The sequence below is a fragment of the Arthrobacter sp. CAN_A1 genome (genome assembly GCF_015751665.1).
Taxonomy (GTDB): Bacteria; Actinomycetota; Actinomycetes; order Actinomycetales; family Micrococcaceae; genus Arthrobacter_D.
The window spans coordinates 113971-170945 of sequence record NZ_JADOUR010000005.1 but is presented as its reverse complement, the minus strand read 5'-3'; the positions used below and the strand labels follow the sequence as shown (position 1 = coordinate 170945).

The window sequence follows — 56975 nt, the reverse complement described above, 5'->3', positions numbered from 1 at the left end:
CCCCGGCCATCGGCCTGATTGTGCTCCTTGCCTCCTGGCAAGGGTTCGGGTTCACCGCGGCCATCACCGCACTGGTCCTCTACGCCCTGCTTCCGGTGCTCCGGAACACCATGGTGGGCATCAACCAGGTGGACGAACGCCTCGTCGAGGCCGGCCGGGGGATGGGCATGAGTGCCACGGCCGTCCTGTTCAAGGTGGAGCTTCCTTTGGCCGTCCCGGTCATGCTGGCCGGCATCCGCACCGCGCTGGTGCTCCTGGTGGGCACCGCTGCACTGGCCGCGTTCATCAACGGCGGCGGGCTGGGCATTCTTATCATCACCGGCGTGAACCTGAACCTGGTGAGCGTGCTGGTGGTCGGCTCAGTCCTCGTGGCACTGCTCGCTCTTTTGGTCGACTGGATGGGGCGCGTCGTCGAACACGTCGCCCGCCCGAAAGGACTCTGATGCTCTCGTCAGCCCCCGCGCGATCAGGAACCCCACGGCAGGCCCTGCGCCGCGCCGCAGGTGCCGCAATCGTGCTCTCCACTGCCCTGCTCGCCACCGGCTGCGGACTGCAGCCCGCCACCTCGTATGTCCCGCTGGCGGGACCCGGCAGTATCGAGGAGATTGTCGACGGCGAGCCGCTGACCGTCACCTCCAAGAACTTCACCGAGCAGCTGATCCTCGGCAAAATCTCGGTTCTGGCCGGGCAGGCCGCTGGGTTCGACGTCACCGATCTGACCAACGTTCCCGGCAGCCAGCCCGTCCGTGAACTGTTGCTCGCCGGGCAGGCCGACGTTACCTGGGAGTACACGGGCACCGCCTGGCTGACCTACCTCGGTATGAGTGAAGGGTTCCCCAACCAGGAGGAGCAGTTCGACGCTGTCTACGAAGCCGACCTGTTGAACGGTCTGACCTGGGGGGACACGGCGCCGCTGAACAACACGTACGCGATCGCCGTGCGCAGCGAGGCAGTCGAGGACCTCGGCGGGATCAGCACCATCGCCGAGATCGCTGAACTGCCGGTGGAGGAGCGGACCTTCTGCGTCGAAGCCGAGTTCAACTCCCGGCCCGATGGCATGAATCCGCTCCTGGCCCACTACGGGATGGAGCGCGGCGCCCCGGACGGCGTCCCCGATGACAACATCAGCATCTTCGATACCGGCGCCGTCTACACGGCCACCGACAACGGGGACTGCAACTTTGGTGAGGTGTTCGCCACCGATGGGCGGATCGATGCGCTTGACCTCACGGTCCTGGAGGACGACCTCGGCTTTTTCCCCGCCTACAACGCGGCACCGGTGTTCTACACGGAAACTCTCGACGCGCACCCGGGTCTCGAGGACGTCTTCGGTGCGATCGCCCCCACGCTGACCGACGAGGCACTGCGGGCCATGAACCTGCGGGTCGACGTCGAGGGTGAGGAACCCGCCGACGTCGCTTTCGATTTCATGGTGGAGCAGGGCTTCATCTCGGAGCCCGACGGCGCGCTCGGCTCCGGCAGCTAGGTATCCCGTGGTCCGGCAGGTCCGGCAGGTCGGGCAGGACAACAGGCCACCCTGTCAGGCTTGCTAGGGCTCGATCACGGTGAGGGCGGTGATCATCCGCTCCAGCCGTGCAATCCCCGTGAACCGGCCGGCATTGTCGGTGACCAGGAGCGGCTCGAACCGGTAGGCGGCCTCGCGGGTCATTGACCGGTCAAGAGCGTCGCCCAGGGGGGTGTCAAGGTTGGCGCGCATACCCTGACTCACCACGCCCAGCGCCGCGGCATCGGGGGTGAGCACCGAGATCGGTCGCAGATCGGCATCGATCAGCACCACCGAGGCCAGCCCTGGGTCCTCGGTGAACGCCCCGATGGCCTCACCCATGTCCAGGACCGCCGGCGCCGGCTCGACGACGTCCCGCAGGACGGTCTTCCGGGCGGCTGATTGCCGGGACGCCAGGCGGTGGGCGAGCTCAAAATCGATCCCCGCCCACGGTGGTGCGGGTCGGGCCAGCAGGTACCCCTGGACAAGGGGGACACCCAGGCTGACCAGGGTGTCGAGTTCCTCAACCCGTTCCACGCCCTCAGCGAGGATCCAGGCGTCCACGCGGCTGGCAAAGATCCCGAGCATTTCGATCAGTGCCCGTTTTGCCTCGTCCCGGTCAACATCCTGGATCAGTTCCCGGTCAATCTTGATCATGGAGGGGCGCAGCTGCAGCAGGTGCCGCAGCCCGGCATAGCCGGCCCCGGCGTCGTCGACGGCGATCAGCGCACCCGCTGACCTCAGCTGGTGCAGATCCGGTTCCAGCTCAAGGTAGGAATCGATGGGGGTCTGCTCGGTGAGCTCGACGATCAGTCCGCCGAGGTCTCCCTCCTGGCGCCAGACGGCGCGGATGGGCTCCGACGTGAGGAGCTCGGGGGAGACGTTGAGGGTCAAAAAGCAGTTGGTGGGCAAATCTGGGCGCGCCAGCAGAGCTACCCGCAGGGCGGCCGACTCAAGGTCAGCGCTCCGTCCGTGCCGACGCGCGGCAGCGAACCAGACCTCGGGGTTCTTTTCCTCAAAGCCGGGGAACCGGGCCAGCGCTTCGTAGCCGACCACCGAGCCACGGGACGTGTCGATGATCGGCTGGTAGGCCGCCGCGAGTCCGTCGCCACGGCAGGCACGCGCCAGCAACTCCTCCCAGGCCGGTGCGTCACCGCGGTTGGCCCGGGAGGAGCCGGTGGCAGAAATCAACTAACTGGTTGGATGGCACCGCGGACAGACTGGACCAGACTGTCTGGCACCGACGTCATGCCGTGAACCGCGGCGGCGTGAGCGCCCACCCGGGCGAGGATTTCGTCGTCTGAGCTGCACACCCACTTCGCTTCGCAACCGGGAACCACATCACCACATGCAAACGACTTCATCGAATCTCCTTGTGCTACGCCTTCTTTGGCGGTGAATTGCCTAACGGTACGTGATTGTACCCAAGCGACTTCGAACGTTATTCGCCACAGTGGCGCAGAAAGACTGCCGCACCACCGGCTTGAACACCCCCAGTATTCAAAGACGATCTTGACTATCGGCCACTGAACCGGTTTAGTTAAGTTTACTTAACCGGTTAAGTGATGCGTATCACCTAACCCGGGCCCTGTAAGCGGAGGAACGAGGCGACAATGGCGGTAACCATCAGTGACGTAGCCCGGGCTGCCGGAGTGAGTAAGGGTGCTGTCTCTTACGCCCTCAACGGGCAGGCAGGAGTCAGCGAGGATACCCGCCGACGGATTCTCAGCACCGCTGCCGCCCTGGGCTGGACGCCCAGCCTGCGGGCCAGGTCCCTGTCCTCGTCCAAGGCCTACGCGCTCGGCCTGGTGGTGGCCCGTGACCCGAAGCTGCTGGGCAGCGACCCGTTCTTCCCCACCTTTATCGCGGGCATCGAGACCACCCTGGCGGACCGCGGCTATTCCCTGGTCCTGACCGTCGCCACCAAACCGGGGGCCGAGGAAGCCAGCTACCGGCGGTTGGCACACGAGGGCAGGGTTGATGGTGTCATCCTCAGCGACATGCGCACCGACGATTCCCGGATCGCCCTGCTGCTGGAACTGGGGCTCGCGGCTGTCACCCTGAACCGCCCCAACACCCTGTCGCCGTTCCCTGCGGTCTGCATGGATGATACCGAGGGAATCAGTCAGGCCGTCCAGCACCTCGTTGACCTGGGTCATACCCGGATTGCTCATGTGGGCGGCTCCCAGCACTACATCCATGGTCTGAGCAGGCGCAACGCGTGGGCCAACACGCTTGACCTGAACGGGCTGCACCACGATCTCTTCATCGAGGCGGACTTCGGAGCACTTGAGGGCGTGGCCGCTACGGCCGACCTGTTGGCACGGACGAACCCGCCCACGGCCATCGTCTACGCGAACGACATCATGGCCACTGCGGGGCAGGCCTACGCGCAGCAGCACGGGCTGCGGATTCCCGACGACCTCTCCATCACCGGCTACGACAACACCGAATACGCCCAGTACCTCAACCCAGCGCTGACCAGCATCGGCAGCGACCCGCTGCTCTGGGGCAGCGCCGCAGCGCAGGTACTGCTCAACCAGCTCGAAGGCACCCACGATGGTGACGACGTCGTCCTTCCGGCGCCAGGACTTATTACCCGCGGGTCCACCGCGGCACCCCAAGGCCGGAGTACCCCCGGCAGTAGCTAGCGCATCAACCACAGTGAAAGTGATCTAGGAGAAAACGCAATGACGCGATACACCAAGCGAGCACTGGCCATCACGGCCACCGCCATGATGGGTCTGGGACTTGCCGCCTGCGGCGGGGGCGGCGGCGACGCAGCCAGCGATGGAGAGCTGACCAGCGGTCCCATCACCATCTGGTATTCGAACAACCAGCAGGAAGTCGCGTGGGGCGAAGCGATGGTTGAAGCCTGGAACGCTGACAACCCCGACCAGGAGGTCACCGCCCAGGAGATCCCCGCGGGGACCAGCTCCGAGGAGGTCATTGCCGCTGCGATCACCGCAGGCAACGCCCCCTGCATTGTCATGAACACGGCGCCCGTCGCAGTTCCGCAGTTCGAGGAAATGGGGGGCCTTGTCCCGCTGGACACCTTCGAGGACGGCGTCGAGTACGTCGAATCCCGCAGCGGCGAGGTCGCCGAGCAGTACAAGTCAGCTGACGGCCAGTACTACCAGCTACCCTGGAAATCCAACCCGGTAGTGCTCTATTACAACAAGGACATGTTCGAGGCGGCAGGGCTCGACCCCGAGAACCCTGCACTGGGCACCCAGGACGAACTCCTGGAAACGTCCCGCACCCTGGTCGAATCGGGTGAAGCCGAGTATGCCATGTGGCCTTCCCCGGCTGGCGAGTTCTACCAGTCCTGGTTCGACTTCTACCCCTTCTTCGCTGCAGCATCCGGTGGATCGCAGTTGGTGGTTGACGGCGAGGCAGCCTTCAACACCGAGGAAGGCAAAGCAGTCGCGGGGATGTGGCAGACCATGTACGAGGAAGGATTGTCCTCGCAGGAGGCTTATACCGGCGACTCCTTCGTCGACGGGAAGGCAGCCATCGCCATCTCCGGTCCGTGGGCCATCCCGGTTTACGGCGACGACGTCAACTGGGGGACAGCACCCGTGCCGGGTCTTGCCGAAGGCGATGAGAGCTATACCTTCTCGGACGCCAAGAATATGGCCATCTACTCGGCCTGCGACAACAAGCAGACCGCCTGGGACCTGATGAAATTCGCCACCAGCGAGGAGCAGGACGGAGCGCTGCTGGAAGCGACCGGCCAGATGCCGATCCGCGCCGACCTGAGCGAGGCCTACGCCGAGTACTTCGCAGCCAACCCTGACTACACCGAGTTCGCCGATCAGGCTTCTCGGGCCGTCGAGGTCCCCAACGTCCCCAACTCGGTGGAAATCTGGCAGACCTTCCGTGACGCCTACGGTGCATCGGTGATCTTCGGCAACGAAACAGTCGACGACGCGTTCACCACCGCCGCCGAGGAGATCACCACCCTCGCCTCCGAAGAGTAGACGGACCGACGGTGACTGCTTCAACCACCGTCGGTAAGCCGCGGGATCCGGGTACCAGCCCGGGTCCCGCCTCCCGCCGGCGCAACAGACTGCTGGGACGCCAACCCCTGGGGCTCGCGTTCAGTGCACCGTATGTTCTCTTCATCCTCGCGGTGCTCGCTTTTCCCCTCGGCTATGCCGTCTACATTTCCTTCCACGACTTCTTCTTCACCGCCCCGGGCGTCGCCGTCGAACGGCCTTTTGTCGGGTTCGATAACTATGCGGCGGTCCTCACGGATCCCGACGTCGGCCGTTCGTTCGCGAACATCGGCGTGTTCCTGATCATCAATGTTCCCCTCACCGTGGTGTTGTCGCTGGTGCTGGCCAACGCACTGAACCGGGTCACCCGGCTCCGCACGTTCTTCAGGGTCAGCTACTACGTTCCGTACGTGACGGCGAGCGTCGCCGTCGTCGGCGTGTGGCTGTTCCTCTTTTCCCAGAACGGCTTGATCAACTCGCTTCTGGGTCCGTTGGGCCCGGACCCGTCATGGCTCGTGAACTCGGGCCTGGCCATGCCGACCGTGGCACTGTACGTGACCTGGAAGCAGCTCGGATTCTTCATCCTGCTCTACCTGGCCGCACTGCAGAACATTCCGGAGGAACTCTACGAGTCCGCCTCGGTGGATGGCGCAGGGAAGATCAGGCAATTCTGGAGCATCACGATTCCCAGCGTCCGGCCCGCCAGCTTCCTCGTTACCCTGCTCGCCACCATCACCGGTGCGAACCTGTTTACCGAGCCCTACCTCCTCACCGGCGGTGGCGGACCTGACGGCGCCTCGACGTCACCCGTGTTCCTGATGTACCAGCAGGGCATCCTGCAGGGCAATCCCGATACGGCTGCCGCCCTCGGCGTCATCCTGGTGCTCGGGGTTCTGCTCCTGGCATTCCTCCAACGCCGCTTTATCGGCGGAAAGGACGACTGACATGGCCAAGGACTTCCAGCCGGCCCTCAGTACGACGTCGGCCGCGCCACCCGTCACCCCGGCCCCGGCACTGCGGGCCTCATCGACCGACAAGCACCGTGGGTTGCGGCCCTTCAGCTTCATCCTGCTCGCCGTCGGCGCATTCGTGTTCCTGTTTCCCTTCTACTACATGCTCATCGGTTCCCTGCAGACCGAACCCGACACCTCGGTGGCCGGAGCGTTCCCGAACTTCGGGAACATTACCGGAGCGAACTACGTCCTGATCAACGAGTCGATCAACCTCTTTCGGGGCCTGGTCAACTCGGGGATCTTCACCGGCGGGGTGATCCTGTGCACTGTGCTGTTCGGGATCCCGGTGGGTTACGCCCTGGCGCAAATGCAGTTCCGTGGGCGGGGCGTGGTGTTTGCCATGCTGCTGCTGGTCCAGATGATCCCGTTCCAGCTGCTGCTGATCCCGCTGTACGTGCTCATTGTGCGGGATTACGGGCTGGCGGACAGCTATCTGGGCATGATTCTGCCGTTCGCCATCAACTCAACCGCGGTGTTCGTGTTCAGGCAGTACTTTCTGCAGCTGCCCGTCTCCCTGTTTGAGGCGGCTCGGATCGACGGGGCATCCGAGCTCCGTATCCTGCTGCAGATCGCGATTCCGCTGGTGCGCCCGGCGATCGTCACCGCCATCCTGCTGACGTTCATCGGGCCGTGGAATGAGTTCCTGTGGCCGTTCCTGGTCACCAAGGACACCGCGTTCCAACCCCTCGCCGTGTCCCTCGCCAACTACATCTCCAACGTTGCGGCCACCGCCGCCAACCCGTTCGGTGCCATCCTGGCCGGTGCCTGCGTGCTCGCGGCTCCCGCCGTCGCACTGTTCATCTTCTTCCAACGCCAGTTCATTTCGACCAATATCGGATCAAGCGCAAAGGGCTAACCTTCAATGACTTCGCAAACCACAGCTTCCCCCACCACCCTGTTACCCACCGTGCCGTTCACCCTGACGCGTGCCGGTGTCATCATGAGCCCCGAGGAGGGCAACGACTTCGAGGCCGAAGGGGTCCTCAACCCGGCCAGCGGCCGCGGACCGGACGGGGAACTGTACCTGCTGCCCCGGCTGGTCTCCAAAGGCAACGTCTCCCGTGTGGGGCTAGCCAAAATAGTGATCGAGAACGGGGTACCCACCGGCGTCGACAGGATGGGTGTGGTCCTGGCACCGGATGAGGGCTGGGAACGCGGCACCAATAACTCAGGCACCGAGGATCCCCGCACCACGTGGGTGCCCTCGCTCGGACTGCACCTGATGACTTACGTGGCGTACGGGCCGATGGGCCCCCGGATGGCCTTCGCCACGTCCACCGATCTGCGGACCTGGCAGCGGCTCGGCCCCTGCTTCTTCGAGTACAAGGCCGACCTGTCCATGGACCTGAACCTGTTCCCCAACAAGGACGGCGTGTTCTTCCCCGAACCGGTCAACGACCCCGACGGCGTCCCCTCCTACGCGCTCCTGCACCGCCCCATGTGGGATCTGGGCTGGATCCGCGAGGGCGAGGGCGAGCACCTGCCCGCCGGGATCACCGACAACCGGCCCGGCATCTGGATCTCCTACGTCTCCGTTGAGGACGTCGAAAGGGACCTCCGCAACCTGGTCCACATGGGCAAACACACCCTCGTGGCGATGAGCGAGTTCGAGTTCGAGGAACTGAAGATCGGCGGTGGCCCACCTCCCATCCGGGTCGACGAAGGCTGGCTCATCATTCACCACGGGGTGGCGGGTGCTCTGGAGAAGTCGGCGTTCGACCACCAGCAGAAAGTCAACTATTCGGCGGCGGCCATGATCCTCTCGGCCGATGACCCATCGATCGTGATCGCCCGCAGCCGCGAACCGTTGCTGGCCCCGGAAACCGAGGACGAAAAGTCGGGCATCGTGCCCAACGTGGTTTTTCCCACGGCCATCGAGGAAATCGACGGTCAACTCTTCGTCTTCTACGGCATGGCTGACTCCAAAATCGGTGTGGCCCGCCTTGATCGGGTCGCGTCATGAGCGTCGTACGGGCGGCATGCATCCCGTGCCTGGCCGTCGGTGTCTCACTGGCCATCGTCGGCGTCGGGATGGCACCGGTGGCTGCTGCCCCGGCCGCAGCGGTTTCCGCAGCGGTCCTTCCTGCGGTCGGGGCTGCCGAAACGGCACCCCTGACCAACACCTCCCACCTGGACTGGCTGCTTGACGAGGTACCGGTTCCCGACATTGCCGGTCACAGTACCTACCAATCAGGCGACCAGCCCACGGCCCTGGCGCCGTGGACGTACGCCGACCGGAACGACGACGGCACCTACCGGAAAATCGGTGGCGGAAACCTCAACGCCGAGGGCGACTGGAGCCAGGGCGCCTACAACGCTGATGACATCTCCCGCACCGCAGTGGTGTACCTCAGGCACTGGCAGCAGACCGGGAGCGAAGCGAGCAAGGAGTCGGCCTTCCAGACCCTGCGGTCGCTGGCCTACCTGCAGACCACTGACGGCCCCAATGCCGGGAACGTGGTGCTCTGGCAGCAGACCGACGGCGACCTCAACCCCAGCGCCGAACCCATTGAACTGCCGGACCCCAGCGATTCGGCTGAATCCTACTGGGTGGCCCGCACGGTGTGGGCCCTCGGCGAGGGTTACGCAGCGTTCAGCGAGGCCGACCCCGAGTTCGCCGCCTTCCTGCAGGAGCGCCTGCACCTGTCGCTCGGCGCACTGAACCGCCAGTCGCTGGGCCGGTACGGCCAGTATGACGTGGCCGACGGCGTGGCGGTTCCGGCCTGGCTGATCGCCAACGGCGCCGACGCGTCGGCCGAAGCGGTACTGGGCCTGTCGGCCTATGTTGCTGTCGAGCCGGCCGATGAGGTGGCCCGGACGGCGCTCTCCCAACTGAGCGAAGGCATCGCCGAGATGTCGGCCGGGGACACCCGGGCCTGGCCCTTCGGTGCCATCCTGCCCTGGACCAAATCGCAGACCTTCTGGCACGCCTGGGGCGGCATGGCCCCGGCCGCCGTCGCCGACGCGTCAGTGGTGCTGGGTCGGCCGGACCTGGCCGACGCGGCCGTCAAGGACACCGCCGGTTTCACCGCTCAGCTGATCGCCGCCGGTGGGCCGGACAACGCGTGGACGCCGACTCCCTCGGAACGGGTGCAGATCGCCTACGGCGTCGACTCGCGGCTGCAAAGCCTGGTCTCGACGGCCGAAGCGACGGGTGCCACCGGGCTGTATGAGCTGGCGGCGGTGATGGGTGGCTGGTACTTCGGCGCCAATCGTAGCGGCGAGCCCACCTACAACCCGGCAACGGGTGTCACCTTCGACGGTGTCCAGTCCGATGGCACCGTCAACCTCAACTCGGGTGCCGAGTCCACCATCCACGGGTTGCTGTCCATGCTGGTCCTCGACGCCCACCCGGCGTTGAAGGCTGACGCCCTGGGTATTGACCAGACCGTCGCCACCGACGGGCTCACCGTGGTGGAAGCGGAAACCGGGACCATCAAGGGCAACGGCAGCATGATCACGGCCGAGTCGGCGTGGACCGGGGAGGCGAACATCTCCGGCGGCGCGTACGCGCAACTGAGCGCCGGCGCACGTCTGCGCATCCCGGTGCCCGCGCACCAGCAGGAACGCAACGTGTATCCGATCGTGAACCGGACTATTGAGGACGCGGGTACCACCACCTGGTCGGGGAAACGGAAGCTCGGCACCACCCCGAATGGTGGGGCGGGCGAGCAGGGCATCACCGACGCGCCGGGGCTGTTGCAGCCGTTCAGCCTCGACCGGGTTCTGAAGCGTGGAGAGCGCAGCGTGAGCGCAGCCGTCGACGGTGGTCCCGCTTCGATCGACGCGCTGCTTCTCCAACCGCTGATCTCCTCGGTGACGGTGGACGGTCCGGCAGGGGAGTCGACCATCTATGTCAGTGCCGCCGAGAAGAAGACGCTGCACCAGGTGAAAGTGCCGCGCGGGTACTGGCTGGAACAGCAGGCCTACGATGCGGCAGGGCAGCCGGTTGCCTTACCGGGCAGCAAGGGCAAGGCGCAAGTCAAGGGTAAGGGCAAGGATCAGGGCACGGTGTACGTGGCGCCGGGAGGCTTCACTGAGACCTCGCTGGTCCGCAAGTAAAAAGGATGGTCGCCCGGCCGGGGAACCCTGGCCGGGCGGTCGCTCGTCAAGCGTTATCCGACTTGCCGGGCGGTGTTCACCGGCTATTGGTTTGATCTCTGCTTTGATGGAGGTCAATTAGGTTGTAAACGGTTACCGCCAGCTACCTAGAAGGTCACCATGAATTACCGGACGGCCGAGCATCCCCGGCCGCAGCAGTTTATCCTCCACCTCAGCGACACCCACCTGCTCGGTGGGCCCGGGCCACTGTACGGGGCGGTGGATAGCGAAGCCCGGTTACGACAGATTTTCACCGAGTTGGAAGACTCGGGAGCCCGGCCGGAAGCGCTGGTCTTCACCGGAGACCTGGCCGACCGGGGCGAAGCGAACGCTTACGCGAAGCTCCGCGCCATTGTCGAACCCGCCGCGGCGAAGCTCGGCGCCGAAGTGATCTGGGCGATGGGCAACCACGATGACCGGGCCAACTTCCGGGTCGGCCTGCTCGATCAGGCACCCGACTCCGCCCCGATCGACCGCAGCTACCTCATCAACGGGCTACGCATCATCACCCTTGATTCGACGGTGCCGGGCCACCATCACGGCGAGTTCAGCCACGACCAGCTGGTGTGGCTGGCCAATGAGCTCCTCACCCCGGCGCCGCACGGCACCCTGCTGGCACTGCACCACCCACCGATTCCCTGCGTGCAGGACCTCTCGGTCCTGGTGGAGTTGCGCGGCCAACGCCAACTGGCCGACGTCGTCCGCGGGTCCGACGTGCGCGGCATCCTGGCCGGGCACCTGCATTACTCGACCACCGCCACCTTCGCCGGGGTGCCGGTCTCCGTGGCGTCGGCCACCTGCTACACCCAGGATCTGGGGTACGACGGCGGCGGTACCCGCGGGCAGGACGGTGCCCAGGCCTACAACCTGGTCCACGTCTATGAGGACACGATTGTGCACTCGGTGGTGCCGATTGGCGCGTACCGGCCGGTGGGCGAGACCGTCCCGCTGGCGGAAACACGCCGCCGGCTCGAGGCCGCGGGTGTGTCGATTGCCGACGCGGCACCGGCCCGCCAGCTCACCGGGGCCTGAGCGCAGGCTCGCTGGCTTTTTTATCAGGCTCCCGGCCTCGGTCCGGCTATTTTTCCCAGGGCGCCTTGATGGGGAAGTACTTCTCCAGGAAATCGGTGACCAACCGGGCCCGCTCCTCGGCGGGGACCTCGGGGAAACTGCCGTCGTTGAGGCAGAAGAAGTCGGTGTGCCGTTTGTCGAGCAACTTGTTGAGGCTGCGCAGCCCCGACCGCATGGTGGTGTCGATGTACTGGACCTTGGCTGACTCCTGGGTGACGGCCCGGCCGGTCAGCAACGCGTAGTAGTGGTACAGCGAGTTGGTGACAGAAATGTTGTCCTTGGCGCGGAACCGTGACGCGGCGGTGGCCGTGAACTCGGCGGCGAACTCTTCCTCCATTTCCAGGAGCACGCTGCGGCGCAGGGGAGCCGCCGTGTGTTCGAGGTGCCGGGTGGTGATCCTGCCGAAGCGCTCATGCAACAGCCGGCGGTTGACCCGGGCTGCGTTCTCGAAGCCGCTGCGCTCGGCGTCGTTATCGCCCAACCCGATGCGGGTGTCCGCCTGGATGAACTTGGTGATCCCGCCCGGCGAGAAGAACATGTCCGGGGACACCGGGCGGCCGAAGAACATGTCGTCGTTGGAGTACAGGAAGTGCTCCGACAGCCCGGGAATGTGCTGGAGCTGGCTTTCGACGGCCTGCGAGTTATGGGTCGGGAGCACCGACGGATCCTTGAAATGCTCCTCGGAGCGGACCAGGGTCACCGACGGGTGATCGGCCAGCCAGGAGGGCGCGTCCGAATCGGTGGCGATGAAAATCCGGCGGACCCACGGAGCGAACATGTACACCGACCGCAAGGCGTACTTCAGCTCGTTGATCTGACGGAACCGTGCCTCGTGATCGTCGCCCGAACCCACCACGGCGCCCTGCATCCGTGCGGCGCGGGCGGCCTGGAACTCGGGTGAACTGCCGTCCACCCAGGAAAACACCAGGTCAATCTCGAAGTCGATGTCGGTCGCATGATCGGCGAACATGTTGTCGATCGTGGGCCACATCAGCCCGTGGCGTTCCACCGACCCGCGGACCACCTCGGAGGAGGGGAGGTTGCGGCGGGTCAGGGAGTTCTCGACCGGCAGCTCGATGGTGTCGCCGCCGAGCTTCCACAGCTCAATCTGCACGCCGGCTGACGGCCCGAACGCCAGGCCGCCGATCGGTTCGATCCGGGGGCGGAACAGGCGGAAGATCCGGGCTTTGCTGCTGTGGGACAGGGAACCGTCGGTCACCAGGAGGGTGGTCTTGCGCTTCGTGTCCACGGTGCGGGAGTAGAACGGCTCATTCTCGCAGGCTGCGACGAGGGCGTCGCGGAGACGGTCACGGTGCTTCAGGTCGATCGCGATCACCGGACGCTCATCATTGCCGCGCACCAGCAGGTACTCAATGGCAGCGCCTTCAAGCGCGGCGCGGATGAACAGCAGATCCTCCACCATCGCCTGGTGCGGGGTGACGTTCTGGTTGATCAGCGTGAAACGGCGTTTGACGGTGGTGATGTCGGCACGGTCGTTGAAACGCGCTACTGCAGCGCGCGACGCCGACTCGAGGACTTCGGCCTCGTTGACGGGTTCGGGCGCGCCGAAGTAGATATCGTGTTGGGCGGCAGTATCCGTAATGTGATCCTCCAGAGGGGTACCGGGTGTCTTAGCTCCATGATAAAGCCTGCTCACCACTGGCAGGTCCGCTGGTCGACCCGGCCGTTGGCCGCGAGATCGGCATGGCGCAATTGACGGTCCCGCGGGTCTGGGGCCGTGGCGCAGGTTAGGGAGCCGTCGACTCGCTGGCGTCCAGTTCCAGGGTTAACTCAATGCAACGCAGGCGGGCCGGAGACCAGTCGTAGGGCATCTTTCCAACAGCTTCAATCAGGGTCCCGGACTTCTGCCCGGTGCCGGCCCCTTGGCCAGCCTCGTCCTGAACGCCCTCAGCAACAGCCGGGTGGAGATCGTCCCAGGCGTCGAAAATCGCCTCGTCGTCCTGAGCCAGGCCAGAATCCTCAATGACGGCATTCAGCGCCAATTCGAAGGCGTGCCGTTCGGCAGCCACCCGTGCCACGCGGGGGTCGTCGACGGTGACCGTGTCATCGAGTGCCTCCTCCGCGGCATCAACGCGGTCGGATGCCTCCCGCAGACCCGGGTGGGTGGCCAAAGCGATGTACCGGGTCGCATTGACAGCCGCACCGGGCGGGCCGAAGATCCGCTCGATGACCAGCAGGTTGTCCAGGTCAGGCGGGCGATCCCGGCGTCGGCCATCTTGCGGATCCACAGGAGGCGGATCATCTCTTCGTAGCCGTAGCGGCGGCGATTGTCGCTGCCCCGCTCGGGCTCGGGGAGCAGCCCGATCTCGTGATAGTGGCGGATCGCCCGCGGTGTGGTGCCGACAAACGATGCTGCGTCACCGATCCTGACCTGACGCGGCGGAACAAAGGACGAAAACATGAGCGGGGCCTTCCTCAGTGGGACGGGACATGAGTCCACTGGACCACATCACGCTACGGAAGGAGTAACTCCGAGTGCTAGTAGGTGGAATACAGCTCGCCGACGCGGAGTTCGGTGTCGAGCCGGTTATCCGGGCCGGGCAGGGGGCAGGCCCAGGCCTCGTCATAGGCACACGACGGGTTATAGGCGAAGTTCAGGTCAACGACGAGACGGTCGCCCACCACGCCGAGGTGCGAGCCCTTGACCGTGTCCAGCACATACCGACCGCCGCCGTAGGTGCCGCCTGTTTGTCCGGCCGAACCATCGCGTAGGGGCAGGAACAGCCCACCCCCGTAGGAGGCGAGCCGCCACAGAGCCAGCCGCCCGACGCCGTCGAGCCCCACGGTGCCGAGCCGCTGGAACGCCACGGTCCCGTCCGTCCCGGTGGGGACAGTCATCTCCTCGCCCACGCCGTCGTCGTCGATCACTGCCTCAAACCGGTAGTCCGGCTGGTATCCGGCCACGGCGAGACCGTTGAAGGAGGCGGCCGCCGACGCATCCAGGGGCGACGCGGGATGCGTGGCGAAGAGCCGGTCCCGTCCGGCACGCCACAGGGCGTGCGCCGCCGACGGCGAGTCGGACCGGGCGCTGTCGCGCACCTGGGCGTAGAGGTCGAAAACCTGCTGACGCCAGTCAGCAATCTGGAGGGCTGCGGTAGCTGTAGGCATCATCCAAGCCTACTGGCCGGTGCTGGGGCGCCTGTCACGGAAAGCCAGAAAACAGTTGCCCAGGCGTACTGTGTCATCTGTGACCACCGGCATCTTCCTCATCGTCCTCTTCTCCATCCTGCTCGGCGCCATTGCGCAGCGGATTGCGGGGCTGGGTTTCGCCCTCCTGATCGCGCCGTTCCTGGTCATCCTGCTGGGCCCGCACGAGGGCGTGGTGTTGGTGAACATCTGCGGGGTGGTGTCCTCCACCCTGATTGTTGGGCGGGTTTGGAAGGACATTGACTGGAGCATGTTCCGGTGGATGGTGATCCCCTCGGTTTTTGGGTCGATTCCCGGGTCCATCGCTGCGGTGATGCTGCCGTCCGCGCCCCTGTCGGTGACGGTGGGTGGCGTCGTCCTGGTGGCGCTGTCGGTGTCACTGGTGCTGCAGCGTTCGTCGGTGGTGGTGCGCGGCAATACTCCGAAGGCCATCGCGGGGTTCACTGCTGGACTGACCAACTCCATGGCCGGCGTCGGCGGCCCGGCGGTCAGCGCGTACGCCATGCTGTCCCGCTGGCCGCAACGGCCGTTTGCTGCCACCCTGCAGCCGTTCTTCGTGGTGATTGGCCTGGTCACCCTGGCGGTCAAGCTCAGCCTCGATCCCACTGACGCTCCCGCCCTGCAATGGTGGATGTGGGCTGCGATCGGCGTCGTGATCGTGAGCGGAATTTTCACTGGCGAGAAGCTCTCCCGGTTCATCAAGGACGACCATGCCCGCTTCTTTGTGATTGTGATCGCTTTCCTCGGCGCCGGCGCCGCGCTGGTCAAGGGATTGCTGGATCTTCTCGTCTGACCGATGCTGCGGGTGCCCTTCATCGGGGTGGTTGCACCGCGTCGCTGAACGGTGGAGGCTGCTGCCGGTGGCACCATGGAGGAGATGAAACTTCCACTCCGTATGCCCGGCCGGCGCGCCCTGCCCATGCCCCTGTGGCTGCAGGGTGTATTCGAACTGGCACAGTCAGCAGTGATCTCCGGGCTGCTGATCCTGGTCCCCCTCGCCGCTGTCTGGGTAGCGGGCGGATTCGCTGATCGCACGGCCACCGCGATGCTGCAGCTGGGCGGGCAGGCCTGGCTCCTGATCCACGGAGTGCCGCTGGAGGTGACCTTCGCTTCGGCCGACCCGGACGGGGTGGGAACAACCGGAATTCTCTCCCTGGTGCCGCTGGGGCTCACCCTCATTCCCTTTCTGCTGGCCTGGCGGGCGGGCCGCCGCCTGGCCCGCGCGTCGTACTCCGACCAGTTGTGGCAGGCACTCCTCGGGGCGCTCGGCAGCTACGCCGTCATCGGTGCCGGCGTCGCCTACCTTTGCGCTACTGCGGAGGCAACAGCCCCGTTGGCCGCCGGTGCGCTGATCCCCCTGCTCTCGGCGGGACTGGGGCTGGTGATCGGTGCGTACCGGGAGGCCGGCGAATGGAGCCGGCTGATCGGCGTCGACCGCGCTGCCTGGCTCGCGAAGACCAGCCAGCACTCCCGCTGGGCCGGATCGTATGCCTGGTCGGGTGTCCGGGCCGGTTTTGTGGCGTTGATCGTGTCGCTCGGGTTGTCGGCGCTGCTGCTGGCGGTGACCTTCGGGCTGCGCTGGGCGGAGATGGCGGCCGTGTACCAGCGCCTCGACGCAGGAATTGTCGGTGGAAGCGCGCTGACTCTCGCCCAGCTGGGCTTCCTCCCCAACCTGGTGGTGTGGACCCTCGCCTGGGCGTCCGGCGCCGGGTTCGCACTCGGGTCCGGCAGCGCCATCACCCCGCTGACCACCAGCGCCGGGCCGCTGCCTGCCCTGCCGGTCCTGGGCGCGGTGCCGCCGGGCACCCTTGAGTACGGGCTGGCGGCACTGGCCATACCCGTCCTGGCGGGCCTGCTGGCCGGTTGGTGGTTCTTCAGGGAAGGCGAGAACCACCTCGATGAGTGGCTGGAGACGAAGATGGATGCGCGGTGGTTTACGGCCAGCGTGTCCACGCTGGCCGCCGCTGTGCTGATCGGGGTGACCGCCGGCGTCGCTGCCGGGGTGGTTGCCTGGGTGTCCCGCGCGTCCCTGGGCCTGGGCCGGCTGGTCGATCTGGGGCCCGACCCGTTGTGGGTGGCACTCCTGATTGCCGCGGAGGTGGCCGTCGGCGTCATCGTCGGCTACGCGGCGGGGCCGCTGCTGGAGCGGGAAGGCCGCCGAAAGAGTAGCTAAGGCGCAGAAATGTGGCGTTGCTCAGCAGGGAAGTGGCCGAGCCGCAGCCAAGTGGTGGGGCAACCACTCACGTGCACCGCCGCCACTTTCCTCGGGGGAAGCACAGGAGCCGCCACCTGCCTGCGGTGCCGCTCAGGAGCCCGGGAGCAGGCCGCCCAGGTTGCTGAGCTCGTCTTGGCAGGCGCTCTGCGCGGCGTTGGTCAGAGCGGTGCTCATGCACTCCTCGTAGTCGACGGTCACCGGCCAGAGCGCCACTTGGGCGCCGGTCCCGATGACCAGGAACGCTGTGGCGACGAGCCCGATTACCGTGGTGATGCGGAGCAGCCCCGGGAGCTTGTCCCGTACCGCCCGCACCAGGGCGAAGATTCCCAGCACGAGTGCGGCCAGCCCGAACACCAAGCCGAGGACCTTCCATGGCAGGGGGAGTGTGCCGGTCAGGACGGCGCCGAGCATCGCCAGCAGGAACCACCTGAAGTAGCTGCGCGTCCGGGCCAGCTCTTGTTCCTCGGGGGACCCGGGAGTGGGCGGAGCTGGCTTGGCGGGGCGGGGGCTTTCGGTCATGGTTTAACCCTAGGGTAGAGCGCAGCCTATGGTTGACCCATGCGCATCGTAGTCCTGGTTTCCGGTACCGGATCCAACCTTCAGGCCGTCATCGACGCGGTCAACACCGGCACCCTTGACCTCACTATCGCCGCCGTCGGGGCCGACCGTCCCGGCACCTACGGGGTGGAGCGCTCCACCGCGGCCGGGATCGACGGATTCGTGGTGGACTTCGCGTCATTCGACCAGCGCGCCGACTGGAACGCCGCCCTGACGGAGAAGGTCGCCTCCTATGCCCCGGACTACGTGGTGTCCTCAGGGTTCATGCGAATCGTCGACCAGGGATTCCTCGACGCCTTCCCCAACCGCTACCTCAACACCCACCCGGCCCTGCTGCCCAGCTTCCCCGGTGCCCACGGCGTGCGGGACGCCCTCGCGTACGGGGTCAAGGTGACCGGTTGCACGGTGATGATCGCCGACGCCGGCGTCGACACCGGTCCGATCCTTGCGCAGGCCGCCGTCGAGGTGCTCGACGGCGACACCGAGGACACCCTCCACGAACGCATCAAGGTGAAGGAACGCACGCTCCTCATCGAGACCCTCCGTCGGCTCAGTCAGGAACAGGGCTGAGATGGCGCTGATCGACAACGCCGTCTATGTTAACGGGAAACGGCAGCCTAACCCGAAGTCCCTCGATGAAACCTTCGAGATCATGCGCGCCAACGAGGGCATGGCGTGGATCGGTCTGTACCGGCCCGACGACGACGAGCTCGCCGCCGTCGCCGACGAATTTTCCCTTCACCACCTGGCCGTTGAAGACGCATTGAAGGGTCATCAGCGGTCCAAACTGGAGCGCTACGGGTCAACCCTCTTTGTGGTGCTGCGCCCGGCCCGCTACCTTGATGCGGAGGAGAAGGTGGAGTTCGGGGAGCTCCACGTGTTTGTCGGCGAAGACTTCGTGGTCACCGTCCGGCACGCCGAGTCACCCGATCTGGGGAAGGTGCGCAACCGGCTGGAGGAGAGCCCCGAGCTGCTCGCGGTGGGGCCGGCGGCAGTGCTCTACGCGATCCTCGACGAGGTGGTGGATGAGTATGAGCCGGTGGTGAACGGGCTAGAGAACGACATCGACGAGATTGAGAACGAGCTTTTCGGCGGCGACCCGGGCGTCTCCCGGCGTATTTACGACCTGCACCGCGAGGTGATCGAGTTCCAGCGGGCCACCCAGCCCCTGCAGTTCATGGTGGAGAACCTGCAGCGTGGCTCCGAGAAATATCATCTGGACCCTGAGGTGAACCGCCGGCTGGGCGATGTCCTCGACCACGTAATCCGGCTGATTGAACAGGTCAACACGTTCCGCACCCTGCTGCAGAGCGCCCTGACTGTCCACTCAACGCTGGTGGCGCAACGCCAGAACGAGGAGATGACCCGTCTGACCGAGACGTCGCTGGCCCAGAACGAGGAGGTCAAACGGATCTCGTCCTGGGCTGCGATTCTTTTCGCACCCACCCTGGTGGCCGCCATCTACGGCATGAACTTCGATGTGATGCCCGAATTGCACTGGGCTTTGGGCTACCCGTTCGCCCTGGTGCTGATGGTCGCCACCGGCGTGGGGCTGTACCTCGCGTTTAGACGGAACCGCTGGCTGTAACACGCTATCCGGTGGTCACCAGCTTGGTCGCGTGGTCGTAGGTGAACGTCACAGCCCCACCCGGATGGTCGAGTACCATGTTGCCGCCGCCCCGGACACCACCGGCGCCGTAATTCTCGTCCCAGCTGCGGTTCAGCGCCGCCTTGAATTCGTAGGATCCCGCCGGAAGATCAGCGACTGTTAGTTTCCACAGGGAATCCGCCGGATCCAGGCTGAGCTGCGCCTCGGCACAGTCCGGTAGCCAGTCGCCGTCGCACCCAAGCGAGGCATTGAAGCTACCCGGAACCGAGACAGCCTCCGGTTGAGCCACCTGCCCCGCACCGGCCGTCACGGTTCTGATGTCGCTGGCTACCCCGTCGAGTAGCGCTCGGTACCTGAGTTCGGTGCCGTCGGTGAGCTCCTGCGCGGAGAGGTCATCCACCACCGTGTAGGCGGGGGATGAATCATCCGAACCCAACAGCTGCCAGTCGCCGCCGCTGACACTGCGCTCAAAGTCGACCACGTGGGACGGCTTCTCGGGATCGGCCACCGCGCTTAGGCGTACCTCGCCCTGCACGTTGCTGCCCTCGGCGGGCGACGTGATAGTCACCTTGGGAGCGGGAACCACCGCGGTGCGGGTCGAGCTGGCTGCGGTATGCCCGCCGTTGTCCAGCACCGCGGCCCGGTACTGCACTTCGGTGCCCGGCTCCAGGGCGCTGATGTCGTGGAACACCCGGTACGGGGCGTTGTCGTCGGTGCCGATCGGTGTCCACCCTCCGTTTGCCGTCCGCGCCTCGAAGCTCACCTGGTAGAACGAGGAACCCTCGACGTCGACTCCCACTTCCATCCGGCCGTTGTCATCGGCGGCCGGCACCGGCTCGCGTAAGGCGACGGCGGGCGCCTCGTCGGAGCGGGGAATCCGCCCGGAAGACTGGTAGACCACCGTGGACAGCGCGGGTACCTCAACGGTCAGGCTACCGGTCCGTGAACTCTTCACCTTGCGGTCCGCGTCGCCGTACACCTTCTGGAAGGATTTATCGCCGCCATAAGTGGGGATCTGCGCGGTCTGCGGCTCGGTGCTGTTGTTCAGCGCCACCACATACTCGCGCTGACGTTTCGCATCGATCCGCGAGAACGCGTAGATACCCTGGCCCTCAGCTGCGTAACGGTTCTGGTGGGCGCCGTTGCGCAGCGCCGGGTGCTTTTCGGTGATCGCAGCGAGTTCACTGATCTTCTGGTAGAGCGGATGCCCGGTAGTGAAGTTGTCGGTGGCGTGTGTGGCATCAGTTCCCAGCAGATCGTCGTCCAGGTAGTCCGGCACCTGGCTGGCGAACAGGGTCTGCCGCGCGTCCTGGTCACCTCCCGGGCCGGTGAAGCCCTGCTCATCCCCGGAGTAGATCACCGGGTTGCCCCGGGAGAAATACATCAGCTCATGGGCGAGCTCACTACGGTCGAGCCACTGCGCGTCCCCGGCGTCGGGGTTGTCGGCGGTGATGAAGCCGCCGATCCTGCCCATGTCGTGGTTGCCCAGGAAGGTGGGCAATGAGTAGGCGTTCGAATCCGCGTCGGTGTACCAGTCGTCCCCGACGAAGAACTCCCCGAGCGCCGTGGCGTCAGTTCCCCGTGACGCGAAATTTCGCGCCGCTTCCTGGAACGGAAAGTCCAGCACCGACTGCATCTTGTTGCGGGTGGTGAACTGGGAGGTGAAGCTTTTGGTGGTGTCGAACACCTCGCCGAACATGAAGAACTCCTCCTTGCCCTCGTCGTTGGCAAATTGCAAGACATCGGGGCCGAACTCCTGCCAGAACTCGTCGTTGACGTGCTTCATGGTGTCGATCCGGAAGCCGTCGACGCCGAAATCGGCAATCCACGTCTGGTAAATATCCTTCATACCGTCCACCACCGTGGGGTGCTCGGTGAAAAGGTCGTCGAGGCCGAAGAAATCCCCGTAGAAGGAATCCTCCCCAGCAAAGGTGGTGTCGCCGCGGTTGTGATAGAGCGCCGGGTCGTTGAGCCAGGCCGGCACCTTGAGCGTCTCCTCGCCCGGTTCGAGTACCGGGCTGTACGGAAACGACGACGCCGGGTCCAGCTCGGGAAAGGTCCCGGTGCCAGCGAAGTCCCGGTCATCGAAGGTGTCACCGTCGGCCGTGGTGTAGGGCGCCGCATCCTTGGAGACGTAGGGCATCCGGGCGCCCTCGTCATAGCCGATCACGTCAGCGGTGTGGTTGGTGATGATGTCGAAATACACTTTCATGTCTCGGCTGTGTGCTTCGTCGATGAGCGCTTTGAGATCGTCGTTACTGCCAAGGTGGGGGTCAATCTGGGTGAAATCGGTAATCCAGTACCCGTGATAGCCCGCCGAGTTGTCCTCGGGTTGGACCGCCTTGTTCTTGAAACTTGGAGTCAGCCAGATGGACGTGGTGCCGAGGCCTTCGATGTAGTCGATCTGATCCAGCAGACCGGCCAGGTCGCCGCCATTGTAAAACCCCTTCCGGGTGGGATCGAAACCCGACACCATCGGATCGGACCCGAGTCCGCCGTCGTCGTTGGCTGCATCCCCGTTGGCGAAACGGTCCGCCATCACGAAATAGAAGTTCTCGTCGGTTACGGGCCCGCGCACCGAGTGCAGGCCCCGGGGGGAGTCTGAGCTGGCGGGCCTGGCCTGGGTGGGGGCGGCGGCAGTACCCGCCGCAAGGAGAGTTGCGAGGGCGACGGCGGTGGCGCGGCGGGCGAACATATAAACCTCCGGGTTGACTGATCCTCATTTAGCGTGGGTCACGTCACACCCGGTGTCAATGCTTGGCTAGCCGTCCGTCAACGCCTTGCCGCGCGTTTCCGGCGCGTTGAATGCCATCCACAGCACCGCCACCAGCACCAGTAGGCCGGTCGCGGCGAAGGTGAGCGGCAGTCCCAACACGGGCCACAGCAGCGAACCGAAAATCAGCGGCACCAGCCCTGCTCCTACCCTGGACACTGTGGACGCCCAGCCGAATCCTGACGCGCGCAACTCGGTGGGGTACAGCTCCGACACGTAGGTGTACAGCACAGGGATGGCGACCTGGATCAGGAACCCGAACAGCAGCAGCCAGGCGGTCGCAACCGCGGGCAGCTCGACCGTCAGGGCGAAGATCACCAGGACGACGGCGGACAGCGGCCCCGAGACGGCGAGGATCCATTTGCGCCCCACCCGCTCCACCAGCAGCGCAGCGGCGACAACGCCGAAAAACCCTACCGCTGTCATCCCGGCAGTGGTGAGGAAGGCAACCGACTGTTTGTAGCCTGCCTGCACCAGAATCTGGGGCATCCAGGTGAGCGCGCCGTAGTAGACCAGGAGGATGCTCAGGAACAGACCCCATGCGGCGAGGGTGATCCGCCAGTCGAACCGCCACAGTGCGGGGAGCTGCCCTGAGATTGAGCCGATGGACAGTTTCGGCGCTTCGGCAGGGTTGGGAAGTCGCCACGCCGTGCGGGGAACACCGGTGCGGTCCACCAGGTCGTTGATCACGGCCTCAGCCTCGGTCCGCCGGCCCTTCTGGACCAGGAAGAGCGGGGATTCCGGCACCGACCGTCGGACCCAGAACACCAGCAGAGCCGGCAGCACCATGACGAGCATGAGGTAACGCCAGTCACCGAAGGCAGTCATCAGCAGGGCCGAGACCACCCCGCACAGGGCAGCCCCGATCGGCCACCAGGCGTCCATCGCGGTGAGCACGCGGCCCCGGTGTTTTCGTGGCGTGAACTCACCCACCAGGGCGTAGTCCACCGGTATGCAGCCGCCCAGCCCGAACCCGGCCATGAACCTGAAGACGCAGAACCAAATGAAGTCGGGAGAAAACGCGCCGAGCACGGTGAAGATGGAGAAGATCAGCAGGGTGAGAGTGAAGGCGCGTTTCCGGCCGATGATGTCAGCTATGGACCCCCACGCGAACGCGCCGATGGCCATGCCGATCAGGTTGGACGTCGCCACCCAAGCGGCTTCGCCCGGCGCCAGGTCCCAGTAGTCCGACAGCAGGGGGATCAGATACCCGTTGAGGGTGACGTCCCAGGCATCGAACATAAAGCCGAGGCCGCCAATGAGGAAAATCTTCCCCTGCACCCTCCAGCGCCACGGCAGTTCCTGCACCACCTGGTTTCCGGTGGGTAGTTCGGTTTCGGTGCTCACGGGGAAACTGTACCGCCGGACCATCGCGTCCCCCGAAATTCGTGGATCGATTTCACCAAACCCGGGCTTCGCGTCAACCAACCCAACGCATCGGGTCAGCGCCCATAACGGTTCTCACGCCGGATCCCGGTCATTGGTAGTGACCCGGCCCAGGGTTTGGGTGGGCCCGGTGTCCTAGACTGAAGACGACCCCACCCGCAGCGAAAATCCTGGAGCCACCGCGTGAGCCTAAACCACCTCGACCAAGTTCCCATCCGCCGGGCCCTGATCTCGGTGTACGACAAGACGGGGCTCGAGGAGCTGGCCATGGGTCTGCACCGTGCCGGCGTCAGCATCGTCTCCACCGGATCCACCGCCCAGCGCATCGCCGCCGCAGGGGTCCCCGTCACCGAGGTGTCCGAGCTGACCGGCTTCCAGGAGTGCCTCGACGGTCGGGTCAAGACACTGCACCCGATGGTGCACGCCGGAATTCTTGCGGACCGTCGCCGCGAAGACCACGTCGAACAGCTTCGGCAGCTCGAGGTGGAGCCGTTCGACCTGGTGGTGGTGAACCTGTACCCCTTCGTGGACACGGTGAAATCCGGTGCGGCGGAGGACGACGTCGTCGAGCAGATCGACATTGGCGGACCGGCCATGGTGCGCTCCGCGGCGAAGAACCACCCCTCGGTGGCCATCGTGGTGGACCCGGCGCGGTACGGCGACGTGGTGGCGGCTGCCGACGCCGGCGGTTTCGACCTCAGTGCACGACGCCGGCTGGCCGCGCTCGCGTTCTCCCACACCGCCGCGTATGACAACGCGGTCGCCGCCTGGACGGCCTCGCAGTTTGGTGACGGCACCACCGACGGCGATTCGTGGCCGGCCTACGCCGGTATCGCACTCGAACGCTCCGAGGTGCTGCGCTACGGCGAAAACCCGCACCAGGACGCCGCCCTGTACGTGGAGCAGGGTGCCACGCCTGGCATCGCCCAGGCCGATCAGCTGCACGGCAAGGCGATGAGCTACAACAACTACGTCGACGCCGATGCTGCCCTCCGCGCCGCCTTCGACTTCGACCGCCCCGCAGTCGCCATCATCAAACACGCCAACCCGTGCGGCGTCGCGGTCGGTGCCACCGACGCCGCGGACCCGATTGCTGACGCGTACTCCAAGGCGCACGCCTGCGACCCGGTGTCGGCCTTCGGCGGTGTCATCGCTGCCAACCGGACGGTCACCGCCGCCATGGCCACCGCAGTGAAGGACGTCTTCACCGAGGTGGTCATTGCCCCCGACTTCGATCCCGAGGCAGTGGCCATCCTGTCCGCCAAAAAGAACATCCGCCTGCTGACTCTGCCGGAGGGCTACCGTCGGGACCCGGCGGAGATCCGGCAGGTGTCCGGCGGAGTGCTGGTGCAGTTGGCCGACACCGTTCAGGCCGACGGCGACGCACCAGAAACCTGGACCCTCGCCGCGGGACCAGCCGCCGATGAGCGCACCCTCGCGGACCTCGCGTTCGCATGGACCGCCTGCCGGGCGGCGAAATCCAACGCCATCCTTCTTGCTGACGGCGGAGCTGCCGTGGGCGTCGGCATGGGCCAGGTCAACCGGGTCGATTCCTGCAAGCTCGCCGTCGAACGGGCCAACACCCTGGCCGGCGATGGAGTCACCCGGTCGCGTGGTGCGGTGGCGGCGTCGGACGCGTTCTTCCCCTTCGCCGACGGGCTGCAGATCCTGCTCGACGCCGGGGTACGCGCCGTGGTGCAGCCGGGCGGGTCGGTGCGGGACCAGGAAGTGGTGGACGCGGCGACAGCGGCAGGGATTACCATGTACTTCACCGGAACCCGGCACTTCTTTCACTAGCCGGCCCAACAGAGACGGCGGCAGGGCCCATGGAGATCGCTTCGATTCTTACCCTTGCGGCGGGGATGGCGTTGATTGGTTCGGCGTTCGCGCGGGGAGTGTCACCGGGAACCCGGATGATCTCAGCCTTCCTTGGCCTGGCCGTGGCACTGTTCGCCGTCCTGACGTTGTTCCTCGGCAGCACGCCGGGGGTATTCCTGTGGATTATTGCCGGCGTGTTTGCGATCAGGAACTTCCGCGCAGCGAGCCGGCGCCAGACGAAGGTGGACGCCGGACTGGATCCGGTGCGACACCCCAATCTGGCTGACCTGCGCCCCCTGAACCTGCCCGCCTGGGCGCCGCAGGTCCCCGGGATGACCCGCCCCGGAATACAAGGGTTGCCCGCCGCACTGACGCCGAAAGCCTTCCGGGGGCAGGCGGCGTCGTACCCCACTGCCGGCCAGGCACCCGGCCATAACTCGGCGCCGGATACCCGGGGGTTGCGCCCAGCACCGGCCACCGATCGGTGGGGCAAACCCATACCGCCCGGTTCCATGATGGATCGCTGGGGAAATATTGTGCCGTCCGAGGGACTGGATCCGCTCTAGCCCCATTTAGGGCACCAATAGTGGCCTGTGGCATAGTTGGGCAGGATAAAACCAGTACAAATCGCGGGCCGAGCTGCGTCCATCACAAGGCTGCCGGCCCACCATCGCAAGGAGACCGTGTGGCTGACGCGCCAGCAACAAAAATCAAGGTAAAGGGTTCAGTAGTCGAACTCGACGGCGACGAGATGACCCGGATTATCTGGCAGTTCATCAAGGACCGCCTGATCAACCCGTACCTGGATATCGACCTCAAGTACTACGACCTCTCCATCCAGAACCGCGACGCCACCGATGACCAGGTCACCATCGACGCCGCCAACGCCATCAAAGAGCACGGTGTCGGCGTCAAATGCGCCACGATCACCCCCGATGAGGCCCGCGTCGAAGAATTCGGTCTGAAGAAGATGTGGGTTTCGCCCAACGGCACCATCCGCAACATCCTCGGCGGCGTCGTCTTCCGCGAACCGATCATCATCTCCAACATCCCGCGCCTGGTGCCGGGCTGGAACAAGCCCATCATCATCGGCCGCCACGCCCACGGCGACCAGTACAAGTCCACCAACTTCAAGGTGCCGGGCCCCGGCAAGGTCACCATGATGTTCGAGCCAGCCGACGGCTCCGAGCCCATGAAGTTCGACGTCGTCACCATGCCTGAAGAGGGCGGCGTGGCCATGGGCATGTACAACTTCAACGAGTCGATCCGCGACTTCGCCCGGGCGTCCTTCGCCTACGGCCTGCAGCGCGAATACCCGGTGTACCTGTCCACCAAGAACACCATCCTGAAGGCCTACGACGGCCAGTTCAAGGACCTCTTCCAGGAAGTGTTCGACGCCGAATTCAAGGACCAGTTCGAAGCAGCCGGCCTCACTTACGAGCACCGCCTGATCGACGACATGGTGGCCTCCGCCATGAAGTGGGAAGGCGGCTACGTCTGGGCCTGCAAGAACTACGACGGCGACGTCCAATCCGATACCGTCGCCCAGGGCTTCGGCTCGCTGGGTCTGATGACCTCAGTGCTGATGACCCCGGACGGCAAGACCGTCGAGGCCGAAGCTGCCCACGGCACCGTGACCCGTCACTTCCGCCAGCACGAGCAGGGAAAGCCCACCTCCACGAACCCGATCGCGTCGATCTTTGCCTGGACCCGTGGGCTGATGCACCGCGGCAAGCTGGACAACACACCCGAGGTCATTACGTTCGCTGAAACCCTCGAGGACGTAGTCATCAAGACCGTCGAATCCGGCCACATGACCAAGGACCTCGCGGCCCTCGTCGGACCCAACCAGGCGTACCAGACCACCGAGGAATTCCTGGCGACCCTCGATGACAACCTGAAAGCACGCCTGAGCTAGTACCTGCTTGGACAGGCACGCGTAGACAGACGCAGAGAGACCCGGCAGAATCCGCCGGGTCTCTCTGCGTCTGGCCCACCGCGCCCGGACTACTCGCCGTCGTCGTTGGCGTAACGCAGCCCGAGCTGATCCCTGACCCCGTCAAGGAGTCGCATGGTGTTCAACGTGTCCGCCCACGGCATGGTGGGGCTTTCCGTGAGTCCCTGCTGGATGCAGCGGGTCGTCTCGCGCAGCTCATAGACGTAGCCGCGGCCTGCCTGCTCAAAGGTTTCCACCCGCTGCTCGCCCTGGTGCGGCTGGATGGTCAGCTCCCGCGGGTTGTGGAGCACCGACCCGGTCCGCAACCAGCCCGCTGAACCTGACACGGTGGCCTGGCCGGGGCCGGATGCCACCAATGACGACGTCAGCTGGGCCTGCGCCCCGCTCCGGTACGTCAGGGTGAGACCGTTCTGGGTGTCGATGCCGTCGTCGTTCAGGACCCCTGTCGCCGTCACCGCCGAGGGGAAGCCAAGCGCCCCGAGCGCCCAGGTCAGCGGGTAGACCGTGAGGTCGAGCAACGCTCCGCCGCCCGCGGCCGGGTCCCACAGCCGGTGGTCTCGCCCGTGGTCGGAGGGGAAGCCAAGATCGGCCTGCACCCACTGGATGTCGCCCAGTTCACCGGAGTGGATGATCTCCCAGGCCCGGTTGACGCTCGGCAGGAAGCGGCTCCAGAGGGCCTCCATCAGGAAGAGGTTGTTCGCCCGGGCCAGATCGATCAGCTCCGCAGCCTCCCGCGCGTTCACGGTGAACGCCTTCTCGCACAATACGTGCTTCCCCGACTCGAGGGCAGCCCTGGCCACCGCATAGTGCTGGGCGTGGGGTGTCGCAATGTAGACGACGTCGACGTCGGGATTGTTGAAGAGCTGCTGGTATCCGGTGACGCCGTCGGCGTCGTGGTAGTTGGTGGCGAATCCGAACTCTTCAGCGAAGGCCTGGGCGGACGCCTCCGTTCGGGAGCTGACCGCCTGCAGCACGCTGTCCTCAAGCCCAGCGATGTCGTGGGTGACATTGCCGGCGATGCGACCGGTGGCCACGACGCCCCAGCGCAGCGGGTCGCCGGTGGCAGCGAACGGATCGGCGGCGCCGGGCGCGGCGCAGGGTGGTCGGGGGATCTGCTGCACAGGATGAAGGGAGGTCATCGTCCCATCTTTGCCTGCCTGCAGACAAAAAAGTAGCCCGACCCACTGGGGGCCGGGCTACTCAAACGATCTGGTTACTCGTTGACGATCTCGGACAGCGTGGGATCGTTCTCGTAGGCCGCGGCAGCGTTCTCTGCGGTGACGATCTGTGGTTCCAGCAGGTACGCGGGAACAACCTTGACGCCGTTGTCGTAGGAGTCGGGATCGTTGATCTCGAGTTCCTCGCCTGCGCCAAGCCCCTGAACCATTTCAATGGAGTGGGTGACGAGGGCGCGGGTGTCCTTGTTAATGGTGGAGTACTGCTCGCCGGCCATGATGGAGCGAACCGATTCAACCTCGGAGTCCTGTCCGGTGACGATGGGCAGGTCCTTGCCGCTGGCCTGGACCGAGGTCAGGATGGCGCGGGCCAGGGTGTCGTTGGGGGAGAGGACGCCGTCCAGTTCCTCGGAACCGTAGGTACCGGTGAGCAGGGTGTCCATGCGGGTCTGCGCGTTTCCGGCTTCCCAGCCCTGGGTGACGGCCTGGTTGAATTCGGTCTGGCCGGAGGTGACGACGACGTTGCCGGATTCGATCTCTGGCTCGAGGATGCTCATCGCACCGTCGAAGAAGACCTGGGCGTTGGCGTCATCGGGGGAACCGGCGAACAGCTCAATGTTGTAGGGGCCTTCGCCCCGCTCAGCCATGCCGTCAAGCAGTGCCTGGCCCTGCAGCTCGCCAACCTGGAAATTGTCGTAGGCCACGTAGTAGTCGACGTCTTCCGTGTTGGTCAGCAACCGGTCATATGCGATAACGGTGATGCCGGCTTCTTTCGCCTGGGCCAGCTGGGTTCCCAGCTGCGCGCCGTCAATCGCCCCGACGATCAGGACTTCCACGCCGTTGGTGATCATTGAGCTGATCTGGTTCTGCTGCTCGGAAACGCCACCGTTGGCGAACTGAACGTCGGGGTCGTATCCGGCCTCGGTCAGACCATCGTTGAACAGCCCCTCAGCGAGGACCCAGTTTTCCGACGTCTTCTGGGGCAGTGCAACACCGATCGCTGCGCCCTCCTCGAATCCGCCTTCTCCTTCGGTTTCGGTCCCGGCATCGCGGCCGCAACCAGAGATGGCCAGTGCTGAAATCGCGGCGATTGCCGCTAGTGATCGTGCGTACTTACGCATTACTGCTCCTTTTGTGGACTAAGTAACTAACTGCTGAAGTGTTGGTTTGGGGGTTTAGCGGGCCGAGACGTCATTGGAAATGACCGTCTCGGTGGCTGTCGGCAGTTCAGGTTTCCCCTTGTTGCCGAAATTCTTCATGATCATGCCCGTGATGGAGGGCTTGCCCTGGCTCTTGTTGTAGACGTCGAAGGCGACGGCGACCAACAACACGAGCCCCTTGATGATCTGCGTCAGGTCGGCGCCGACCCCGAGCAGTTGCAGGCCGTTGTTCAGGACAGCCATGACGAGCCCGCCAATGACTGACCCCACGACCGTTCCCACACCGCCGGTAACAGCGGCGCCGCCAATGAAGACTGCGGCAATGGCATCGAGTTCCCAGCCGGTGCCGTCGAACGGGCCTGACGCTGTGGACCGTCCCACGAAGATCATGCCGGCCAGCGCCGCCAGGATGGACATGTTCATCATGACGAGGAAATCGACACGACGGCTGCGGACACCCGACAGTTTGGCGGCGTGGCGGTTGCCACCGACCGCGTACACGTGGCGGCCGACAATGGTCTTGGTGGAGATGAAGCCGTAGATGATGACGAGCGCGCCGAGGATCAGCCCGGGGACGGGGAACGAGGTGCCGGGGTTGCCGGTGGCGAACAGGTAGGTCGCGTACAGAATGACAGCTGACAGGAGCGACATTTTGACAACGGAGACCCAGACGGGGGGCGCTTCGGCACCGATCTTGGCGAACCGGCGGCGGGTACGGACCTCGTTGTAGATCACCGCTGCAATGAGGGCGAACCCAAGCAGCAGGGTCAGGTTGTTGTACCCGAGGTCTGGTCCGATTTCCGGCAGGTACCCGGCGCCGATAAACCGGAACTCCTGGGGGACTGGGACAGTGTTGGACTGGCCGACGAACTGGTTGGCGCCGCGGAACAGCAGCATCCCGGCCAGGGTGACAATGAAGGCCGGAATGCCGATATACGCCACCCAGAAGCCTTGCCACGCCCCAATCAGCGCGCCCAGGAGCAGCCCGACGACGATCCCCAGGTACCAGGGGAAGTCCCAGTCCCTCATTACCAGGGCGACGACGATCCCGGCGAACGCCGCAATGGATCCGACCGACAGGTCGATGTGCCCGGCAATGATTACCAGCACCATACCGATCGCGAGGATCAGGATGTACGAGTTGCCATTGAAGAGGTTCATCATATTGCCGGAGGTGAGGGTCTTCCCGCCGGTCGTGATCTGGAAGAAGACGACCAGGGCGAGCAGGGCGAAGATCATCCCGAACTGCCGTGTATCGCCGCCAAAGATTTGTTTGAGGGAGGTCATGGGGTGCGTCCTAAAAGCTAGGCAGTCTTCCTGCGGGCGGTCATAAGTTTCATCAACGATTCCTGGTCGGCTTCGCCACGGGCCAGCTCGCCTGTGATGGCTCCCTCGAAGATGGTGTAGATACGGTCTGAGATACCCAGCAGTTCAGGCAACTCCGAGGAGATGACGATGACGCCCTTGCCCTGATTGGCTAGTTCCTGGATGATCCCGTAGATCTCGTACTTGGCTCCCACGTCGATCCCGCGGGTGGGTTCGTCGAGGATCAACAGGTCTGGGTCGGTGAACATCCATTTGGCGAGGACCACCTTCTGCTGGTTACCGCCCGAGAGTTTAGCGACACCTTCGTTAACCGATGGCGTCTTGGTCCTCAGCGACTTACGGTACTTTTCGGCAACGACGAATTCCTGGTCGTTGTCCACTACCAGCCCGCGGGTGATCTTCTTGAGCGCTGCGGACACGGTGGTGGTCTTGATGTCGTCCAGCAGGTTCAGCCCGAGGGATTTCCTGTCTTCTGTGACATAGGCCAGGCCGTGGTTGATGGCCGACGGCACCGACTTGAGGGTGACGAGTTCGCCGTCCTTGTAGATCTCGCCGGAGATGAAATTTCCGTAGGACCGTCCGAAGATGGAGCGGGCCAACTCGGTACGTCCCGCACCCATCAGGCCAGCAAAACCCACGATTTCGCCGCGCCGCACCTTGAAGCTGGAGTCCTTGCAGACCATCCGGTCGGCGACAGCCGGGTGGCCGACCGTCCAGTTGCGGACCTCGAAGAAGGTTTCGCCAATCTGTGGCGTGTGGTCGGGGAACCGTGATTCCAGTGACCGCCCCACCATGCCCCGGATAATCCGGTCCTCGTCGACGCCGTCGTTTTTCACATGGAGCGTCTCGATGGTCCTACCGTCGCGGATGATGGTGATGGAGTCAGCAATCTGTTCAATCTCGTTGAGCTTGTGCGAGATCATGATGCAGGTGATGCCCTTGGAGCGGAGACCGGCCATGAGGTCGAGCAGGTGCTGCGAGTCGGATTCGTTGAGCGCTGCCGTGGGCTCGTCCAGGATCAGCAGCTTCACCGACTTGCTGAGGGCCTTGGCAATCTCGACGAGCTGCTGCTTGCCGACGCCGATGTCCTTGACCGGGGTGTTGGCCTCCTCGCGCAGACCCACCCTGGCCATCAGCTCGAGGGTCTGGGCGTTCACCGAGTCCCAGTCGATGACTCCGCGTTTACCGGGTTCGTTGCCCAGGAAGATGTTCTCGGCAATGGAGAGCTCGGGGATCAGGGCGAGTTCCTGGTGGATGATCACAATGCCAGCAGCCTCGCTGGACCGGATGTCCTTGAATTCCACCTCTTCGCCCTGGAAGATGATGGCGCCGTCGTAGGTTCCGTGGGGGTACAGCCCGGAAAGGACCTTCATCAGAGTGGATTTTCCGGCACCGTTTTCGCCGCAGATGGCGTGGATTTCGCCGGCCTCGACGGTGATGGAAACCTGGTCGAGGGCTTTGACGCCCGGGAATTCTTTGGTGATGGAACGCATTTCCAGGATCTTGTGATGTTCCATACGCATCCTCCCGAGTGGCGGCATTGGCTCTCCCTGACCATGACTGGTCAGAATAGGAAGTTAACCCCGTCCGGCATGTTGGAGTCAAGTCTTGAACACAAAACGTCTTTTATTGGTAGCTAAACGTTATGTAGGTGAGGCTGCGAGAGGACGACGGCGGCACCGCCAAGTGCTTCGGTGCGGTCACCGAGGGCTGACATGAGCACCGCAGTTGACTCGCCCACGACGGGTACCGCGTGGCGGATAAGGCCGCGGCGGATGGGTTCGAGCAGGATGTCGTCCAGCCTGGTCAGCGGTCCACCGATCACCACAAGCTCCGGGTTGATCAGGTTTGCCACGTTGGCGACCGCCTTCCCCAGGGCGAGGCCGGCGTCGTCAATCACGCGGAGCGCAGTGGTGTCTCCGGCCAGCGCGAGGTCCACGAGTTCATCGACGGTAATTGGCCCTTCAGCGCGGCGGCTGAGGAGGTCCACCATGGTGCTGGTTGAGGCGACTGTCTCCAGGCAGCCGCGGTTTCCGCACCGGCAGACCAGACCATGCTCGACGATGGTGCTGTGGCCCAGTTCGCCGGTGATGCCAACGTGGCCGTAGTAGACCGAGCCGCCAAAGATCAGCCCGGCACCGATGCCCGAGCCGACCTTGAGGAACATTAGGTTCTCGATCGCCCCGTGCGGCCCCCAGGTAACCTGGGCGAGGGCACCAAGATTCGCGTCGTTGTCAATGAAGACGGGAAATCCGAGGCGTTCGCCGAAGGTGGCGAGGATGTTGATCCCTACCCACTCGGGGAGGATAGCGCCCTGCACCACGGTCCCGGTGCGGCGGTCGATGGGGCCGGGTATCCCTACCCCGGCGCCGAGCACCGACGCGCGGGTGGTGCCGGCTTGCAGGAGAAGCTGGTCGAGGAGGCGTTCGGCGGCGTCGAGCCCTTCCTGGGCGCAATGTCCCAGCGGCAGGGCGGTCGCCTCATCCTGCATCACCTGATAGTTCAGCCCCGCGAGGACCACCCGGACATGGCGGCGGCCGATGTCGATGCCCACCGCAAGCGAACCATTGTCGTTGAGGATAACCAGGAGGGCCCGACGTCCCGAGCTGGTGGTGGGTGTGGTGGTGGCAAGGCCGGCGTAGACCATCGCCTTAACGATGTTGGAGACCGTTGCGGTGGAGAGCCCGGTCTGCCGTGCCAGCTCCGCCTGCGTCTGCGGACCAGTGGCGAGGACACTGACGATCCGCTGCTGGTTGCGCTGCCGAAGAGCCGACTGGGAACCCGGGCTTGGAGGATTCCCGTCGAAGTCACGCTTGGTCTTCGGGCGTCCTACGGGCATGTACTACAGCGTGCTACATGGTCACCTTGTAGTCAAGAAGTTAACGCTTGACGGTGGGATTCGGCCAACACTTGATAGGACGCAGCGTTTTGCCTGACCTTCTCAAACTCGCTGTCCGTCAGTTCCCGTCTGACCTTCGCTGGCACACCGGCGACGAGCGAGCGGGGTGGGACCTGCATGCCTTCCAGGACAAGCGCACCCGCAGCCACCAGCGACCCGGCGCCAATGACGGCGCCGTTCATGACGGTGGCGCTCATGCCGATGAGGCAGTCGTCGCCGATGGTGCAGCCGTGGACCACCGCGGTGTGGCCGATGCTGACCCGGTCGCCGACCGTCGTCGGGAAGTCCGGGTCCGCGTGGATGACCACGTTGTCCTGCAGGTTGGTGCCGTCGCCCACGCGGATGGCTGCGGTGTCACCGCGGACTGACACGCCGTAGAAAGCGCTGGAGTCCGCGCCGAGGACCACGTCCCCGATGATCGACGCCGTCGGTGCAACGAAGCAGGAGTCGCTGATGGTGGGAGTTTTGCCGAAGATTTCAATGATGTGGGCCATGGACCTCAGCCTAGCTGGCTGGGTCAGCGGTGCCACTGCGGTGAGCAATCTGGACTGAGGGGTCGGCCTGGACATCGGTGGCGGAAAGGTTGACCACCGATGTCCGGGTTCCTCACCGGAATAGCGACGTGCGTGACAGGACCCGGCTGGAGCCCGTTGGATCCGGGTTGGTGACGGGGTTTGTCCACATACTGGCGACGACGCCCCACCAATCGGTGCGATTCGGCTTGGCTGGCCCCATGACCAGGATTATCTCCACGACCGACCGTCCCTTCGACGAGGCATGGCCACGGCAGCTGTCACAACGTTCGACAGCGGGTGAGCTGCTTCGGATTCGGCACGGGTGCTATGTCGAAGCGGCGAGTTGGTCGGAGCTCGACGACGAGGCCCGCTACCTGGTCAAACTGGACGCGGTCGACCGGACAGCAAAGCTGGCACCGGTTTTTGGTGGCGAGTCGGCGGGCGTGCTGTGGGGGTTGCCCCGGCCAGCTCTGCCAGCCGGTATTCACGTGGTTGTCCCGATCGGGAGTGGGCGGCGGAGCGCCAACGGGGTGAAGCGGCTGGCGCGGGGTCCGACCAATCTCGAACCAGTCCGATTCGGTCGCCGTTTCGTGACGGGGAAGGTTGCGACCGCCGTCGAGCTGGCACTGAGGTTCGACTTTCCTTGGGCTGTGGCAGTGATGGACCGGCTACTGAACACCAAACCGCTTGCCCCTGAGTCGAACGCCCGGCCAGCCACCAGGGATGAAGTGGCGCACCGGATCGGGCTGCTCCCCACCGGTCCTCAACGACGACGGGCTACCAAAGTGCTGGACTTTGCCGACGGACGCGCCATGTACCCGGGCGAATCGCTGAGCCGCGTCTACATGGCGCAGCTAGGCTTCCCTGTCCCGGAGCTTCAGCATGAGGTGGTGGATCACACTGGCAAGTCCGCGTGGACTGACTTCTATTGGAAGGACCAGGGACTGGTGGGGGAGTTCGACGGTCGGGGTAAATACCTCAAACCGGAGTACCTGCAGGGCCGGACACCGGCACAGGCAGTCATCGACGAAAAGTTGCGCGAAGACCGGATCCGTTCCACCGGGCTGCGGGTGGTGCGGTGGGACTGGGAAACCGCTGTGTCCCCGCCGAGGCTTAGAGCCGAGTTGCTGCAGGCAGGGCTGCCGTGCCGTCCGGCCAAGCCTCGACGGCTGCTTTCCATCAGCTAGCTGGCTCCCCCCGGTGAGCAACCCGGACTGAGGAGGTCAACCTGGACATCGGTGGTGGAAATGTCGGCCACCGATGTCCAGATTGCTCACCAAAACGGAGTGGGGCCCGGGCCGGAGTGGGGGTGGGTTGGGTGGTGGGGGTGGGCGGCGCAGGCGGAACCTAGGGAAAGTCGGCTAACACGCGGGGTCAGTTGAAGACGATGGTCCGGCCGCCGTCAAGCAGGACCCGATGCTCGGCGTGCCACTGCACCGCCTGGGTGAGGGTGCGGCCCTCGACGTCGCGCCCGATCGCCACGAACTGCTCGGCCGAGCGCGCGTGATCCACCCGGATGACCTCCTGCTCGATGATCGGGCCCTCATCCAGGGCAGGGGTCACATAGTGGGCCGTCGCCCCGATCAGCTTCACACCTCGGGTATGCGCCTGATGGTACGGCTTGGCCCCCTTGAAGGAGGGCAGGAACGAGTGGTGGATGTTGATGGCCCGTCCCACCAGCTCCGAGCACAGCCCATCGCTGAGGATCTGCATGTACCGGGCGAGGACCACCAGCTCAATGTCGTGTTCGGCGATGACGTCGCGCAGGGCATCCTCGGCCGTGTCCCGGGTATCGGGGGTGACCGGGATGTGGTGGAACGGGATGCCGTAGAACGCGGCGAGGTCTGCCAGTTCGGTGTGGTTGGAGACGATCGCCGGAATCTCGATCGGCAGGGTTCCCGACCGCTGCTGGAACAGCAGGTCGTTGAGGCAGTGCGCCGACTTCGAGGCGAGGATCAGCGTGCGGGCCGGGGCACCGTCGTCGTGCAGTGCCCAGGTCATGCCGAACGCCCCGGCGACCGGAGTGAGGTGGGCTTCCAACGATGCCCGCGGCGCGGAGGTACTCATGGCTACCCGCATGAAAAACGTCCCGGTATCAGGGCTTCCATACTGCTGGGATTCGGTGATGTTGCAGCCCGAGCTCACCAGCGCGCCGGCCACCGCGTGGACAATGCCGGGTTGGTCGTCGCAGGAGAGGGTCAGGATGAAGGAGGAGGTAGTCACAAATCAAGCGTACTTCGAATGAAAGGCCCCTCAGGATAGACTCGGACGTGCCGCGACTGGCGTCAGGTGGGTCACCATCAGGAAGCGGCATGCATCGTCATCATCGGTCTGTTCCACACCACGTGTTCAGGGACCTACCGACGACGACGGCGCGCAGCGCCGACCACGGATCGCACGCCTGGGACGTCTGGTCAAGAATTTGCTCGATGATGCTTCAGCGTGGCCGAATATCGGAGCCGGATGGAGCACCCAGCGAGTAACCTGACCTGTAGAAACGCATCCCCACCCAGGAGTTCACCGTGACAACTTCGCCCCTGTCCGCCACCGGATCCGCTACGTCAGCGGTCACCAACGCGCCCCTCTCCGAGATCGACCCGGAGATCGCAGCAGTCCTGACCGACGAGCTCGCCCGGCAGCGCGACACCCTCGAAATGATCGCCTCCGAAAACTTCGCCCCGCGCGCAGTCCTTCAGGCCCAGGGATCGGTCCTGACCAACAAGTACGCCGAGGGTTACCCCGGCCGCCGCTACTACGGCGGCTGCGAGCACGTCGACGTCGCTGAGTCCCTCGCCATAGAAAGGGTCAAGGCCCTGTTCGGGGCGGAGTTCGCCAACGTGCAGCCACACTCAGGCGCCCAGGCCAACGCTGCGGCGCTCGCCGCGATGATCAAGCCCGGCGACAAGATTATGGGCCTCTCCCTGGCCCACGGCGGCCACCTGACCCACGGCATGAAGCTGAACTTTTCCGGCAAGCTCTACGAGGTTGCCGCCTACGGCGTCGAGGAAGACACCCACCGCCTCGACATGGACAAGGTCCGAGCCCAGGCCATCACCGAGAAGCCCCAGGTCATCATCGCCGGCTGGTCCGCCTACCCCCGGCAGCTCGACTTCGCCGCGTTCCGGTCCATCGCCGACGAAGTGGGCGCGCTCCTCTGGACCGACATGGCCCACTTCGCCGGACTCGTCGCAGCAGGCCTGCACCCCAGTCCCGTGCCGCACTCCGACGTCGTCACCTCCACGGTGCACAAGACCCTCGCCGGCCCCCGCTCGGGTGTCATCCTGGCGAAGCAGGAGTGGGCCAAGAAGCTCAACTCGGCCGTGTTCCCGGGCCAGCAGGGCGGTCCGCTGATGCACGTGATCGCGGCGAAAGCGACAGCGTTCAAGATCGCCGGGTCACCCGAATTCAAGGAACGCCAGGAGCGGGTCCTTGAGGGTGCCCGGATCATCGCCGAGCGGCTGACCGCAGCCGACGTCAGCGAACACGGCGTCTCGGTCCTCACCGGGGGTACCGACGTGCACCTGGTCCTGGTTGACCTCAGGGCCTCGCAGCTCGACGGGCAGCAGGCCGAGGACCTGCTGCACTCGATCGGCATCACCGTCAACCGCAACGCGGTTCCCTTCGACCCACGCCCGCCGATGGTCACCTCCGGACTGCGCATCGGCACCCCGGCACTGGCCACCCGCGGGTTCGGCGCGACGGAGTTCACCGAGGTTGCGGACATCATCGCCACCGCGCTCAAGCCAGGCGCCGACGCCGCCGCACTCCGCGCCCGGGTGCTGGCACTCACCGCCGACTTCCCGCTTTACCCCGACCACGAGCAGTGGTAGAAGACCTCCCGGAAGGGGCGCTCGCCTCCGCGGCCGCAGCCTCGGCCGACTACGACATCCCCACCAACGAATGCTGCTTCACCGGCTGCTGTGACCGCGGCAAAGCATTCGTCCTTGAGCAACTGGAAGCTGGCATCATCATATGAGCCCCACACCGAACCAGACCGCACAGATCCTCGACGGGAAAAAGACCGCCGCCGCCATCCGTTCCGAGCTCGCCACCCGCATCAGCGCACTCAAGGAACGCGGCATCACCCCCGGCCTCGGCACCGTCCTGGTGGGTGACGATCCCGGCAGCCACTCCTACGTCGCCGGAAAGCACCGCGACTGCGAGCAGGTCGGTATCACCTCGGTCCGCCGGGACCTGCCCGCGGACATCTCGCAGGCTGACCTTGAGAAGGTCATCGACGAACTGAACGACGACGACGCCACCACCGGCTACATCGTGCAGCTCCCCCTCCCGAAGCACCTCGACGCGAACGCCATCCTCGAGCGGATGGTCCCGGAGAAGGACGCCGACGGACTGCACCCGGTCAACCTCGGCAAACTGGTCCTGAACGTGGGTGCGCCCCTGGACTCGCCGCTGCCCTGCACGCCGCACGGCATTGTCGAGCTGCTCCGCCGGCACGGCATCACCCTGGAGGGCAAGAACGTCCTTGTGGTGGGCCGCGGGATCACCGTCGGACGCCCCCTCGGTCTGCTCCTGACCCGCCGCGACATCAACGCCACGGTCACCCTGGCCCACACCGGGACCGTTGACCTGCCGTCCCTGCTGCGCCAGGCCGACGTCGTCGTCGCGGCAGCCGGGTTCCCGGGCATGATCAAGGCGGCGGACCTGAAGGCTGAAGCGATCGTGCTCGACGTCGGCGTCACCCGGGTGGAAGACCCGGCGACCGGCAAAGCGAAACTGACGGGCGACGTCGAACCGGCAGCCGCCTCAACCGTCGCCTGGCTTTCGCCCAACCCGGGTGGCGTGGGACCAATGACCCGCGCCATGCTGCTCTCCAACGTGGTGGAGGCCGCCGAGCGTCAGGCCGGGATCGCCGTCGGGCAGTAGACGTCGGGCAGGATGCTGACTCCGCTCCTCACCATGGCGCGGTTGGCTTTTGCCAATGGGTCATATCCTCTAGGCTGAGCAGGTGCCGAACTCAACGACCCGCGACTACGTCATCTCCGCCAAAAATCTCACCAAGCACTATGGTGATTTCGCCGCGGTCGACGACATCTCCTTCGATGTGCCGGCCGGTGAATCCTTTGGCCTGCTCGGGCCCAACGGTGCCGGTAAGTCCACCACGATGCGGATGATCGGGGGCGTGTCGCAGCGCACCTCGGGGTCGCTGACCATCATGGGCCTCGACCCTGAACAGCATGGGCCGCAGGTGCGGGCCCACCTCGGGGTGGTCCCGCAGCAGGACAACCTCGACGAGGAGCTCCGGGTCAGGGATAACCTCCTCGTCTACGGACGGTATTTCGGTTTGCCGCTGAGCTACCTCAAACCCAAGGCTGATGAACTCCTCGAGTTCGCCCAGCTGACCGACAAGGCCAAATCCAAGGTGGACTCACTCTCCGGCGGGATGAAGCGGCGGCTCACCATCGCCCGGTCCCTGATCAACGAACCGAAAATCCTGCTCCTCGACGAGCCCACCACCGGCCTCGACCCGCAGGCACGCCACATCCTCTGGGACCGGCTGTTCCGGTTGAAGGAATCGGGGGTCACCCTGATCCTCACCACCCACTACATGGACGAGGCCGAACAGCTGTGTGACCGGCTCGTGGTCGTGGACAAGGGCAAGATCATGGCCGAGGGGTCGCCCGCCCAGTTGATCCGCGAGCACTCCACCAGGGAGGTGCTTGAACTCCGGTTCGGGTCCGAGCGCAACACCACGGTCGCGGCCGAACTCCAGGGCATCGGCGACCGGCTGGAACCCCTGCCCGACCGCGTCCTCATCTACACGCACGACGGCGAAGCCGCCCTCGAGCAGGTCGCCGCCCGTGGCCTGCATCCCATCACCTCGCTGGTCCGGCGCTCCTCCCTGGAGGACGTCTTCCTGCGCCTGACCGGGAGGAGCCTCGTTGACTGATCCCATCGACACGCCCGCTGCCGTCAGCAGGACCACGACGACGACGCCCCCGCTGCGGGCCCACTCACCGCAGGTTTCCGCCGAGCGTGCCCAGCGGTTCGGCTCCTGGTACTACGCCGAGCATGCCCTCCGGGTGATGAACGGGTATCGCTGGACCCTGATCGCCTACAGCGTCGGCAACCCGGTAATGTACCTGTTCGCCATGGGGGTTGGACTGGCCACCCTCGTGGACCAGAACAGCGCCGACGCCTTCGGCGGGGTCAGCTACCTCGCTTTCATCGCCCCCGCACTGCTCGCGTCGGCAACGATCATGACCGCCGCCACCGAGTTCACCTACCCGGTGATGGACGGATTCAAATGGCGGCGGGTCTACTACGGTCCGCACGCCTCCCCGCTCGGGGTGCACCAGATCGTCAACGGCTACATCATTGCGATCACGCTGCGGCTGATCCTGATGAGCGCCATCTACTTTGGGATCGTCGCAGCGTTCGGCGCCTCGCCGTCGCCCTGGGGGTGGGCGGCCGTCCTGGTGGCGGTGCTGTGCGGGCTCGCTTTCGGGCTGCCGCTGATGGCCTATTCGGCCAGTGTGCAGGAGGACAAGGGCCAGTTCGCGCTGGTGATGCGGTTCCTCGTCACACCGATGTTCCTGTTCTCCGGCACCTTCTTCCCACTCGACACGCTGCCGATCTACCTGCAGTGGATCGGGTGGATCTCCCCGCTCTGGCACGGCACCGAACTGGGCCGCATGCTGACGTACGGCTACCCGGTTCCGGCCTGGCTGGCAGTGATTCACCTGGCGTATCTGGCGGTACTCGCCGTCCTCGGCTGGCGCCTCGCCCGCCGCACCTATACACGGAGGTTGGGAAAGTGACCGATCGTCTCACCCAATCGCCGTCGTCGGCCGATCCGCTGACCGACTCCGACTACCGCATCACCCCGCAGACGCGCCGGTTCAGTGCCCTCTACTCGCGCAATGCGAAAGCTGTGATCGCGCGCGGCCTGCGGGCCACGAAGAGCAGCAACTGGCTGATCATGGTGTCAGGATTCTTCGAGCCGGTGCTGTACCTGATCTCGATGGGAGTAGGCCTCGGCGCGCTGGTGGGGACCGTCGTCGGGCCCGGGGGCGAGGAGATCAGCTACGCGGCCTACATTGCGCCGGCCCTGCTGGCGGTCTCGGCGATGAACGGTGCCGTCTACGACTCCACCTGGAACGTGTTCTTCAAAATGAACTTCGCGAAGCTCTACCAAGGGATGTTGTACACCTCGCTGGGCCCGCTGGACGTGGCGATCGGCGAAATCTTCCTGGCGCTGCTGCGCGGGGCCATGTACGCCACCGGGTTCACCGCGGTGATGGGACTGATGGGGCTGATCACCACGCCGTGGGCGCTGCTGATGGTCCCGGCGTCGGTGCTGATCGCGTTCGGGTTCGCGTCGTTCGGGATGGGGATCACCAGCAATATGAAGACGTTCCAGCAGATGGACTGGATCAACTTCGTGATGCTCCCGATGTTCCTGTTCTCGGCGACGTTCTATCCGCTGAGCGTGTACCCGCAGGGCATCCAGTGGTTCATCCAGGCGCTGCCGCTCTGGCACGGCGTCGAGCTGCTCCGCCAGATCAGCGTGGGGACCTTCACCTCCGCCACGGGCATCCACATCCTCTACTACCTGGTGATGATCCTGGTCGGGATGGTGCTGACCACCAGCCGCCTGCGGAAGCTGTTCCTGAAGTAGCCCTCGGTGGTGGAGGGGTGCCTGGCGACAGCCCAGTACGACGACGACGGCTGGAGCTCCATCGGCGCCGCACCGGACCGCCATCCGTTCCGCCTCGCGGGCAGGTAGGCCCGTCTACAGGACCAGGGTTGCGTAGACCACGTAGTTGTCGTCGAACTCGCCGGTGTCCGGGTTGTACCCGTCGCAGGTGATCAAGCGAAGCTCGGCGGCGTCGGTGTTGCCGTACACCTCAAGGGTGGGGAAGTTGGCCTTCTCGTATTGCTCGCCGCGGTCGACAGCGAACACTGCGGTTGACCCGTCTTCGCGGATCACATTGATCTCGTCGCCGGGCTTTAGCGCCCGAAGGTCGGCGAACACTCCCGGACCGCCATCGGTGGCATTGACGTGTCCCAGCAGTATTGAGGGGCCACGTTCTCCGGAGGTGGGGGACTGGTTGTACCAGCTCGCTGGCGCGCCGGGACCGTCGGGCGGCACCTCGAGCGAGCCGTTCTCCCGCAATCCGAGGGCCAGAAGGTCTGACCCGGCGTCGATGGTCGGAATGGTGAACGACACCGGGATGGAGGCCTCCAAAACCGGCGGCAGGTCCGGGGTCGGCGCGGGGCTGGCGGCCGAGGCTTCAGCGGTGGGGGCGGGCGCCGGTGCAGAGGTGGGCGCCGGGGCTGAGGCGCTCGATGACGGCGTCGTCGTCGTCCCGGTACTTTCGGGTGACGTTTGGGCGCCGCAAGCGGTGAGTATCAAAAGGGCGGTCGCCGCCGAGACTGCAAAGCCTCGACGGCGACCGTTTTTAGCGCTGATCATAAAGTCAGACTATTCCTTATGCGCGGTCAGCAGCGTGACGGCGAACAACGTAGGTGCCACCGGCGGCAGCAGCCAGGACGAGGCCACCTCCGAGGATGAGTGCACCCATGTTGTTGGTGTTGGACTGTGCAACACCGGTGTCGGCGCCGCCCTCAGGCATTTCACCCATCTGTGAAGCGGTCACAACACCACAGAGAGCTGGTGAGGTGGCGCCCAATGGAAGTGAAGGCTCGAGGTCAGAAGGAGCGTTGAAGGCTTCTTCGGAGCTTGACGTTGCTGGATCGAGGCCGTGGATGACGACGACGGCGGTGCCAGCTTCGATGGCGTCGAGGGTCTCGGCGTTCATTTCGAAGGTGCGCTCGATGGAGTAGTTGCCACCCTGGCCGGCGAGCTCAAGGTTCAGGCCGGCAGCTGGGCTGGTGTCGCCGCTGGTGCCCAGCGTGGTCTGGATGCCGCCGTAGTTGGCTGCACCTTCGGTGGTGGAGAGGATGCCGTCGCCATCGGCGTCTTCGGCCATGGTGGGGCAAGTACCCTGGGCGCCGCCGTGGATGTGCTGTACGTGCGGGTACGGTGCATCCATGAAGGTTTCGGCCAGACCGGAGACCTGAAGGTTCACGGTTGCGGTCTTGTCATCGATGTCCATGGCGAACGTTGCGGTACCGGTGGTGCCGCTGAGCTGCTGGAAATCGACGGTGTACGAACCGTTGGCGTGGTCGGCCATTGCTGGCGCGCCGGCCATGGCAACCATGCCGAGGGCCAAGGTGGGGACTGCGAGGAGACGCAAGTTCTTGTTCATGTGGTTTTCCTCCATAGTGCGGGTGTTTGCGCGCCATGATCAGCACACATACCTTTACTTCGGAGTGGTGCTCGTCACGGATGGGTGGCCCGTGGAAGAAAGTTTTCAGCTGGAACCGTTCGCCAAGGGTGGAAGGTTTCCCGCCGCGCGTTCCGGTTTGCGAGAATAGGGACCATGATGCCTCTTGGGAACAATAAACCTTCAGCTTCCGGCGCACCAGCAGGGGCCGGCCGAGGCCTGAGCGTGCGCATGGGCACCATCGGTATGAGCATTATGCTCATCGTCTTCCTTGTGGCAGTGGTCTTCGCCGCCAACCAGAACGACGTCGTCGGCTGGCTTGTCGCGATCATCTCCCTGGGCTGGTTGCTGATTTTCAGCTTCGTGGTGTTCAGCCTGCGGTCCGCTGCGCGCAAGGCGGGCGCCCGGATCACTGAGGCCCAGCAGCAGTTCAACCGGGCCAACGGCATCCAGGAGGGTACGACGGGTCTGGTCGACGAGGCGACGCTGGCCCGCGACACCAAACTGGACCACAGCTTCAAAATCGTCCAGGTCCAGGCCCGGGTCATCCGCGACCACCTGAAAGCAGGCGGGGGCAGCGACGACGAGACCGTGACACGGGCGCTCGAGACCATCGAGATCACCTCCCACAACGCACGGTCAATGATGAAGAAGCATGACGACGGCCCGGTGGAGGGCACCGTTGTCGACTAACTGTGGTCACCACCACACCCACCACTTCACCCACACCGGCCACAGCGCTCCGGTAGGGTGGAACGGGTGAGTTCCACTGCAGCACTAGCCCCCTCCACCGCGGCCTTGTCCCCTGAGACCGGGCGGCGGTTGCGGGTCGCTACAGTCAACGTCAACGGCATTCGCGCCGCCTACAAGCGGGGCATGGCCGAATGGCTTGCCGATCGCGACGTCGACATCCTGTGCCTGCAGGAAGTGCGGGCACCGGACGACATCCTGCGCGGGCTGCTCGGTGACTCCTGGCACATCCTCCACGCCGAAGCCGCGGCCAAGGGCCGCGCCGGTGTGGCCATCGTGTCACGGCCGGCGCCAACGGCCACCCGCACCCATATCGGCGACGACTACTTCGAGACGTCAGGCCGGTGGGTCGAAGCCGACTTTGAACTGGCCGGGGTAACCCTGACCGTTGTCAGTGCCTACGTTCACTCGGGCGAAGTCGACACTCCCAAACAGGAGGACAAGTACAGGTTCCTCGACGTCATGTCGGAGCGGCTTGCCGAATTGCGCCTCACCCGTGACCACACCCTCCTGGTGGGTGACCTGAACGTCGGTCACACCCAACTGGATATCCGCAACTGGAAGGGCAACCTGAAGAAGGCGGGCTTCCTGGCTCAGGAACGCGCCTACTTTGACCGCTTCTTCGGCGACGAGTTCGGATTCGTTGACGTGCACCGCCGCCTCGCAGGGAAAGTTGACGGACCCTACACCTGGTGGTCCTGGCGCGGCCAGGCCTTCGACAACGACACCGGTTGGCGCATCGACTACCACCTGGCCACCGGGGACCTCGCTGCTGCGGCAGCCGACGCCGTCGTCGACCGGGCACCTTCCTGGGATACGCGTTTCTCAGACCATGCTCCGCTGGTAGTGGACTACCGGCTCTAACCCTCAGGATCTGTAACCATGACTACTCCCACCACAGGTGCACGGCAGCGGGTTCTCTCTGGCATGCAGCCCTCGGGCGAATCCCTCCACCTCGGCAACTACCTCGGTGCGCTGGTGCACTGGGTGCGGATGCAGGACGAGTACGAGGCCATCTACTTCATCCCCGACCTCCACGCCATCACGGTTCCCCAGGAGCCGGGTGAGCTGGCTGAGCGGACCCGCCGCACCGCCGCCCAGTACATCGCGGGGGGCGTGGACGTCGACAAGTGCACCCTGTTCGTCCAGTCGCACGTCCCCGAACATGCGCAGCTCGGCTGGGTGCTGAACTGCATTACAGGGTTCGGCGAGGCGTCCCGGATGACCCAGTTCAAGGACAAGTCCCAGAAACAGGGCGCCGACGCCGCCAGCGTGGGTCTCTTCACCTACCCCATTCTGCAGGCCGCCGACATCCTGCTGTACCAGCCGGAGGGGGTTCCGGTGGGGGAGGACCAGCGCCAGCACGTCGAGCTGAGCCGCGACCTGGCCCAGCGGTTCAATTCCCGCTTCGGTGAAGCCTTCGTGGTGCCCAAGCCGTTCATCCAGAAGGAATCGGCCAAAATCTACGACCTGCAGAACCCGACAGCGAAAATGTCCAAGTCCGCGGGCTCGCCGGCCGGGCTGATCAACCTGCTGGATGACCCCAAGGTCACCGCCAAGCGCATCAAGTCGGCGGTCACCGACACCGAGACCGAGATCCGGTTCGACAAGGAAACCAAGCCCGGCATCTCCAATCTCCTCACCATCTACTCGATGCTCACCGGAAAAACCATTGAAGACGTGGTGGGCGACTTCCAGGGCAGGATGTACGGCCATCTGAAGACCGAACTGGCCGACATCGTGGTGGCCCACCTCGACCCGATCCGGCTCCGCGCCGGAGAACTGCTCGACGACCCAGCGGAACTGGATCGCCTCCTCGCCCGTGGCGCAGAGAAAGCTCGCAGCATCGCTTCGGCCACCCTGGCCGACGTGTACACCAAGGTTGGTTTCCTGCCCCCGCTTGGCGGAGCACGCTAGCCCCATGGACCAGCCCGTCAGCGCCGCCACCAGCAGCCAACCGTCACCGGTAGGTGCTCTGGCCGCGCCCGGGGGCGACGGCGCCTGGCAAAGCTGCGTCGGCGTCGTCATCGCCGTCCCCGAACCGCTGGCAACTGACCTTGAACGGTGGCGGGCCTCCTTCGGTGACCCGATGGCCGATCTGATTCCGGCGCACATCACCCTGATCACCACCACGCCGGCGACCGACTGGGAGGCGACCATCGAGCATGTGCGCGAGGTGGCCCGCGGACAGAAGCCCTTTACGGTGACCCTGAAAAGCACCGGGACGTTCCGCCCCGTGTCCCCGGTGGTGTTCCTCAACCTTGAGGAAGGGTTCGATGACTGTGCCGAGCTGCATGCCAAGCTTCAGCGAGGCCCCCTGGAACGGTCACTGGAATTCCCGTTCCACCCGCATGTGACGGTCGCCCACGACGTCAGCGCGGCGAGCATGGACTGGGCGGAAACCCAACTCGCGGGATTCGAAGCGTCCTTCAGGGTCCGTACTATGGGATTGTATGAGCACGACTCGTGCGGCATCTGGAGACTGAGGGAAGAGCTGAGCTTTGGCGAGGATCAAGACCAGGGCAACAACCCCGGCCCAGATCGAATACTATAACGAGCCCCGGCCGGCCGAGCTAGCCCATCTGAGGCTCAAGGTCATCGACGCCCGCAAGGATCTGAACAAGGTTCGGCGCCGGGGGTCCGGTGGGTTTCCCCTGCTGGAAGCCTCCATCACCTATTACCTGGCACGGCTCTTCGTGCTGCGACCGGTGCGCGTGTTCCACCTGTACGCGGTCCGCCGGGGACCCCTGATGGCTGCGGGCATCGCCTATCGGCTGTTCTTCTCGATGGCGTCGCTGCTGCTGGCCGGCTTCTCGATCCTTGGCCTGGTGGTCGCCGGAAACGTTCCCCTGCAGAACCTGATCGTCGAAGCGGTGAATGCTGCTGCACCGGGAATCCTCAAGGTGGAACCGGACGGGCCAGGACTGGCCACGCCTGCGCAACTGTTCAACGCCAGCGACGGCCTGACCCTCACCCTGATCGTCTCCACCATCATCACTGCCCTGACCGCCCTGGGCTGGATTGCGGGCGTCCGGCAGGCGATGCGCGGCATCTTCGACCTCCCTCCGATGGCTGAGCATCCAGTCCTGATCCGGGTCAAGGATCTCGGGACCCTGCTGGTACTGGGGATCGCCATGGTCCTCACCACGGTGGTTGGTCTTGTCGCCAACACGCTCCTGGACGTGGTGTTCGACTGGTTGGACTTCGGCGACACCGGCCGGCCCTTCACCCAGCTCGCCGGCATTGTGATCATGCTGGTCCTGGACTTCGCCGTGGCAGTGATCCTGTTCCGGCGGGCCTCGGGGATTGAGCAGTCACGCCGGCTGCTCATCCAGTCGTCGCTGATCACCGCGGTGGGAAGTACAGTGCTGCGGACCTTCAGTACGCTGCTTCTCGCCAGCGTGGGTGGCGGCAACCCGCTGCTGGCCCCGTTCACCGTCGTCGTCGGGCTGTTCGTCTGGTTCTTCCTGCTCAGCCAGGTCTACCTGCTGGCGGCCGCGTGGGGTGCCATCGGCGCCGCCGATGCCGAAGCCGGGCTCGCACCACGCCACGGTCGGTCGCTGAAGCAGCGCAGCCGGGTCGCCGGCCGGCAGAAAAACTAGGCAGCTTCAGGACCATGACCCGTTAACGAAAAACGTCGGCCCGGTCACGCTGGGGAACGTGACCGGGCCGACGTCGTCCATTCCCGCATACTGCGGGACGGGACTAGGTGAAGCTAGATCTTGCGGCTCAGGATGGCCTGCTTGACCTCGGCGATGGCCTTGGTGACCTGGATCCCGCGGGGGCAGGCTTCCGAACAGTTGAAGGTGGTGCGGCAACGCCACACGCCCTCCTTGTCGTTGAGGATCTCCAGGCGCATGTCGCCGGCGTCGTCGCGGGAGTCAAAGATGAACCGGTGTGCGTTGACGATCGCCGCGGGACCGAAGTACTGTCCGTCGGTCCAGAAGACGGGGCAGGACGAGGTGCAGGCGGCGCAGAGGATGCACTTGGTGGTGTCATCGAAGCGCTCCCGCTCCTCGGAGGACTGCAAGCGCTCCTTGGTGGGCTCGTGGCCGCGGTTGACCAGAAACGGCATCACCTCGCGGAAGGACTGGAAGAACGGCTCCATGTCCACGATGAGGTCCTTCTCCACGGGGAGGCCCTTGATGGGCTCCACCAGGATGGGCTTCGACGTGTCCAGGTCCTTCAGCAGGGTCTTGCATGCCAGCCGGTTACGGCCGTTGATCCGCATCGCGTCAGAACCGCAGACACCGTGGGCGCAGGAACGCCGGAACGTGACAGTGCCGTCGTGCTCCCATTTGACCTTGTGCAGGGCATCGAGCACGCGGTCGGTGCCGTACATGGTCAGCTTCCACTCATCCCAGTAGACCTCGTCCGAAACCTCCGGGTTATACCGGCGGACCTTCAGCGTGATGTCGAACGTCGGGATTTCCCCGCCGCCGCCAATCCCGGGTGCCAGGTCAATCTTGGAGGCTGGTTCTCTTTCGACTGTTTCAGTGCTCATCAGTACTTACGCTCCATGGGCTGGTAACGGGTAAACACAACCGGCTTGGTCTTCAGACGCACGCCGGAGGTTTCGGTGGCCGTTGGATCCAGGTAGGCCATCGAGTGGGTCAGGTAGTTCTCATCGTCCCGCTCGGGGTAGTCCTCACGGAAGTGTCCTCCGCGGGATTCCTTCCGGTGCAGGGCGGCAGCGGTCATGACCTTGGCCATGTCGAGCAGGAACCCGAGTTCAACGGCTTCCAGCAGGTCGAGGTTGAAACGCTTTCCCTTGTCCTGGACGGTCACATGCTTGTACCGCTCCTCGAGGCCATCAATAACGCTCAGTGCTTCGAGCAGAGTCTGCTCGGTGCGGAACACCTGGACGTTGGCGTCCATGATGTCCTGCAGTTCCTTGCGGATCTGCGCCACCCGCTCGCCACCCTCGGAGCTGCGCATGGTGTCGAGCAGCGACTCGGTCTCGACGAGCGGGTGCTCGGGAATGTCCACGAAGTCGGCGGTCAACGCGTACTCGGCTGCGTAGATGCCAGCCCGCTTGCCGAACACGTTGATGTCGAGGAGCGAGTTGGTGCCCAGCCGGTTGGAGCCGTGCACCGACACGCAGGCCACCTCGCCGGCGGCGTACAGGCCCGGCACCACGGTGTCGTTGTCCTGCAGGACCTCGGCCTTGATGTTGGTGGGGATGCCGCCCATGGCGTAGTGGGCGGTCGGGAAGACGGGCACCGGCTCGGTGTACGGCTCAACGCCGAGGTAGGTCCGCGCAAACTCGGTGATGTCAGGCAGCTTGGCATCAATGTGCGCCGGCTCAAGGTGGGTGAGGTCCAACAGGACATAATCCTTGTTGGGCCCGCAACCGCGGCCTTCCCGCACCTCGTTGGCCATGGAGCGGGCCACGATGTCCCGGGGGGCCAGGTCCTTGATGGTCGGAGCATAGCGCTCCATGAACCGCTCGCCCTCGGAGTTACGCAGGATCGCTCCCTCACCGCGGGCTGCCTCGGAAAGCAGGATGCCCAGGCCAGCCAGACCGGTCGGGTGGAACTGGAAGAATTCCATGTCCTCCAGGGGGATGCCCCGGCGGAACGCGATACCCATTCCATCGCCGGTCAGGGTGTGGGCGTTGGAGGTGGTCTTGTAGACCTTTCCGACTCCACCGGAGGCGAAGATGATCGACTTGGCCTGGAAGACGTGCAACTCGCCTGTGGCCAGATCGTAGGAGACCACTCCGGCCACCCGGGTCTGCAACTTGGTGACGCCGTCGACGGTCACCTCCTCCTGCACAGTGAGGAGGTCGAGCACGTAGTACTCGTTGTAGAACTCGACGTTGTGCTTCACGCAGTTTTGGTACAGGGTCTGCAGGATCATGTGGCCGGTGCGGTCCGCGGCGTAGCAGGAGCGGCGCACCGGGGCCTTGCCATGGTCGCGGGTGTGGCCACCGAAGCGGCGCTGGTCAATGCGGCCCTCGGGCGTGCGGTTGAACGGCAGGCCCATCTTCTCAAGATCAAGTACTGCGTCGATGGCTTCCTTGGCCATTACCTCCGCGGCGTCCTGATCCACCAGGTAGTCACCGCCCTTGACCGTGTCAAAGGTGTGCCACTCCCAGTTGTCTTCCTCGACATTCGCCAGAGCCGCGCACATGCCGCCCTGCGCCGCGCCGGTGTGGGAGCGGGTGGGGTACAGCTTGGTCAGTACTGCCGTCCGCGCGCGCTGACCGGATTCGATGGCGGCGCGCATACCGGCGCCGCCGGCACCCACGATGACGACGTCGTACTTGTGGACCTGCATACGTGTTGCTCTTTCTGTTGTAACCGGGCTGGCCGCGCCGGCGGCCGGATGCGTCGCTGGCCCTACAGGGCCGGGCAGTATGGCGCTACGTGCGCCACGCCGTCGATCACTGGGCACGGATCGAAGGTGAAGATCACGAGGGTACCGAGCACGATGATCACGACGGTGGAGGCGTAAAGCACGCTCTTGAGCCAGAACCGGGTGGAGTCCTTCTCGGCGTAGTCGTTGATGATGGTCCGGATGCCGTTGGTACCGTGCAGCATGGCCAGCCACAGCATGACGAGGTCCCAGATCTGCCAGACCGGGTCCGCCCACTTGCCTGCCACAAAGCCGAAGTCGACGCCTTTGATGCCGTCGCCGTCGATCAGGGACGTCCAGAGGTGAACGAAAATCAGCACCACCAGGATGATGCCCGAGACCCGCATGAACAGCCAGGCCAACATTTCAAAGTTGCCCTTGCTGGCGCCGCTGCGCGTGTACTCCGGCGCAACGCGTCCCGAGCGGGGGCTTTCAATTACTGGGTTGGTCATGGCTTAACCTCCGAAGACAACCGCGAGATGACGGATGGAAAACGCAACCATGGTGACAACCCACAGCCCGACGACGCCCCACAGCAGCTGGCGCTGGTACTTGGGGCCCTTTTTCCAGAAGTCGATCAGGATGACACGCAGTCCGTTGAACGCGTGGAAAACGATCGCTGCCACCAGGCCGAGTTCACCCAGGCCCATGATGGGGTTTTTGTAGGATTCGATCACTGCGTCATAAGCCTCGGGGGACACGCGCACCAACGAGGTGTCGAGCACATGGACCAGGAGGAAGAAGAAGATCACTACTCCGGTAATACGATGGGCTACCCAGGACCACATGCCTTCACGGCCGCGATAAAGGGTGCCTGCTGGTGTCTTCGACACTGAAATAACCTCCCCTGCAACGCCCGGCGTTTGCGTGTCTGCCACGCAGGTAGACGCCGGTGCGAAAGCACTCTTCACTTGATCCTAATGTAGGCTCCGTCACCCGTGGGTTCAATTTAGGCTTCCCTACGCTGTGACATTCTTAACAGCCGCCACGGTGACGCTTCAGGCGGGACCGTCCGCGGCCGCCGAACTGCACCCACCACACGGCCTACCAGCGATTATTCCGGGTTGTGCACTAACGTGGAGGCGATGACTACGCATAGGGCTGGTGCCCAGAACTCGCATGAGGCGCTTGAGCGTTTCTACGGCGTGATCCCCGCCGGCGGGGTGGGAACGCGCCTCTGGCCGTTGTCCCGCGCCGCCGCCCCGAAGTTCCTGCATGACCTGACCGGGTCCGGGAGCACGCTGATCCGTGCCACCTATGACCGGCTGGGACCGCTCAGCGGCGACCGCATCATGGTGGTTACCGGCAAGGTGCACCGGCGGGCGGTCCTGAAGCAGATCCCGGAGATCCAGGACGCCAACCTGGTTCTTGAGAGCGAACCGAAGGACTCGGCTGCCGCCATCGGGCTTGCCGCTGCGATCCTTTACCAGCGCGACCCTGAGATCATCATGGGCTCCTTCGCCGCCGATCAGGTCATCACCCCGGTCGAGGTGTTCCAGGATGCAGTCCGCGAGGCCATCCATACAGCGGCGCAGGGATATATCGTCACGATCGGGATCCAGCCCACCCTTCCCGCCACCGGCTTCGGTTACATCCGGGCCGGTGAAAAACTCGACATCGAGGGTGCCCCGAGCGCCCACGCAGTGATCGAATTCGTTGAAAAACCGTCCGAGGAGGTAGCCCGCGGCTACCTTGAGACCGGCAACTACAGCTGGAACGCCGGCATGTTCGTCGCGCCGGTGGCCCTGATGCTCCGCCACCTCGAAGCCAACGAGCCAGAGCTGTACGCCGGCCTGACCGAGATCGCCAAGGCGTGGGACACCCCCGCCCGGGTGGAGGTGGCCCGCCGGGTCTGGCCGACCCTGCCGAAGATCGCCATTGACTACGCGGTTGCCGAACCTGCAGCGGCCGCCGGCGACGTCGCCATGATTCCCGGTAACTTCAGCTGGGACGACGTCGGCGATTTTGCCGCCATCGGTCGGCTGAACCCCGCCATCGAGAACAGCAAGCTGACGGTGATGGGAGAGGGTGCGCGGGTGTTCTCCGACAACGCGTCCGGGATCGTTGTGTCGGACACCAAGCGGGTGATTGCCCTGATCGGGATCGACGACGTCGTGATCGTTGACACCCCCGACGCACTGCTCGTGACCACCAAGGAGCACGCCCAGGAAGTCAAGAAGGCAGTCGAGCACCTCAGGGCCAGCGGAGAGCTCGACGTCCTCTAGCTCTCCCGTCTCCTCTTCCCCCTCCCGAACCCAACCTCCCCCTTCGCCGAAGGGCGAGGTATGGCGGGCTCGACGGCGCTGAACCTCCCACACCTCGCGCTTCGGCGACGGGTGGGAGGGTGCCCGGGCGCTTCATGCTGCAGCACAGTTCTCTGGTGATGACCCGCGGTGGCTAGGCTGGAGGGGTGCAGACCAATCGCAGTGCGCCAACCGTTCCCTCAGTCATACCGCCTGTCGGCGTGTTCCTTGCCCCCCTGCTTGAGGAACTGACCCGGTTCAGGAGGGATCTGCACACGCATCCTGAGCTCTCCCACAAGGAATACCGCACCACCGACCAGCTGGTTGAGCGCCTCGAAGCAGCTGGTCTGAGCCCGCAGCGACTCGAATATACGGGATTGTTCGTCGACATCGGCGCGGGGCCCATCCGGTTGGGGCTGCGCGCGGACATCGATGCCCTGCCTGTCCTCGAAGAGACCGGCCTACCCTATGCCTCGGCGTCGACGGGAATTGCGCATGCCTGCGGGCACGATATCCACGCGACGGTGATGCTTGGTGTGGCGCTGGTGCTCGCCAGGATGAACGACGACGAACCGCTGGGTGGGCGCATCCGGGTGATCTTCCAGCCCGCCGAGGAAATGATGCCCGGCGGTGCCCTCGAGGTGATCGAGCAGGGAGTGCTCACCGATGTACCCCGGATCCTCGCGCTGCACTGCGACCCGCACATCGACGTCGGCCTCGTGGGTACCCGGATCGGTGCGATCACCTCGGCTTCCGATACCGTCCGGGTCGAGTTGACCGGCCGCGGCGGCCACACCTCGCGCCCGCATCTCACCGAAGACCTGGTTTTTGCGCTGGCAAACATTGCGGTGAACGTTCCGGCGGTGCTGTCGCGCAGGATAGATGTCCGTAGCGCCGTATCGGTGGTCTGGGGTCAGATCCATGCCGGCAGCGCCCCCAACGCGATCCCCGGGCACGGGTTCATGTCCGGAACCATGCGCTGCCTCGACGGCGAGGCCTGGGAAGCCGCGGGGGATCTGCTCGACAGCACGGTCCGCCAGATTGCCGCGCCCTTCGGCGTCGACGTCCACCTTGAGCACACCCGTGGAGTGCCCCCGGTGATCAACACCGAGGCCGAAACCGGGTTGCTCGAAGCGGCGGCCCGCGCCGAACTGGGCCCCGACGCCGTCGTCCTCACCCCCCAGTCCATGGGCGGGGAGGATTTCGCGTGGATGACCCAGGAGGTTCCCGGTGCCATGATGCGGCTCGGCACCCGAACCCACGGCGGCGAAACGTACGACCTGCACCGCGGCGACTACAACCCCGACGAACACGCCATCAGCTGCGGCGTCCGGGTGATGGCCAACGCCGCGCTCCGTGCCATCCGCGGCGTCAGGTACTAGCCCCCGGGCTTGACTCAAACCCAAGGGGTGGCCGGGGGGAGACGGACCGGGGACGCTGGGGATGGAATAGAGCCAGCACCCGGCCGGTTACCTCCCTTGTGAGCACATCAGTGAAGACCCGTCCGCCCCTGTCAGTCCTCGACCTCGCCACCGTCGGCGTCGGAAAGTCCTCCGGGCAGGCGCTCGCCGACAGCACCACCCTCGCGCAGGCAGCCGACCGGCTGGGTTTCAGGCGCTTCTGGGTTGCCGAGCACCACAACATGCCCGCCGTCGCCTCCACCTCACCGCCGGTGCTGATGGCTCACCTGGCGTCCAAGACCGAGCGCATCAGGCTCGGCTCCGGGGGAGTGATGCTCCCCAACCACGCACCGTTTGTGGTCGCTGAACAGTTCGCCTTGCTCGAAGCGTTGTACCCGGACCGGATCGACCTCGGTATCGGCAGAGCTCCCGGCACCGATCAGGCCACCGCCATGGCACTCCGGCGGCAAGCCGGGGGCCTGGGAGTCGAAGAGTTCCCCCAGCACGTCCTCCAGGTCATGTCACTCCTCGGCGACCACCGGTCCCCGGAAAAGGCGCTCAACCTGGTCGCCACCCCCTCGGCCACCAGCTTCCCCGAGGTCTGGTTGCTCGGTTCCAGTGGCTACTCGGCGCAGCTCGCCGGGATGCTCGGCGTGCGGTATAGCTACGCCCACCACTTCGGCAACGAGGACCCGGCGGCGATCATGAACCTCTACCGGTCCAACTTCCAGGCGTCGCCGGTGCTCGACGAACCGCACGCCATGCTGGCCACCTCGGCGTTCACCGCCGTCACCGAGGAAGAAGCCAACTACCTTGCCGGTCCGGCCCGGATCATGGCGTTGGCGCTCCGCTCGGGCCGACTGGGCCCCATCGTCTCCCCAGAAGACGCTGCGGCGCGGCAGCTCACCGACCAGGAATTGATGGTGCTTGAGCACCTGCCCGCCATTAAGGCGGTGGGGACGCCGGCCCAGGTAGTGGAGCGCCTGGATGCCCTGGTTCGGCAGACCGGCGTCAACGAAGTGATGATCACCGGAACCACGTACGACGTCGCCTCCCGGGCCGCGTCGCTGGAAGCGTTGGGTGCCGCCTGGGCGGATGACGTTTCCAACGGAATACCGCTTGGTAACAAATCCCGAACAATGTGATCTTCGTCGCCTGATTTGGTAGGAGCTGGGGCGGGGGCGCCGCTAGAGTATCTTCATATCGTGCCGGCCCGCGGCGCGGCCCAGTGCCTACGAAAAATCAGTGAAAACAGAGCCTTGCGCACGCCCGTGCGTCAGTGGCGGTCACTCACTGAGATCTTCAGCCGTGGGGCTCATTTCTTTCTGGAGGAATTTTGAAGAACTCACAGCGCACCACTACGCGCCTCAACAACAAAACGGCTCTGTCAGCCGCGATGCTCGGTGTCTCCGCTCTGCTGCTCGCCGGTTGCGGCGCGGCGCCAGAGGAGCCAGCAGGCTCATCGGATGCCAGCGGCGGAGCGACCGAAGCGACGGTCGACTACACCGGCTGCATCGTCTCCGACTCCGGTGGATTCGACGACCAGTCGTTCAACCAGTCCAGCTACGAGGGAATCACCGCGGCCCAGGAGAACCTCGGCATTGAGGTTCGCGAAGCCGAATCCCAGGCTGAGACCGACTTCGGCCCCAACGTCAACTCGATGGTCACCAGCGGTTGCGACCTGATAGTCACCGTCGGTTTCCTGCTTTCGGCAACCACCGCCGAAGCAGCCGAAGCCAACCCTGACACCAACTTCGCCATCGTCGATGACAACCAGGTCGACCTTCCGAACGTCAAGCCGATCATCTATGACACGGCCCAGGCCGCGTTCCTGGCAGGCTACGCCGCAGCAGGCACCACCGAAACCGGCACCGTTGCCACCTACGGTGGCATCCAGATCCCCACCGTCACCATTTTCATGGACGGCTTCGCCGACGGCGTCGCTTACTACAACGAGCAGAAGGACGCCGACGTCGAGCTGCTCGGCTGGGACAAGGAAGCCCAGACCGGCACCTTCACCGGCGACTTCGAGTCACTCGCCAACGGAAAAACCAACACCGAAAACTTCATCAACGAAGGCGCCGACATCATCATGCCGGTCGCCGGCCCAGTGGGCGTTGGCACCATCGAAGCAGTCGAGGAAGCCAACGCCGACGGCGCCAACGCCAAGGTCATCTGGGTTGACTCCGACGGGTTCCTGACCGTCAACGCAGGCAACGAGTTCATCCTGACCTCCGTCATGAAGCTGATGGGCGAAGCAGTCGAAGAGGTCATCAGCACCGACGTCGACGGCAACTTCGACAACGCGCCGTACGTGGGGACCCTGGAAAACGGTGGAGTAGCGCTCGCGCCATTCCACGACCAGGAGGAGTCAGTCTCCGACGAGCTGAAGGCTGAACTGGAAGAAATCCAGGCTGGCATCATCTCGGGCGACATCACTGTGGAATCTGACGCCAGCCCACAGCAGTAACAGCTCTGGCATAACGCGCCGCCGCCCCGCGTGAGGGTATATCCGCACACGGGGCTGGCGGCGCGTTTTGCGTTTAGGCTGGTGTCCAGCAAAGAATCTTATCGACCTCCCACCGGCCATTGCCGTTGTAGTGGTCCCGATCCAGAACAGGTGGTTGGAGTCCGTTGTTGCTCGAACTGCAGGGAATAACAAAGAGGTTTGGCACCCTGGTGGCGAACGACTCCATCGACCTCATCGTCAAGCCTGGCG

General features: G+C 64.9%; 54 protein-coding genes and 1 pseudogene (2 of these 55 only partly in view). 33 read left to right on the top strand and 22 right to left on the bottom strand.

The window, feature by feature from the left end; all coding sequences use genetic code 11:
• Window positions 1-443: the 3' portion of an ABC transporter permease gene (locus tag IWX62_RS07965; protein ID WP_196840824.1), read on the top strand. 340 nt of this gene lie to the left of the window's left edge; the window shows 443 of its 783 coding nt (coding positions 341-783); the start codon falls outside the window, past its left edge; it ends in the stop codon at window positions 441-443.
• On the top strand, window positions 443-1486 hold the full coding sequence (locus IWX62_RS07960; protein WP_196840823.1) for a glycine betaine ABC transporter substrate-binding protein: 1044 nt from the start codon (window positions 443-445) through the stop codon (window positions 1484-1486). The genes IWX62_RS07965 and IWX62_RS07960 overlap by 1 nt, the downstream gene beginning before the upstream one ends.
• 63 nt (window positions 1487-1549) lie before the next feature.
• Here IWX62_RS07960 and IWX62_RS07955 read toward each other — a convergent pair whose 3' ends face one another.
• Together IWX62_RS07955 and IWX62_RS07950 are read right to left on the bottom strand one after the other, a co-directional pair.
• Window positions 1550-2695 (bottom strand): EAL domain-containing protein, encoded by a 1146-nt coding sequence (locus IWX62_RS07955; RefSeq protein WP_333483282.1) that lies wholly within the window; start codon window positions 2693-2695, stop codon window positions 1550-1552.
• Window positions 2692-2868, bottom strand: a complete 177-nt coding sequence (locus IWX62_RS07950; RefSeq protein ID WP_196840822.1) for a DUF1059 domain-containing protein — start codon at window positions 2866-2868, stop codon at window positions 2692-2694. Before IWX62_RS07950 ends, IWX62_RS07955 begins: the two co-directional genes overlap by 4 nt.
• Before the next feature lie 249 nt (window positions 2869-3117).
• On the opposite strand from IWX62_RS07950, the gene IWX62_RS07945 reads away from it, so the two are divergent.
• The 7 genes from IWX62_RS07945 (at window position 3118) to IWX62_RS07915 (ending at window position 11651) form a co-directional block, all read left to right on the top strand.
• Window positions 3118-4155, top strand: a complete 1038-nt coding sequence (locus IWX62_RS07945) for a LacI family DNA-binding transcriptional regulator (RefSeq protein ID WP_196840821.1) — start codon at window positions 3118-3120, stop codon at window positions 4153-4155.
• Between the two features lie 39 nt (window positions 4156-4194).
• Entirely contained in the window at window positions 4195-5487 is a 1293-nt protein-coding gene (locus IWX62_RS07940; RefSeq protein ID WP_196840820.1) for an extracellular solute-binding protein, read from the top strand.
• 11 nt (window positions 5488-5498) lie between these two features.
• Window positions 5499-6449, top strand: coding sequence for a carbohydrate ABC transporter permease (locus IWX62_RS07935; RefSeq protein WP_196840819.1), 951 nt, complete (start codon window positions 5499-5501; stop codon window positions 6447-6449).
• Window positions 6450-6618: 169 nt separating this feature from the next.
• Window positions 6619-7374: a carbohydrate ABC transporter permease gene (locus tag IWX62_RS07930; RefSeq protein ID WP_333483300.1), complete on the top strand. Its 756-nt coding sequence runs from the start codon at window positions 6619-6621 to the stop codon at window positions 7372-7374.
• 6 nt (window positions 7375-7380) lie between these two features.
• The gene (locus IWX62_RS07925) at window positions 7381-8481 is read left to right on the top strand and encodes a glycoside hydrolase family 130 protein (protein WP_196840817.1); all 1101 of its coding nucleotides are present in this window, start codon (window positions 7381-7383) and stop codon (window positions 8479-8481) included.
• Window positions 8478-10580, top strand: a complete 2103-nt coding sequence (locus IWX62_RS07920; protein WP_196840816.1) for a hypothetical protein — start codon at window positions 8478-8480, stop codon at window positions 10578-10580. The genes IWX62_RS07925 and IWX62_RS07920 overlap by 4 nt, the downstream gene beginning before the upstream one ends.
• Before the next feature lie 159 nt (window positions 10581-10739).
• Window positions 10740-11651 carry a phosphodiesterase gene (locus IWX62_RS07915; protein ID WP_196840815.1) on the top strand — a complete coding sequence of 304 codons (912 nt, stop codon included), beginning with the start codon at window positions 10740-10742 and terminating at the stop codon, window positions 11649-11651.
• Between the two features lie 46 nt (window positions 11652-11697).
• Here IWX62_RS07915 and IWX62_RS07910 read toward each other — a convergent pair whose 3' ends face one another.
• The 4 genes and pseudogenes from IWX62_RS07910 to IWX62_RS07900 all read right to left on the bottom strand — a co-directional run bounded on the left by IWX62_RS07910 (window position 11698) and on the right by IWX62_RS07900 (window position 14822).
• On the bottom strand, window positions 11698-13347 hold the full coding sequence (locus IWX62_RS07910) for a stealth conserved region 3 domain-containing protein (RefSeq protein WP_196840814.1): 1650 nt from the start codon (window positions 13345-13347) through the stop codon (window positions 11698-11700).
• Window positions 13348-13438: 91 nt separating this feature from the next.
• Window positions 13439-13939, bottom strand: a complete 501-nt coding sequence (locus IWX62_RS07905) for a hypothetical protein (protein ID WP_333483306.1) — start codon at window positions 13937-13939, stop codon at window positions 13439-13441.
• 29 nt (window positions 13940-13968) lie between these two features.
• A pseudogene (locus IWX62_RS16250) lies at window positions 13969-14112 on the bottom strand (MerR family transcriptional regulator); the annotation flags it as partial.
• A gap of 77 nt (window positions 14113-14189) precedes the next feature.
• A complete protein-coding gene (locus IWX62_RS07900) occupies window positions 14190-14822 on the bottom strand; it encodes a DUF1684 domain-containing protein (RefSeq protein WP_196840813.1) in 633 nt (210 codons plus the stop codon).
• A gap of 76 nt (window positions 14823-14898) precedes the next feature.
• Here IWX62_RS07900 and IWX62_RS07895 point away from each other — a divergent pair, with 76 nt between their 5' ends.
• A complete protein-coding gene (locus tag IWX62_RS07895; protein ID WP_333483281.1) occupies window positions 14899-15651 on the top strand; it encodes a sulfite exporter TauE/SafE family protein in 753 nt (250 codons plus the stop codon).
• Window positions 15652-15735: 84 nt separating this feature from the next.
• On the top strand, window positions 15736-17031 hold the full coding sequence (locus tag IWX62_RS07890; RefSeq protein ID WP_196840811.1) for a cell division protein PerM: 1296 nt from the start codon (window positions 15736-15738) through the stop codon (window positions 17029-17031).
• A gap of 132 nt (window positions 17032-17163) precedes the next feature.
• Here the strand turns inward: IWX62_RS07890 and IWX62_RS07885 are convergent, their stop codons facing one another.
• Window positions 17164-17592, bottom strand: coding sequence for a hypothetical protein (locus IWX62_RS07885; protein ID WP_196840810.1), 429 nt, complete (start codon window positions 17590-17592; stop codon window positions 17164-17166).
• 39 nt (window positions 17593-17631) lie between these two features.
• On the opposite strand from IWX62_RS07885, the gene purN reads away from it, so the two are divergent.
• Together purN and IWX62_RS07875 are read left to right on the top strand one after the other, a co-directional pair.
• Window positions 17632-18201 (top strand): phosphoribosylglycinamide formyltransferase, encoded by a 570-nt coding sequence (gene purN, locus IWX62_RS07880; RefSeq protein WP_196840809.1) that lies wholly within the window; start codon window positions 17632-17634, stop codon window positions 18199-18201.
• 1 nt (window position 18202) lies between these two features.
• Window positions 18203-19219, top strand: a complete 1017-nt coding sequence (locus IWX62_RS07875; protein ID WP_196840808.1) for a magnesium and cobalt transport protein CorA — start codon at window positions 18203-18205, stop codon at window positions 19217-19219.
• 4 nt (window positions 19220-19223) lie between these two features.
• On the opposite strand, the gene IWX62_RS07870 is transcribed toward IWX62_RS07875, so the two are convergent.
• Window positions 19224-21935, bottom strand: a complete 2712-nt coding sequence (locus tag IWX62_RS07870) for an alpha-amylase family glycosyl hydrolase (protein ID WP_196840807.1) — start codon at window positions 21933-21935, stop codon at window positions 19224-19226.
• 66 nt (window positions 21936-22001) lie between these two features.
• Window positions 22002-23360 carry an MFS transporter gene (locus IWX62_RS07865; protein WP_196840806.1) on the bottom strand — a complete coding sequence of 453 codons (1359 nt, stop codon included), beginning with the start codon at window positions 23358-23360 and terminating at the stop codon, window positions 22002-22004.
• A 222-nt stretch (window positions 23361-23582) separates the two neighbouring features.
• Here IWX62_RS07865 and purH point away from each other — a divergent pair, with 222 nt between their 5' ends.
• From purH to IWX62_RS07850, 3 genes are all read left to right on the top strand, one after another.
• Entirely contained in the window at window positions 23583-25196 is a 1614-nt protein-coding gene (gene purH, locus IWX62_RS07860) for a bifunctional phosphoribosylaminoimidazolecarboxamide formyltransferase/IMP cyclohydrolase (protein ID WP_196840805.1), read from the top strand.
• 29 nt (window positions 25197-25225) lie between these two features.
• Window positions 25226-25783: a hypothetical protein gene (locus IWX62_RS07855; protein WP_196840804.1), complete on the top strand. Its 558-nt coding sequence runs from the start codon at window positions 25226-25228 to the stop codon at window positions 25781-25783.
• 119 nt (window positions 25784-25902) lie between these two features.
• The gene (locus tag IWX62_RS07850) at window positions 25903-27135 is read left to right on the top strand and encodes an NADP-dependent isocitrate dehydrogenase (protein WP_196840803.1); all 1233 of its coding nucleotides are present in this window, start codon (window positions 25903-25905) and stop codon (window positions 27133-27135) included.
• An 89-nt stretch (window positions 27136-27224) separates the two neighbouring features.
• On the opposite strand, the gene IWX62_RS07845 is transcribed toward IWX62_RS07850, so the two are convergent.
• The 6 genes from IWX62_RS07845 to IWX62_RS07820 form a co-directional block, all read right to left on the bottom strand.
• Window positions 27225-28313 carry a Gfo/Idh/MocA family protein gene (locus tag IWX62_RS07845; protein WP_196840802.1) on the bottom strand — a complete coding sequence of 363 codons (1089 nt, stop codon included), beginning with the start codon at window positions 28311-28313 and terminating at the stop codon, window positions 27225-27227.
• Between the two features lie 74 nt (window positions 28314-28387).
• The gene (locus tag IWX62_RS07840; RefSeq protein WP_196840801.1) at window positions 28388-29470 is read right to left on the bottom strand and encodes a substrate-binding domain-containing protein; all 1083 of its coding nucleotides are present in this window, start codon (window positions 29468-29470) and stop codon (window positions 28388-28390) included.
• 54 nt (window positions 29471-29524) lie between these two features.
• Complete coding sequence (mmsB, locus tag IWX62_RS07835) at window positions 29525-30796, bottom strand: multiple monosaccharide ABC transporter permease (protein WP_196840800.1); 1272 nt, start codon at window positions 30794-30796, stop codon at window positions 29525-29527.
• 17 nt (window positions 30797-30813) lie between these two features.
• Window positions 30814-32352 carry a multiple monosaccharide ABC transporter ATP-binding protein gene (gene mmsA / locus IWX62_RS07830; protein WP_196840799.1) on the bottom strand — a complete coding sequence of 513 codons (1539 nt, stop codon included), beginning with the start codon at window positions 32350-32352 and terminating at the stop codon, window positions 30814-30816.
• 119 nt (window positions 32353-32471) lie between these two features.
• Window positions 32472-33674, bottom strand: a complete 1203-nt coding sequence (locus IWX62_RS07825) for an ROK family transcriptional regulator (protein ID WP_196840798.1) — start codon at window positions 33672-33674, stop codon at window positions 32472-32474.
• A 32-nt stretch (window positions 33675-33706) separates the two neighbouring features.
• On the bottom strand, window positions 33707-34228 hold the full coding sequence (locus tag IWX62_RS07820; RefSeq protein WP_196840797.1) for a gamma carbonic anhydrase family protein: 522 nt from the start codon (window positions 34226-34228) through the stop codon (window positions 33707-33709).
• Window positions 34229-34467: 239 nt separating this feature from the next.
• On the opposite strand from IWX62_RS07820, the gene IWX62_RS07815 reads away from it, so the two are divergent.
• Complete coding sequence (locus tag IWX62_RS07815) at window positions 34468-35436, top strand: hypothetical protein (RefSeq protein WP_196840796.1); 969 nt, start codon at window positions 34468-34470, stop codon at window positions 35434-35436.
• A 187-nt stretch (window positions 35437-35623) separates the two neighbouring features.
• Here IWX62_RS07815 and purU read toward each other — a convergent pair whose 3' ends face one another.
• The gene (gene purU, locus IWX62_RS07810; RefSeq protein WP_196840795.1) at window positions 35624-36472 is read right to left on the bottom strand and encodes a formyltetrahydrofolate deformylase; all 849 of its coding nucleotides are present in this window, start codon (window positions 36470-36472) and stop codon (window positions 35624-35626) included.
• Window positions 36473-36771: 299 nt separating this feature from the next.
• Here purU and glyA point away from each other — a divergent pair, with 299 nt between their 5' ends.
• From glyA to IWX62_RS07780, 6 genes are all read left to right on the top strand, one after another.
• Window positions 36772-38079: a serine hydroxymethyltransferase gene (gene glyA, locus IWX62_RS07805; protein WP_442859247.1), complete on the top strand. Its 1308-nt coding sequence runs from the start codon at window positions 36772-36774 to the stop codon at window positions 38077-38079.
• Window positions 38073-38225, top strand: coding sequence for a hypothetical protein (locus IWX62_RS07800; protein ID WP_196840794.1), 153 nt, complete (start codon window positions 38073-38075; stop codon window positions 38223-38225). The genes glyA and IWX62_RS07800 overlap by 7 nt, the downstream gene beginning before the upstream one ends.
• A complete protein-coding gene (locus tag IWX62_RS07795) occupies window positions 38222-39136 on the top strand; it encodes a bifunctional methylenetetrahydrofolate dehydrogenase/methenyltetrahydrofolate cyclohydrolase (RefSeq protein WP_196840793.1) in 915 nt (304 codons plus the stop codon). The genes IWX62_RS07800 and IWX62_RS07795 overlap by 4 nt, the downstream gene beginning before the upstream one ends.
• A gap of 82 nt (window positions 39137-39218) precedes the next feature.
• Complete coding sequence (locus IWX62_RS07790; RefSeq protein ID WP_196840792.1) at window positions 39219-40160, top strand: ABC transporter ATP-binding protein; 942 nt, start codon at window positions 39219-39221, stop codon at window positions 40158-40160.
• Window positions 40153-41031, top strand: coding sequence for an ABC transporter permease (locus IWX62_RS07785; protein WP_333483280.1), 879 nt, complete (start codon window positions 40153-40155; stop codon window positions 41029-41031). The genes IWX62_RS07790 and IWX62_RS07785 overlap by 8 nt, the downstream gene beginning before the upstream one ends.
• Before the next feature lie 38 nt (window positions 41032-41069).
• Complete coding sequence (locus IWX62_RS07780) at window positions 41070-41891, top strand: ABC transporter permease (RefSeq protein WP_196840946.1); 822 nt, start codon at window positions 41070-41072, stop codon at window positions 41889-41891.
• Between the two features lie 114 nt (window positions 41892-42005).
• Here the strand turns inward: IWX62_RS07780 and IWX62_RS07775 are convergent, their stop codons facing one another.
• On the bottom strand, window positions 42006-42689 hold the full coding sequence (locus IWX62_RS07775) for a class F sortase (protein WP_196840791.1): 684 nt from the start codon (window positions 42687-42689) through the stop codon (window positions 42006-42008).
• Window positions 42690-42705: 16 nt separating this feature from the next.
• A complete protein-coding gene (locus IWX62_RS07770; RefSeq protein ID WP_196840790.1) occupies window positions 42706-43485 on the bottom strand; it encodes a CHRD domain-containing protein in 780 nt (259 codons plus the stop codon).
• A gap of 174 nt (window positions 43486-43659) precedes the next feature.
• Between IWX62_RS07770 and IWX62_RS07765 the strand changes: the two genes are divergently transcribed.
• The 5 genes from IWX62_RS07765 to IWX62_RS07745 all read left to right on the top strand — a co-directional run bounded on the left by IWX62_RS07765 (window position 43660) and on the right by IWX62_RS07745 (window position 47855).
• On the top strand, window positions 43660-44196 hold the full coding sequence (locus tag IWX62_RS07765) for a hypothetical protein (RefSeq protein ID WP_196840789.1): 537 nt from the start codon (window positions 43660-43662) through the stop codon (window positions 44194-44196).
• A 105-nt stretch (window positions 44197-44301) separates the two neighbouring features.
• Window positions 44302-45117 carry an exodeoxyribonuclease III gene (locus tag IWX62_RS07760; RefSeq protein ID WP_196840944.1) on the top strand — a complete coding sequence of 272 codons (816 nt, stop codon included), beginning with the start codon at window positions 44302-44304 and terminating at the stop codon, window positions 45115-45117.
• Window positions 45118-45135: 18 nt separating this feature from the next.
• Window positions 45136-46170, top strand: coding sequence for a tryptophan--tRNA ligase (trpS, locus tag IWX62_RS07755; protein WP_196840788.1), 1035 nt, complete (start codon window positions 45136-45138; stop codon window positions 46168-46170).
• Between the two features lie 4 nt (window positions 46171-46174).
• Window positions 46175-46807: a 2'-5' RNA ligase family protein gene (locus IWX62_RS07750; RefSeq protein ID WP_196840787.1), complete on the top strand. Its 633-nt coding sequence runs from the start codon at window positions 46175-46177 to the stop codon at window positions 46805-46807.
• Window positions 46755-47855: a YihY/virulence factor BrkB family protein gene (locus IWX62_RS07745; protein ID WP_196840786.1), complete on the top strand. Its 1101-nt coding sequence runs from the start codon at window positions 46755-46757 to the stop codon at window positions 47853-47855. The genes IWX62_RS07750 and IWX62_RS07745 overlap by 53 nt, the downstream gene beginning before the upstream one ends.
• Before the next feature lie 113 nt (window positions 47856-47968).
• On the opposite strand, the gene IWX62_RS07740 is transcribed toward IWX62_RS07745, so the two are convergent.
• The 4 genes from IWX62_RS07740 to sdhC form a co-directional block, all read right to left on the bottom strand.
• Window positions 47969-48757 carry a succinate dehydrogenase iron-sulfur subunit gene (locus IWX62_RS07740; protein WP_196840785.1) on the bottom strand — a complete coding sequence of 263 codons (789 nt, stop codon included), beginning with the start codon at window positions 48755-48757 and terminating at the stop codon, window positions 47969-47971.
• Window positions 48757-50535, bottom strand: coding sequence for a succinate dehydrogenase flavoprotein subunit (gene sdhA / locus IWX62_RS07735; RefSeq protein WP_196840784.1), 1779 nt, complete (start codon window positions 50533-50535; stop codon window positions 48757-48759). The genes IWX62_RS07740 and sdhA overlap by 1 nt, the downstream gene beginning before the upstream one ends.
• A 62-nt stretch (window positions 50536-50597) precedes the next feature.
• Window positions 50598-51065 carry a succinate dehydrogenase hydrophobic membrane anchor subunit gene (locus IWX62_RS07730; protein ID WP_196840783.1) on the bottom strand — a complete coding sequence of 156 codons (468 nt, stop codon included), beginning with the start codon at window positions 51063-51065 and terminating at the stop codon, window positions 50598-50600.
• 3 nt (window positions 51066-51068) lie between these two features.
• The gene (sdhC, locus tag IWX62_RS07725) at window positions 51069-51446 is read right to left on the bottom strand and encodes a succinate dehydrogenase, cytochrome b556 subunit (protein ID WP_196840782.1); all 378 of its coding nucleotides are present in this window, start codon (window positions 51444-51446) and stop codon (window positions 51069-51071) included.
• Between the two features lie 252 nt (window positions 51447-51698).
• Here sdhC and IWX62_RS07720 point away from each other — a divergent pair, with 252 nt between their 5' ends.
• The 5 genes from IWX62_RS07720 to IWX62_RS07700 all read left to right on the top strand — a co-directional run.
• Window positions 51699-52838 carry a mannose-1-phosphate guanylyltransferase gene (locus tag IWX62_RS07720; protein ID WP_196840781.1) on the top strand — a complete coding sequence of 380 codons (1140 nt, stop codon included), beginning with the start codon at window positions 51699-51701 and terminating at the stop codon, window positions 52836-52838.
• A 185-nt stretch (window positions 52839-53023) separates the two neighbouring features.
• Window positions 53024-54238: an amidohydrolase gene (locus tag IWX62_RS07715; protein ID WP_196840780.1), complete on the top strand. Its 1215-nt coding sequence runs from the start codon at window positions 53024-53026 to the stop codon at window positions 54236-54238.
• A 98-nt stretch (window positions 54239-54336) separates the two neighbouring features.
• The gene (locus IWX62_RS07710; protein WP_333483279.1) at window positions 54337-55401 is read left to right on the top strand and encodes an LLM class flavin-dependent oxidoreductase; all 1065 of its coding nucleotides are present in this window, start codon (window positions 54337-54339) and stop codon (window positions 55399-55401) included.
• A gap of 191 nt (window positions 55402-55592) precedes the next feature.
• Window positions 55593-56726: a BMP family lipoprotein gene (locus IWX62_RS07705; RefSeq protein ID WP_442859246.1), complete on the top strand. Its 1134-nt coding sequence runs from the start codon at window positions 55593-55595 to the stop codon at window positions 56724-56726.
• Window positions 56727-56890: 164 nt separating this feature from the next.
• A protein-coding gene (locus IWX62_RS07700; protein WP_196840779.1) for an ABC transporter ATP-binding protein crosses the window boundary here: on the top strand, window positions 56891-56975 show its start. Its footprint extends 1448 nt past the window's final position; only the first 85 of its 1533 coding nucleotides appear in the window; it begins with the start codon at window positions 56891-56893; its stop codon lies beyond the right edge, outside the window.

Excerpts from the sequence above, each read along its gene's own strand:
- mmsB (WP_196840800.1), bottom strand. The coding sequence starts at position 30,796 with ATGACCTCCCTCAAACAAATCTTTGGCGGCGATACACGGCAGTTCGGG.
- IWX62_RS07875 (WP_196840808.1), top strand. The coding sequence starts at position 18,203 with ATGGCGCTGATCGACAACGCCGTCTATGTTAACGGGAAACGGCAGCCT.
- IWX62_RS07900 (WP_196840813.1), bottom strand. The coding sequence starts at position 14,822 with ATGATGCCTACAGCTACCGCAGCCCTCCAGATTGCTGACTGGCGTCAG.
- sdhA (WP_196840784.1), bottom strand. The coding sequence starts at position 50,535 with ATGCAGGTCCACAAGTACGACGTCGTCATCGTGGGTGCCGGCGGCGCC.
- IWX62_RS07920 (WP_196840816.1), top strand. The coding sequence starts at position 8,478 with ATGAGCGTCGTACGGGCGGCATGCATCCCGTGCCTGGCCGTCGGTGTC.
- IWX62_RS07730 (WP_196840783.1), bottom strand. The coding sequence starts at position 51,065 with ATGACCAACCCAGTAATTGAAAGCCCCCGCTCGGGACGCGTTGCGCCG.
- IWX62_RS07915 (WP_196840815.1), top strand. The coding sequence starts at position 10,740 with ATGAATTACCGGACGGCCGAGCATCCCCGGCCGCAGCAGTTTATCCTC.
- purN (WP_196840809.1), top strand. The coding sequence starts at position 17,632 with ATGCGCATCGTAGTCCTGGTTTCCGGTACCGGATCCAACCTTCAGGCC.
- IWX62_RS07945 (WP_196840821.1), top strand. The coding sequence starts at position 3,118 with ATGGCGGTAACCATCAGTGACGTAGCCCGGGCTGCCGGAGTGAGTAAG.
- IWX62_RS07765 (WP_196840789.1), top strand. The coding sequence starts at position 43,660 with ATGATGCCTCTTGGGAACAATAAACCTTCAGCTTCCGGCGCACCAGCA.
- IWX62_RS07820 (WP_196840797.1), bottom strand. The coding sequence starts at position 34,228 with ATGGCCCACATCATTGAAATCTTCGGCAAAACTCCCACCATCAGCGAC.
- IWX62_RS07815 (WP_196840796.1), top strand. The coding sequence starts at position 34,468 with ATGACCAGGATTATCTCCACGACCGACCGTCCCTTCGACGAGGCATGG.
- trpS (WP_196840788.1), top strand. The coding sequence starts at position 45,136 with ATGACTACTCCCACCACAGGTGCACGGCAGCGGGTTCTCTCTGGCATG.
- IWX62_RS07950 (WP_196840822.1), bottom strand. The coding sequence starts at position 2,868 with ATGAAGTCGTTTGCATGTGGTGATGTGGTTCCCGGTTGCGAAGCGAAG.
- IWX62_RS07940 (WP_196840820.1), top strand. The coding sequence starts at position 4,195 with ATGACGCGATACACCAAGCGAGCACTGGCCATCACGGCCACCGCCATG.
- mmsA (WP_196840799.1), bottom strand. The coding sequence starts at position 32,352 with ATGGAACATCACAAGATCCTGGAAATGCGTTCCATCACCAAAGAATTC.
- IWX62_RS07775 (WP_196840791.1), bottom strand. The coding sequence starts at position 42,689 with ATGATCAGCGCTAAAAACGGTCGCCGTCGAGGCTTTGCAGTCTCGGCG.
- IWX62_RS07825 (WP_196840798.1), bottom strand. The coding sequence starts at position 33,674 with ATGCCCGTAGGACGCCCGAAGACCAAGCGTGACTTCGACGGGAATCCT.
- IWX62_RS07870 (WP_196840807.1), bottom strand. The coding sequence starts at position 21,935 with ATGTTCGCCCGCCGCGCCACCGCCGTCGCCCTCGCAACTCTCCTTGCG.
- IWX62_RS07750 (WP_196840787.1), top strand. The coding sequence starts at position 46,175 with ATGGACCAGCCCGTCAGCGCCGCCACCAGCAGCCAACCGTCACCGGTA.
- IWX62_RS07845 (WP_196840802.1), bottom strand. The coding sequence starts at position 28,313 with ATGACCTCCCTTCATCCTGTGCAGCAGATCCCCCGACCACCCTGCGCC.
- IWX62_RS07925 (WP_196840817.1), top strand. The coding sequence starts at position 7,381 with ATGACTTCGCAAACCACAGCTTCCCCCACCACCCTGTTACCCACCGTG.
- IWX62_RS07885 (WP_196840810.1), bottom strand. The coding sequence starts at position 17,592 with ATGACCGAAAGCCCCCGCCCCGCCAAGCCAGCTCCGCCCACTCCCGGG.
- IWX62_RS07770 (WP_196840790.1), bottom strand. The coding sequence starts at position 43,485 with ATGAACAAGAACTTGCGTCTCCTCGCAGTCCCCACCTTGGCCCTCGGC.
- IWX62_RS07855 (WP_196840804.1), top strand. The coding sequence starts at position 25,226 with ATGGAGATCGCTTCGATTCTTACCCTTGCGGCGGGGATGGCGTTGATT.
- IWX62_RS07840 (WP_196840801.1), bottom strand. The coding sequence starts at position 29,470 with ATGCGTAAGTACGCACGATCACTAGCGGCAATCGCCGCGATTTCAGCA.
- IWX62_RS07720 (WP_196840781.1), top strand. The coding sequence starts at position 51,699 with ATGACTACGCATAGGGCTGGTGCCCAGAACTCGCATGAGGCGCTTGAG.
- IWX62_RS07890 (WP_196840811.1), top strand. The coding sequence starts at position 15,736 with ATGAAACTTCCACTCCGTATGCCCGGCCGGCGCGCCCTGCCCATGCCC.
- IWX62_RS07740 (WP_196840785.1), bottom strand. The coding sequence starts at position 48,757 with ATGAGCACTGAAACAGTCGAAAGAGAACCAGCCTCCAAGATTGACCTG.
- IWX62_RS07930 (WP_333483300.1), top strand. The coding sequence starts at position 6,619 with ATGCTCATCGGTTCCCTGCAGACCGAACCCGACACCTCGGTGGCCGGA.
- IWX62_RS07795 (WP_196840793.1), top strand. The coding sequence starts at position 38,222 with ATGAGCCCCACACCGAACCAGACCGCACAGATCCTCGACGGGAAAAAG.
- IWX62_RS07960 (WP_196840823.1), top strand. The coding sequence starts at position 443 with ATGCTCTCGTCAGCCCCCGCGCGATCAGGAACCCCACGGCAGGCCCTG.